The organism is Mobiluncus porci (assembly GCF_009695935.1).
Classification (GTDB): Bacteria; Actinomycetota; Actinomycetes; order Actinomycetales; family Actinomycetaceae; genus Mobiluncus; species Mobiluncus porci.
Genome location: NZ_VUMY01000013.1, coordinates 1 through 57,671 on the forward strand (window position 1 = coordinate 1; position 57,671 = coordinate 57,671).

A 57,671-nucleotide genomic window follows, 5' to 3' on the forward strand; every position below is an offset into this window, starting at 1 on the left:
CAGGCCGAGAACCGGATGCACACCATTAAGGCTGTGATGGTTGCGACCTTGGGAGAGAAGTAAACATGCGTATCGTTATTGCACTAGGTGGAAACGCCCTGTTACGCCGCGGCGAAAAACCCGACGCGAAAACCCAGCGGGATAACGTTGAACTCGCGGTGAAACAGTTAGCGCCTCTGGCCGATGAGCATGAAATCGTGATTACTCACGGTAACGGCCCCCAGGTCGGGGTGTTGGCGTTGCAATCCGCCAATGACGAGAACCTCACCGAGCCCTATCCGTTTGATACTCTCGGGGCCCAGACTCAAGGCATGATTGGATACTGGCTGTTGCAGTCTTTGCAAAACAACCTCCCGGGACGCCACGTCTCCGCGCTTGTGAACCAGACTCTCGTTCTTGCGGGAGATCCGGCCTTCGACAACCCGACAAAGTTTGTCGGCCAGGTTTACAGCAAGGAAGAAGCCGATAGCTTCGCGGCCGAGCGCGGCTGGGTCATGAAGGAAGACGGCCAGTACTGGCGTCGGGTCGTGGGTTCGCCCCGCCCGCAGCGGATTATTGAAACCCGCTTGATTCGCCGGATGCTCGAAGTCGGAGCGGTTGTGGTTTGTGCTGGCGGCGGCGGTATTCCCGTCATCCGCAACTCGAGCGGCAAGCTCCAGGGCGTGGAGGCGGTTATCGACAAGGATCTTACCGCCGCAGTTCTCGCCGAACATCTCGAGGCAGACTTTTTGATGATTCTCACCGACGTGCCGGCAGTGCTCGACAACTACGGGACGGATCAACAAAAAGAAATCAACCGTGCGACCCCCGGATTCATGCGCGCCAAAGGCTTCGCTGCCGGATCTATGGGGCCGAAAGTCGAAGCGGCTTGCCGTTTCGTGGAACTTACCGGCGATGCCGCGGCAATCGGCCAACTGGCTGATGCCATGAAGATTATCGAAGGCGAAGCCGGCACCATCATCACCCCCGGAGGCAACTACGGCGGGCCTGATGACATCAACCCGCGAAAACTTCGCGGCTAACTGAATCTCCGGGCACGCGATTCGGCTCGGTTTGCCCAAGGTTGGGTGAGAAGGGGCGCGGAGGACCACCTCCAAACCCTGCGAATCGCATCAAGAATTGGAAAACTACGGATGCGTAAAGATGCGCATCTAGGAATGAGGAGAAAAAATGGCGAAAATCGTTAGCTCATGGAACGATTTCGATCCGCTGAAGCGGGTAATCGTCGGACGTGCGGATAACTCTGTTATTCCTCCGGAGGAACCGGCCACTTCGGAGAAGGTGCCGATCGACTCCGAAATGCGCGGCATGTGGGGGTTGCGTCCTCTGGAAACCGTCGAGAAGGCAAATGCTCAGTTGGATAATCTGGCAAAGATCTTGGAAGACCGCGGCGTTATCGTCGATCGTCCGACTCCTTTGCAGTGGAACCAAGCGATTGGGACCCCGGATTTCCGCAACGACTCCATGATGACCTGTATGCCGCCTCGCGACATCTTGCTCACCATCGGCAATGAGATTATTTCGGCTGCGAACTCTTTCCGTTGCCGTTACTTCGAGTACCTTGCCTACTGGCCCTTGATGAACGAGTACTTCGAGGAAGACCCGGAGTTCCTCTGGACCCAGGCTCCGCGCCCGCGCTTGACCGACAAGTCCTACAAGCACAACTACTACGATGAGAAGATTTCGCTGGAGGAGCGCTTGGAGCGTACCGCCAACAAGGACTTCGTGACGACAGAAATCGAGCCCATGTGGGACGCCGCTGACGTCATGCGTGTGGGCAAGGACCTGTTCATTCAGCACGGTCTGACCACCAACCGCAAGGCCATGGAGTGGTTCAAGCGTTACTACCCCGACTTGCGGGTACACGCCGTGAACTTCCCCGGCGACCCCTACCCGATCCATATCGACGCGACCTTCGTGCCGCTGCGCCCGGGCCTCATCATCAACAACCCGCACCGTCGTCTCCCCGAAGAACAGCGCAAGATCTTCGAAGCGAACGATTGGCAGATTGTCGATGCGGCTCAGCCGGCTCACGAAACCCCGCCGCCGCTGTGCTACTCCTCCGTCTGGTTGTCCATGAACTGCTTGGTTCTCGACCACAAGACGGTTATCGTGGAAGCTTCCGAAACCAACCAGTTGGAGCAGATGGACAAGCTGGGCATGAACGTCATCCCGGTTCCGTTCCGCGACGCCTACCCGTTCGGCGGCGGCCTGCACTGCTCCACCGCGGACGTTTACCGCGAAGGCACCTGCGAGGATTACTTCCCGAACCAGGTTGACGACCCGACGCTGGTCTAAAGCGTCACCGGTGCAATAGCTGCACCAGCAGATTACTGTTGTTGGGGGCGGTTATCGTAAATGCCTTATGATAACCGCCCCCACTTCAGTAGCCGTCGTATCAGTATCAAAGGTGAACTGTACCCAAAACGGCTAATTTCAATTAACCACTTTGCAAAGAAGGAGATAGTGGTATGAGTGCTGGAAATCAGTATGTGATGAACACAAAAGTGGGTGCCATAGCAATGCTTATTTCGGCTACTGGCATGGGTCTCGTCCCGCTATTTAGCCGTTGGGCAACACGCACAGATATGTTCGATGGTTCCAAAGGACTAAATGCAGGTAATAGTATCGGTGCTTTGATGGCAACCGGACGCATGGGGATGGGAATCATATTTTTCGTTTGCCTGTTATTTTTGCTGAAAAAAGTAAAAGTCTGGCGCGAACTAAAAGTCTCACCGGCCATCATTATGGGCGGCGTGATGATTGGCTTGTCACTTGGTTGCTACGTGACAGCCACACTTCTTACCTCCGTTGCTAACGCTATTCTGCTGATATATATCGGTCCGGTGGTCTGTATTATCCTGGCGAGAATCTTCCGAAAAGAACCGATGACAGTCATTCACTATGTCTGCCTGGTTATCGTGTTCGCGGGAATGCTTTTCGGTAATGGACTTATGGGATTCAAAGAGGGCGGTTTCTTCTTTGATTTCAACTTGTCCACGTCCACGCCTGACTTCCCCCTTGCGGGTATCGGAAACCTGGCTGGTTTGCTGTCCGGATTCTTCTACGGTTCCTCTATGTTCTTCAACGGGTACCGTAAAGACGCCGATACTGTAGCCCGCGGTGTGTGGAACTTTATCGCCGCAACAGTAGCGTCTGGTTCTCTGACCCTCGCCCTGAACTTCGTCGGCACTGTTGGTGGAGTTGAAGGATGGGCTCTGGACCTGCACCTAACGCCGTTCAACTGGGTGGGTGCAGTGCTGCTCTGGATTGTTTGCGGCCCGATTGCGCTGGGATTCCTCCTCGTTGCCGGTCGTAATCTTCCTGCTCCTGACTATGGGATTATCGCCTACTGGGAAGTTCCAGTCGCTCTGTTCGTAGGTCTTGTGGTCTACTCGGAGGCGTTAACCATCAACACGATTCTGGGAATCATCCTTGTTGTCGGTGGCGGAGCATATCCCAGCCTCAGTATGTTCCTGCAAAGTAGGAAGCTTAAGGCCAACGCCACTAAGGCATCAACTCAACAAGAAGAAAAGGCTCTGGTAACAGAGTAGCTATTCGCGGGGGAGACTAACGTGTGTTGGTCTCCCCTTTTTTTACCCTAAAGGGGACTGAAATGGATACCACGAATCAATCATCTGAACAAGAAGAACAAGATCTTGTAGTCAAGAAAGTATTGGTATCATCTTTTTTTGCTAACTTTGCGGAATGGATGGACTACGGTTCTTATGCCTACCTGGCCACAATTATTGCAATCGTCTTTTTTCCTGACGGTGATCCCGCGGTAAAACTCATGAGTACCTACGCGGTTTTCGCACTGTCTTTTGTAGCGCGTCCCATCGGAGCATTTTTCTGGGGTGAAATGGGGGACAGAAAAGGCCGCAAATGGTCGTTGTCAGTTTCCGTTCTCTTGATGACTGGAGCAACCGCCTGTATCGGCTTAGTGCCGAGCTACGAGGCTATCGGAATTACAGCCCCGATTCTTCTGCTAATTTTCCGGCTTATTCAGGGATTCTCGGCTGCAGGGGAGTACGCGGGAGCTGCGATTTTCATCGCCGAATACGCCCCGAAAGAAAAGCGAGGTCTCTACACCTCTATTGTACCGGCCTCTACAGCATGCGGGCTGCTCGTGGGATCTTTCCTCGCCACTATTCTTAGTTTGACCCTAACTGAAGATGCACTTCAATCTTGGGGATGGAGAATTCCATTCCTCTTGGCTTTGCCCATTGGTGTGGTTGTACTACGGATGTGGTCTACTCTTAATGATTCCGAAGCATATCTGGAAATGGTGGAAAAACTAGAAGGAAAGAACGCAGCTCGTCAATCGCCGGTTCGGCTCATTTTTACTAAGTATTTCCGGATCACCTTGATTTCCTTTGGGGTATCATCCCTCAACGCGGTCGGGTTTTACATGGTATTAACTTACTTGCCGGTTTACGCCGAAACAGTGGTGGAACTCGATAAAGCTACCGCAGATATTATTACTAGCATCACATTGCTTGTTTATATCTCGTTTATTTTCTTGTCAGGAAAGATTTCCGATTATTTCGGGCGGAAGAAAATGCTTATTTCCGCCTCTATCGGTTTCATCATCTTCAGTTTGCCATGTTATATATTGCTAGGAACAGGCTCGGTTATACTGATGTTAGTTATCGAGATACTTATGGCATTCATCTTGACTATAAATGATGGAACCCTCGCATCGTTCTTATCCGAAACATTCCCCACCGAAGTACGCTACAGCGGTTTTGCTATCTCTTTCAACCTAGCCAATACTGTCTTTGGCGGAACGGTCGGATTTATATCCACCTGGTTAGTGACGCAAACTGGCAACTCGCTGGCTCCTGCCTACTATCTAATGGGAGTTTCGGCGTTCGCGTTCATCTGCATGATTTTCGCGAAGGAGCATAAAGATAAAGAACTGGCATAAGCTCCAGACAGTTCTTGATTTTCGTTACCGTGGTTTTCTAGGAGGTGACTATGTCGGATAGCCAGGTAAACCCGAGCGGGCAGACTAGCGAGTCGAGGCGCTTGGAAAACCAGAATACGTTGCTGTCTTCTGCGCTGACACAGGCCCAAAGTGAGCTGAAGAATCTGCGCAAAGAGATTCAGCGGTTGCAAGAGCCGCCCCTTACTCACGGGACTGTTGTGAAGCTCGTCGATCCGGCGCGGCGCCTCGTGGACGTTTCCGTCATGGGACGGCGCTTTCGCGTCACCATCGGCGACACGATTACGTGGGGGAGGCTCCAACTCGGGGACACTGTGTTACTGAACGACAAAATGGTTGGTATCGGGAAAGAAACCGCCGCCGACACCGGCGTGAGCGCGGTCGTCTTGGAACACGTGGATACAGACCGCGTCCTCGTCACGGTCAATAACGATAGCGTTCGTTTGCTGCGGCTGAGCGACCGGCTCCACGGCACTCGGATACGCCCCGGCGACACGTTGCTGGTGGATCTGCACTCCGGGCTTGCTCAGGAATATCTGGCGCGACCTGAGATTGAGGGGCTGGAACTTGATGACAATCCGGGCGTGAACTGGGATCAGATTGGCGGACTCGAATCCGTGTTAACGCTCATTCGGGAAACCATTGAACTGCCGATGACCCACCCCGAGCTTTACGAAAGCTATCAGTTGCGACCCCCCAAGGGCATCTTGCTCTACGGCCCGCCGGGTGTTGGGAAAACTATGATTGCCAAAGCCATCGCCACCTCACTAAGCGAGATGCTTGGCAAGAAAGCCCACTTCCTCAATATCAAAGGTCCTGAGCTGCTGGACAAGTACGTGGGCGAAACCGAGCGGCGTGTGCGTGCCGTGTTTTCCCGCGCCCGCGAAAAGTCTGCGAACGGGGTACCGGTCATCGTGTTCTTCGATGAGATGGAGGCTCTGTTTCGGACTCGTGGCACGGGAGTATCGAGCGATGTTGAGACGACCGTCGTCCCGCAACTGCTTGCGGAGATTGATGGGGTCGAAGAGCTGCGTAACGTGGTTATAGTCGGCGCTTCCAACCGCGAAGACCTCATCGATCCGGCGATTGTCCGGCCCGGGCGCCTCGATATGCATATTCGTATCCCGCGACCCAACAAGGCTGCCTGCGCCGAGATTCTCGGGAAGTATCTCCGTGAGGATTTGCCCTATGCGTCCGAGGTGGAGCCCGCCGCCTTGCGCGACGAGGTCATCGACAAGGTCTTCACCCGCGACGCCGCCACGGCAATCCTTCGGGTGACGCGAAAATCCGGCAAGGAGGAAACCTGGTATCTCTCCGATTTGGTCTCGGGGGCGATGTTGGCTTCCATTGTCGAAAAGGCGAAAGCGCGTGCGGTTCAACAAGCGCTTCGCGGCGAGCCCGGGATTCGTCTGGAACACCTGCTAGCCGCAATTCGGGATGAAACTGCCGCCCACCAAGACCTCCCCGGGGTTTCCGACCCCGAAGAATGGGCGAGAATCGTGGGACGTTCTAAACGCCTCGACCCCATTGTGGACATCACCCCGATTCAACAGGACTAAGACCGCTGCGGCAAAACGCGCGAAGGAGGAGACACATGCTGAGCGTGAAACGCATCATGTCGATAGAAACTGAATACGCCTTGAGCGACTTCCCCGCGGGCGGCGCGGCGGCTTCCGGTTCGGCGCGCGAGCCCGCGGCTTCGGGGGCGGGGACGTCGGTTCCCGCGAAGGCTCCTTCGAACGCCCCCACGGAAACGGAAGTCGCCCAGCAGGCCGAAGCCCTCGCCCAGCGCCTGCTTCGCACCTGGGCTCTGGCCGAAGCGAAAACCTCCGGGGTGCCGGTCACCAACCACGTCCCCGATCCGGCAGGCGCGGCAGTCTCTTGGCGGATGCTCCCCGGAGCCGGCACCCGTTTCGACTATTCCGGAGAACACCCCGAACTCGACGCCGAAGGAAAAGCACACCGCGATTTGCCCCCCGAGGCGCGAACCAACGAGGAACTCGGTGCCGTCTTGACCGGCGTTAAAACCCGCTGGGTGACGAAAGTTGATGCCTTCGGACAGCACTACTACCGCGGAAACTCCACGATTGCGCCCAACGGGGCGAGACTCTATGTTGACCACGGACACCCCGAATATTCCGCGCCGGAATGTCTCGGACCCCTCCAGGCCGCCCTCTACGACCGTGCCGGAGACGAAATCATGACGCGGGCGGCCGCGGCGCTGCGGGAAAGCACGTCGGATAGTGAGGCCGGAGCGCGGGCTCTCATCTTGAAGAACAACACCGATGAGCGCGGCTCGGCCTGGGGCGCGCACGAAAACTATCTCGTGGAGCGCCGCGTCGAGTGGCAGCTCCTCGTGGATCTCTTTATGCCGTTCTTGGTGTCTCGCCCGATATTTTGCGGCACGGGTCGTCTCGGGCTCGGGCCCAACAGCGAAACCCCAGGATTCCAGATTTTCCAGCGCGCGGACTTTATTGAAACCGAAGTTTCCCTCATGACAACGCGGGAACGACCCATCGTGAACACCCGCGACGAGCCCCACGCGAGCCGCCGCTACCGACGGTTCCACGTCATCACCGCAGATTCCTCGATGTTCCCCTATTCGGCCGCTTTGCGGACCGGCACGGCCGCGCTATTGCTGAGTTTGGCGGAGTCCTTCCCCGAGCGGGCCCGCGAACTTGCCGACAGGTGGGCGCTCCAAGATCCGGTGTCAGCGATCCAGGCGTTTTCGCGAGATGTCACCTTGCGCCAGTCCTGTCCCTTAAAGCGCGGGGGAGCGGCTACCGGACTGGAGATTCAGCAAGGGTACCTGGAGTTTATTCGCGACGTCGGTTTCGAGGAGGGCTCGGGAGGATATCAACAAGCGGACCGCGAAACCAAGTGGGTCATCGAGAATTGGGAACGGGTCTTGACCTCGCTCGCAAGAGGCTGGCAAGAAGCCACCGCTTTGGTGGAGTGGTGTGCGAAACTCGCTTTGTTAGATCGTAAGCGAACTCAGCTTGGCTGCGACTGGGACGACCCCAGACTGTCCTTGTTGAATCTCAGATTTTCCATGATTGACGAAGGGCTCTCCTTGGCTCGAGCGCTGGAAAAAGGCGGTTTCGAGCCACTGTATTCCCGAGAGGAAATCCGTAAGGCCTCCTTTGAGGCGCCCCCAGAAACCCGCGCCGGAGGGCGGGCCGAACTATTGCGACGTTTCCCCGACCAACTCTGGGCCGCGTCCTGGATGGCGATTTTGGTCGATATCGGGAAGCGGCAGTTGGTTCGCGTCCAGTTCCCCGACCCCCACCATCCCACCCGCTTAGAGGTCCAGAAAGCCATCGAGATTTGCGAGAAAAAACTCGGGCCCGAAAGCGAAGACCAGGGGAAACTCGTTGCGGAAGTCCTAGAAGTCTTGGGAGTAGAATTGCCCGCAGACTTGAAATATTACTCCTGGGATGAGGGCTACTATGCCTCCGAGAGTTTTAAAGAGCAATTTGAGAAAGGGAAATGATGGCGAAACAGATTCAAGAAAGCCACTCCAAGCGCGAGAACGAATCCGTCGAAGAAGTCGAACTCGCGCCACAGAACAAGATTTCCGAAGACAAACTTGATGCGTTAATCGAAGACATCGAGGACATCTTGAACGTCAACGCCTTGAGTTTTGTCCAAAACTTCAAACAGCAAGGCGGACAATGACACGTCTTGGCAGGGTTTGCGGCCTCGAAACTGAATACGGTGTCACCAGCGTCTACATCTCTTCCGATTCCGGCTCTCCGGAGGCTCGTTCAGAGGCGCGCTCAGAGTCGCGCTCAGAGGCGCGCGCGGGGAATCGCTCAGAGGCTCACGCGGAGGAACCGCCGCTTAGCGTCGAGGAGGCGGTGAAAAAGATTTTTGCCAGCACGGAGCGAGCCGTGCGGGTTCCCCACGGATTTCTCTCCAACGGGGCGAGACTCTATATCGACATCGGGGCACACCCCGAATATGCTGGTCCCGAGTGCCTAGACCTCGAAGACGTCGTGGCCCAAGACTTGGCTGGGGACGCGATTATTCAAGATTTAGTCGATATCGCCAACGCCAAGTTGTTGAACCGCGGCATGAGAATTCACGCCCTGAAAACGAATGCCGACTCGTGGGGAAACAGTTTTGGCTGCCACGAAAACTATCAATACGGGGCGAACACCCCGATTTCGATTCCGTCTTTCGTGTCGTTCCTCGCGGCTCGGCAAATCCTTTGCGGAAGTGGCTGCATCGACGAGGACGGCAGATACTGTTTCAGCGCGCGGGCGCGCTACATTACCGAGACGGCCTCTGCTGACCCCACCCACCACAAGGCCTTCATCAACACGAAAGAGGAACCCCACGCGGACGCCTCACTTTGGCGGCGCCTGCACGTGACCTGCGCTGACTCGGCAATGTTGCCGGTGACAGTGGCGTTGCGGACTTTCCTTGCCGACCGGTTTTTGAGCCTCCTGGAAGGCTCGGCCGCGGGGGACTTTATCGTCCTCGACGATCCGGTTGCGGCCGTGAAAACCTGGAACTACGAGCCGAACGCGCGGATGCGAGGGCAGCGCGGGGAGGCCGCGGTTGAGGTAAGTTGTCCGGAGCTAATGCGTCAGAGTCTGGATTTGTTCCCCGCAGATGACGACGAATTCGGCTTGAGAGACGTGGCTGAGCGCGGCCTGGCGGCTTTGTCCGAGGGGAATCTTGCCGCGGTCAGTAGTGAACTCGACTGGTCTTTGAAATACCAGCTAATTTCCCACGTTGCCGCTGGTGAGACTGATTTTGGCGGGGCGAGAGCGCGGCGAGCTGATTTGGTTTTCCACGATCTATCGAAGCAATACGGGCTGCGGGAGAGGCTCTTGACCTCGGGGAATGTGAAGTCAATGGTGGATGGGAGTACAATAAGCCTCGCTAAGACAGTTCCTCCTGCCAATACCCGCGCTGCTTTGCGCGGAAAAGTGGTCGAAGCGTGCGACTTAGCCGGTAGGAGAGCCTCTATCGGGTGGGCCTACGTCCGTTTGGATCAGCCGCCCACCCCCCAGATTGACTTGCTGAATCCGCTCGAGAGTGAATCCGCGGAAGTGACTCAACTGCTTGAAAAAATAGAAAATTTACCGAACGTGCAAAACAAATAAAGATACGGAAAAACCATGTCCCCAGAGCCGGTCGAGGGTAACTCGCCGAGAGAAGAGACCAGTGTAGAGACTCGAATTTTGGAGGCAGCCGCCAAGATGCTGCGGCACTCCTCGCCGAGTTCACTGTCCTATCGGGCGGTGGCGCGACAAACCGACCTCCCACATTCGACGGTGCAATATCATTTCCCCACCCGCGAAGAACTCCTCACCGAGTCCATGAAATACAACGTGGAAGTCTGGGTGGATCGCGCCAGGAAAGTCCGCGATGAGGTGCTCGCCTTGAGCCCCGAAGAGCGGAAACGTCAGTTGCCGCAGTTCCTCGTGCGGGCGATTTTGCCGAATAAACAGGACATTAGAAGCTATCTCATCCAGGGTCTCACCATGGCCGAATACGACAAGATTGCTGAGAAGAATCGGGAGGGGCGGGTCTACTTTGACAAGTATGTCCGCGAAATTCTCGATTCCGCCGATTTTCATTGTCCGACCGATGTGGTGATTGCGCTGGTTGACGGGTTGGCGTATGAGACGGTTTCGGAGGGGCTGGATTTTCCCGAAAACGTTATCGAGAAAGTCTCGCGTTTCTTGACCCACGTGCTCTCTATCGCTTGCCGACCGAGCGTCGAGGCCCAGTCCTAGAGGTCTCGTGGGTTTTTCGGGGCTAGTAGGAAGCCTCAGTTGGATTCGGCCAAGATTGCCAGCCACAGATTCACTGCCACCTCGAGATTCGAGTCTACGAAGTCAAATTTATCGGTGTGGATTGGCGGATAATCCTCGCCGTTTCCGATATAGACCATGGCCCCCTTGGTGAGCTTCAAATAGTGGCCAAAATCTTCCGAAGCGCGGTAGGGTACCTCGAGTTGAACCAGAGGCAGTCCGGCTCGACCCGCGGACCGTTCCACTACGGCGACGCTCTCGGGGGAGTTCCGCGTTTCCGGAAACACGTCATGCAGGGCGGAAGTGAGTTGGAAACCACCCTCGTTAGCGAGTTGTTCCGCGGTCTCCAGAATCAGATCTTTGAGTTTTTCGAGGTCTGCTTCCTCTCGCGCCCGCAAGGTCAGGCTGAGCTCTCCGGCCGAAGCAGAAATTCCGAAATCTTTCGCTCCCGCTTCGAGGTTCACGATGGTAGACAGGGCCAGGTCTTTGAAATGAGGATTCGTGTGGCCCAGATGTTGAACCCCCGCTAGTTCTTCGCTAAAGAGAGCCAATTTGCTCAGGGCAATGGCGGGGTTGCGTCCGTCCTCAGGCTGGCTGGCGTGGGCAGTTACCCCCCGCATCCGAACCGTGAGCCCGAGGGAAGCGCACTGGGAGACTCCTACTCGCGTGGCCACGCAGCCGCGGGGAATCCCGCTCCAGTTATGGAAAGCATAGACTGCCGCTATCGGTTTTCTCTCCAGCAGCCGCGAGGCTGGAAAACCGCCGGCCCCAATCTCTTCGGCGTGTTGAAAAATGAGAATCACTTCACGCTCGGGCGGGCGGGCTTGCAGTTCCAGCGCGAGGCCGGCCAGAGCTGCGCTGTGTCCGTCGTGGCCGCATTTGTGGGACACCCCGCGGTTTTGGGAACAATGGGGGAGGTCGAGAGTTTCCAGAATCGGCAAGGCGTCCATATCAGCGCGGAAGGCAATCGCGGGAGCGTCGGTTTGATGCGACGAGCTGGCTGCGCTTTCGGGGATTGCGGCGCGGCCTCGGGGCGGAACCTCAACCCAAAACCAGGATCCTTCATCGTGAACCTGGAAATCCGTGTGCTGCTTGATGAAGTCTTGCAGGCGCCGGCGCGTTTCAACTTCCTGGCCCGAGAGCTCGGGATGGGCGTGCAAAGCGTGGCGCAGCTCGGTAATAAGTTCAAGATTCTCTGGTCTCATTGTGTGTCCTCTTTTTTGGTATGAGATGAGCATAGTAAAAACCGACATTATTTGGCTCCGATTCAAAATAATTCGGGAACGCGATGGGCTTGCTAGGATTGAATCATGACCAGTGAAGCATTGACCGTCGGCGAGGTCGCCGCATGGATGGATGAGCATTTCCCTCCGGAACTTCAAGAAGAATGGGACCGTGTCGGGCTGATTTGCGGGGATAGGAGCGACCCGGTCACCCGTATACTCCTCGCTGTCGATCCGACCGAACCGGTTGTGAACGAGGCTCTTGACTGGGGAGCGGATCTCGTTATTACTCACCATCCGCTGTTCCTGCGCGGGACATCCTTCGTTTCCGCCGACACCGCCAAAGGGCGGGTGGTTCACCGGCTCATTCGCGCCCACGCCGCGCTGTTTAATGCCCACACCAATGCGGATGCGGCGACTGGCGGGGTAGCGGAGACGCTGGCCGAAGCTGCGGGGTTGGATCCGAAGACGTGGCGGCCCTTGGAGCCGAACTCCGCTCACCCCGAGTTGGGAATCGGGCGCGTGGGAGAGTTGCCCGAGTCGACGACCGTCGAAGCGCTCGCGAACCGGCTGGCGGAGCTACTGCCGGAAAGTCCCGCGGGGCTCTTGGTCGCGGGAGATCCGGAGCGTGAGGCAAAGGTGGTGGCGGTTTCCGGGGGCTCCGGCCAGTCCCTCTTGGAGGCCGCTCGCGCCGCGAAAGCCGACGTCTTTGTTACCGCTGACCTGCGCCATCATCCGGCCCTGGACTTCTTGGAGGAAGACGGCGCGCCGGCGCTAATCGTGCCCTCGCACTGGGCGAGTGAATGGGTGTGGCTCCCGCGTCTGGCCGCAGCCTTGGAACTGTGGGCGGGGGAGCGCGGGGTGGCGCTCGAGACCCGCATCAGCAAGGTCGTGTCTGAGCCGTGGGATGCCTATATTCCCACCCTCACATCAGATAATGTTGAACTGTAGAAATTGATTAGACGGAGGAACCATGAAAGCTGCGCCTGAGGACCAAGTAAAACTTCTTGACCTGCAAGTTCTTGACAAAAAGATTGCCGGATTGAAACACGAGTTGGCGACTTTGCCTGCGGGGGAGCGCGAAAAGGAACTGACCGTCGCGCGTGAGGAACTCCAAACGGAGATTGCGGTGGCGAAGTCGTCTAAAAACGACTTGAGTCGCGCGCTCAAACAGGCCGAAGCGGAAGTTAGCAAGGTTCAAGAACGGGCGAAAACCCAACGTGAGCGCCTTGATGGGGGCGGAATCAGCCCCAAGGAGATGGAGAAGATCCAGGAGGAACTCGGCCAACTCGCCACCCGCCAAGGTGACCTCGAAGACGCGGCTCTGGATGCGATGGATGCGGTGGAGCGGGCCACGGGGCATCTAAACGAGCTCGAGAATAGGCAGGAGACCCTCGAAGAGGAGCTGAAAGATGTTCACGCGGAAGCCCAGAGTGAGTCAGGTAAGATCCAAGAAGATTTGGATTCAGCAAAGGCCTCGCGGAAGGCGCTTGCCGAAGAAATCCCCGCCGATTTGGTGGATGAGTATGAGGCTTGCCGCAGGTCAAGCGGCATCGGAGTGGTGGAAGTCAATGGAGCCCGCTCTGTCGGGGTGCAACTCGAGTTTTCGGTAGCGGAGATTTCGCGGATCGAAACGGCTCCGCCCGACGAGGTTTTGGTCAGCGAAGACCACAACGTGATTATCGTGCGACGTTAGGGTTTACAATAGTGGGACGGAAAAGCCGGACAGGCGATCGCGGGCGCGTCGTTATCGAGCCCCGAGGAAAGTCCGGACTCCACAGGGCAGGGTGATGGCTAACGGCCACCCGGGGTGACCCGCGGGACAGTGCCACAGAAAACAAACCGCCCGTCGGCCTAGCTTTGCGCTGGGACAAGCGGGTAAGGGTGAAAAGGCGAGGTAAGAGCTCACCGCGCGACTGGTGACAGGAGCGGCACGGTAAACCCCACCCGGAGCAAGGCCAAGCAGCAGGCTGGGCGGCCCGTCCAAAGCCTGCGGGTAGGCTGCTAGAGGTTCGCGGTAACGCGCACCCGAGAGAAATGGTCGCCGGTCATCCTTCGGTAACGGGGATGATTACAGAATCCGGCTTATGTCCGGCTTTTCCGCCAAAAATCAATGGTGAGAGAAAGTAGACGAAGATGTTTAAGGAATTCAAAAATTACACCCTTGTTGAAAAGGCTTCGGGATTTTGGCATTGGTTTTCTGCCTGCTGGGAGTCGGGTTTTCACTTCACGGAGTTATCGCCGCGGGACAGGATTTAACGAGCACTCGCTGGGGCATAGTTTTTGTGAATTTAGGTCTGGCAGCAATGGTTATTTTCAACGTGATGCGTTTCCAGAAAAGACCCAAGGACTGAATTTTGGGGATTAAACCCCCGCGGCGAGAGCCGCCGCGCCCACAATTCCGGCCTGGTTTAGAAGCTGGGCAGGAATAATCGGAGTCTTCAAATCCAGAAGCGGCAAGAACTTTGCGTGATCCTTAGAGACCCCACCCCCTACCACGAACAGATCGGGGCTAAAGAGCATCTCCAGGTGGGAGTAGTACTTCTGCAAGCGCTTGGCCCACTTCTTGTAAGAGAGTTTTTCCTTCGATTTCACGCCGGAAGACGCGCGAGATTCCGCATCGTGTCCGTCAAGTTCCACGTGACCCAACTCGCAGTTGGGGACGAGAACGCCGTTGTAGATGAGCGCGGTTCCGATGCCGGTTCCAAGTGTGGTGACAATCACCAAACCGGGAACATCTTTGGCGGCTCCGAAGTGTACCTCCGCATAGCCGGCCGCATCCGCGTCATTGACGCATTTGGCGATGTGGCCGGTGTATTTGCGCATCAAGACGCGTGCGTCAACTCCGGCCCAAGCCTGGTCAAGGTTCGCAATGAAACTCACGACATCGTCTTTTACCGGCCCCGGGATTGTTACACCCACGGGCATTTCGGCGGGGACTTCTTTGGCTTCGATAATTTCTTGGCAGATTTCCGCAACCTCATCGGGAGTGGAAGGCTTGGGGGTTTTTATTCGAAGCCGCTCGCCGACAAAATCACCGGTTTCCAGGTCAACATATGCACCTTTGATTCCCGAACCGCCAATATCAATGCCAAATCCCGTAGCCACTTGCCACCCTTTCAAAAAGCCGGAAAAGATTGCCATACAACTCTATGGGATAGTCGGCGTTTGCCCAAATTGCGCGGCTATGCGTGGTTGGAGGGCCAGGTGAGAATTTCCCCGCCGTGTTCGGTCACGACAATCGTGTGCTCGAACTGGGCGGTTCTCCCGCGGTCTTTCGTCACGACCGTCCAACCGTCCGACCATTGCTCCCAGGCGATGGTTCCCAAGGTCAGCATGGGTTCAATCGTGAAAACCATGTTCTCTTCCATCACCGTGTCGTAACGCGGCGAGTCGTAGTGAGGGATAATCAAACCCGAGTGGAAGGCCTCGCCTACGCCGTGACCGGTGAAATCGCGAACCACCCCGTATTCAAATCGCTCCGCATAAGACTCGATGACCCGCCCGATAACATTTATGGAACGTCCCGGCTTACAGACCTTGATGGCGCGCATCATGGCCTCTTCAGTGCGCTCGCAAAGCAAGCGCGACTCCTCGTCAATCTCGCCGACCGGAAACATCGCGCAGGTGTCGCCGTGAACCCCGTCTTTATAGGCGGTGATGTCGAGGTTAATAATGTCGCCTTCCTCAAGGGGGCGATCGTCAGGAATCCCGTGGCAGATGCACTCGTTTACCGATGTGCAAATCGATTTACGGAATCCCATATATCCGAGACACGACGGGTAAGCACCGTGGTCACAGATATATTCATGGGCCACGCGGTCGATGGCGTCGGTCGTGACCCCCGGGGCGATAATTTTGCCGGCTTCCACAATGGCATCGGCCGCGATCCGACCGGCGGCGCGGATTTTTTCAATCGTCTCCGGGCTTTTTACATCCGAAGCCGTGACGCGTTCGGGGCCGTCATGGAACATATATTCCGGGCGGGGGATTTGCGCCGGAACCGGCAGCGTCGCCGAAATCCGCCCCGGCTTCAGGTTCCCGAGCGGGGCGCGCCTTGCCAGTTCATCAAACTTCGTTTTCTTATGTAACACTCTTAGTCACCTCTTGTTTATGTTACCGCGTGGGACGATGGGGGCGTGCTTCATCGTCCCACGCCCCCATCGTTTCAGTCTTGGTGGTAGTTTTCGGGGGCGGGGAAGGACCGGCTTACGACCGCGTCACGATAAGCCGCGGCGGCGCGAGCCAGCTCGGCGCCAACCGCCCCAAACTGGTGGGCAAATGACGGCTTCCAATCCTGCATCCCCGCCATGTCAGCCCACACGAGAACCTGTCCAGCAGCATCTGGACCAGCCCCGATACCGATAATCGGAATCTCGAGCCTCTTCGTGGCCGCGGCAGTCGTGGAGGCCGGAACCATCTCGAAGACGACCGAAAAAACGCCGGCCTCTTGCAGAGCTTCCGCATCCGCAAGCAGCGCTGCCGCAGCGTCCCCGCGACCCTGCAACCTTTTGCCGCCGAGCTGGTTTTCGGATTGGGGAGTGAAACCGAGGTGACCCATGACGTTTATGCCCGCGTCCACAATGGCTTTGACCTGCGGGAAAATCCGCCTCCCACCCTCGAGTTTAACGGCTGCCGCACCGGCCCGAACCAAGGCGACGGCGGAATCAACTGCCTGGGCAGGGGAGGACTCATACGTTCCAAGCGGCAAGTCGGCGACAATCAGGGCACGCTTAGCCCCGCGAGCCACGGCCGCGGTGGCGCGAACCATGTCATCAAGGTCTACCCCGATAGTGGACTCCATACCGAGCATCGTCGTCCCGTAAGAATCACCCACGAGAATCATGTCGATTCCGGCCTCGTCAATAATCCGCGCGGTCATCGCGTCGTATGCCGTCAACATCGTCAAAGGACGACCGGCCTCGAAATATTGGGCTACGTGTTGAATTCGGAAGGGTTTTCCCGCTTTGGGGCCAATTTCGCTTTCAGTCATAAGTGTCTCCTTAGTGAATACCCCTCTAATCCTATGCCTTGGATGAGGTGCGAGTCTAAGATGGGAAAGGTCAATTGATGGAGTTACCTCAGATTAGAGGGTCAAGAATTAAGGGGAAAATTCATGGGATGCACCACGATTATTGTGGGGAAAAACGCGAGCGCTAACGGAGCGACGATTATGGCGCGGACGGACGATTCGGGTCACGGCTCGTTTTCGGCCAAGAAATTCGAGGTCATCCCGCCAAATGACTCGCCTTCGACCTATCGTTCGGTGCTTTCCCATGTCGAGGTGCCCCTGCCAGCGGGCGGCCTTCGCTACACGCGCTTCCCCGATGTGGACGGCAAGAAAGGGCTCTGGGCGGGTGCGGGGATAAACTCCGCGCTGGTTTCCATGACCGCGACCGAGACTTTGACAACCAACGAGCGGGTCTTGGCCGCTGACCCCTTGGTGGAGCTCCAGGAGGCCGTCAGCAAGCCTGGAGACCCCGATTACAAACCCGAAATCCCCGGTGGGATTGGCGAGGAAGACATGGTGGTCCTGGTCCTGCCCTATATTCACTGCGCCCGCGAAGGGGTCACACGCCTTGGTGAACTCCTCGAAACATACGGCACCTACGAGATGAACGGAATCGGTTTCGCCGACCGCGACGAGGTGTGGTGGCTCGAAACAGTCGGGGGACATCACTGGTTGGCGCGGCGCTTGCCCGATGACTGCTATGCCGTCATCGCGAACCAGTTTTCGCTGGATTACTTCGACTTCGAGGATGCTTTCGGGGAGGCCCGCGAGTATATGTGTTCGGCTGACCTGCGCGAGTTTGTGGCGGAAAATCACCTTGACCTTGGCCTTTATGAACTGTCTCGCGAGCGAGATCCCGAACCGATACCGGTCGAACTCGAAGGAAATCCGGTTCTGGGCTTCTCGGTTAGTAACTCCTTCAATCCTTCCCAGACTCCCGAGTCTGCAGTCATCAATCCGCGCCTGGCTTTCGGTTCCCGAACCGACTCGGATCACACCTACAACACCCCACGCGTCTGGGCCTTGCAAAGATTCTTCAACCCCGGCGCTGACTGGGACGGGCCGGAGGCCTATCTTCGCCCCGACTCCGATGACCTGCCGTGGTGCCGGGAGCCGGAGCGCAAAATCACGATGGAAGACGTGAAATACGCCGAGTCCTACCACTACCAGGGCTTGCCTTTTGACCCCTATGCGCGCCCCGAACAGGCCATGACCGGCGGGGCGGACAAGCGCGGAATCTACCGCCCGATCGGTATCAACCGCACGAACTTTGATGCCTTCCTGGAGCTGCGCCCGGGCGTACCTGAAGCGGCGTGTGGACTCAACTGGATTGCGTTTGGGGCGATGCCTTTCAACACGGCCGTGCCGTTTTATGCCAATGTGCGCGCGGTTCCGGAATACCTTGGGGGGACGACGCCACGGGTCACGACCGAGTCGCATTATTGGGAAAACCGAATCATCGCCGCGCTGGTGGATGCGCATTTTCACCAAGCGATTGCCCACGTTGAGCGCTACCAGCAGGCCACTGTGGCGAAGGCCCTGGCGGTGGTGGCCAAGACCGATCGGGCGGTGTGGGAGCTTCTTACCGCGGGTTCCGCGGGTTCTGCGAACTCACCGGATTCAGGGGATTCAACAAAGGCCAGCGCGACAAGCGAGGCAGAAAACGTCGTGGCTCTTGTGGAAAACCCAAAGGTACAAGCGCTCCTCGAGGCCGCAAACGAGGAAATCGCCGCGATGCTGAAGCGGGAGACCGATGACCTCCTCGACAAGGTACTTTTCGAGGCTTCCCTGAACATGCACTGCGCGTTTTCCCGCGATGATGCCTAGGTTGGCTTTTCCGCGGCATAGAAAACCGGTGATTACCGAGCGAGGTCGCATTTCGGCAAAGCCCTTTTTTCGACTAAGGTTTAAAGGTATTTGCCTTTGGGAAAGAACCAGGAAAAAGAGGGAAGAATGAGCGAAAACGTGTTGAGTCCGCTGGACGCGGAAGGCTTGGAAACGGAGGTCGCCGCGGCTTTGGCGGCGATTGCGGCAGCGGCGGATACCGAAGAACTGAAAGCCGCCCGGACGAGGTATAACGGCGATAAGGCGCCGCTAACTCTGGCAAAACACGAGATCAAGAACCTTGACCCCGCCGACAAGGCGACCGCCGGGAAGAATCTCGGGGCTGCCCAAGGTCGGGTTCGCGCGGCTTTGGACGAAAAAACTGCGGAGCTTCAAGCCGCGGCAGGAGAGGCGCGGTTGGTCGCCGAACGAGTCGATGTGACCGCGATTCCCGCCCGTCAACCCCTCGGGGCGCGCCACCCCTTGATGGTTATTGAAGAAGAGATCGAGAACTTTTTCGTCTCGATGGGCTGGGACATTGCTCAAGGCCCCCAGGTGGAACACGAATGGTTCAACTTCGATGCCTTGAACTTTGACACCGACCATCCAGCGCGCCAGATGCAAGACACGCTTTACATTGACTCCGCCTCGGTTGGGGGCTCGGCAGAGAATCCGGCGAACCTGGTTCTGCGGACTCACACTTCGCCGGTGCAAGCCCGCGTTTTGACCACACGCGAACTGCCGATTTATGTGGCAGTCCCGGGGAAAGTTTTCCGCGCTGATGAACTCGATGCGACCCACTCGCCGGTCTTCAACCAGGTCGAAGGGCTCGCGGTCGATAAGGGGCTTACAATGGCCCACTTGAAAGGCACTTTGGATCATCTCGCGCGGGCCATGTTCGGGGAAGAGGCAAAAACCCGTTTCCGGCCTTCGTTCTTCCCCTTTACGGAGCCGAGCGCGGAAGTTGACCTGTGGTTCCCGCAAAAGAAAGGTGGCCCGGGCTGGATCGAATGGGGCGGCTGCGGCATGGTGAACCCCAACGTTTTGCGCGCTTGCGGGGTGGATCCGAACGTTTATCAAGGATTTGCTTTCGGAATGGGCATTGAGCGGACGCTCATGCTCCGTCACGGGATTGAAGATATGCACGACATTGTGGAAGGCGACGTGAGGTTCTCGAACCAGTTCGGCGTCTTTGGGAAGGGGTGCTAAGAATGGCTTTTGTATCGATTGAATGGCTGGGGCGCTGGTGTGAGGTTCCTTCAGGATTGAGCGCGACGCAGTTGGCGAAAGACCTCGTTCGCGTGGGTCTCGAGGAAGAAACGATTCACAGTTCCGGTGTGACCGGGCCCTTGGTTTGCGGCGAGGTCGTCCGGATGACTCCGGAAACTGCCTCGAACGGCAAGACCGTGAACTACTGCCGCGTGAATGTCGGCGAGTTCAATGATGTCCCAGGGGAGGGGAAAGAGCCCTCCGACGTTGCCTCCCGCTCGATTATCTGTGGCGCACATAACTTTAAGGTCGGCGACCACGTGGTGGTTTCGCTTCCCGGCGCGGTTTTGCCCGGAGACTTCAAGATTGCTACCCGTAAGACCTACGGGCATATTTCCGACGGCATGATTTGCTCTGCCCGAGAACTCGGACTGGGAGAAGACCACTCCGGAATCATTGTTTTGGAGGATTATCTGGGAGAGCGCGGGATTGAGGTACCGCCGGTTGGGAGCGACCTGCTTCCGGTTTTGGGACTCAACAAGGAGCTGCTGGAAATCAATATCACTCCCGATCGCGGTTACTGCTTCTCTATGCGCGGGGTGGGGCGCGAATACTCCCACTCCACCGGCACGAAGTTCACCGACTGGGGGCTTGCTGCGAACCTCGCGGAGGGCAAAGCACCCGCCGCGAACGATGACGGCTTCAAGGTCGAAATCGAAGATGACGCCCCGATTCGCGGGCGGGTCGGTTGCGACCGTTTTGTGGCCCGCGTGGTGCGCGGCTTCGACCCGGGTGCGAAGACCCCCGACTGGATGGTGGCCCGCCTCGAGAGCGCCGGAATGCGTTCGATTTCCCTGCCGGTGGACGTGACGAACTATGTCATGCTTGACCTCGGCCAGCCGATGCACGCCTATGACCTTGACAAAGTGGAGGGTCCGATTGTGGTGCGCCGCGCGGCGCCTGGGGAAAAACACACGACCCTTGATGACGTGGAGCGCACCTTGGACGCCGAGGATTTACTCATTACGGACTGTCAGGGCGGGCGCGGGGCGCGCGTTCTTGGTATCGCCGGCGTGATGGGCGGAGCCGACACGGAAATGACCGCCGGGTCCTCTAATGTGTTGCTGGAGGCCGCGCACTTTGATGCAGTCTCTGTGGCGCGTTCGGCGCGTCGCCACAAATTGCCGACCGAAGCCTCCAAGCGTTTCGAACGTGGCACTGACCCTGAACTCCCGCCTGTGGCCGCCCAGTACGCCGCGGAGCTCCTGGTGGAATACGGTGGCGGCACGATTGATGCCGGTGTAACCGACGTGAACCACACCGCGCCGATGCCGGTGGTAACGATGGGTTACGGCGAGCCAAGTGGGCTTGTCGGAGTCGATTACAGCGTGGAACGTTGCGAAGACCTGCTTCGAGCCATCGGGTGCGATGTCGCGCGCGATGATGCCACCGAGACGTTCACTGTGAATCCGCCATCTTGGCGCCCTGACCTGGTCGGTCCGGCGCACTTGATTGAAGAAATCGCTAGGCTCGACGGTTTCGACAAGATTCCTTCCCTCGTTCCGGTCGGGCCGGGGGCGGAAGGCCTGCCGGAAAACCTGCGTTCGCGTCGCGAAGTTAGCGAGACTTTAGCGCAGGCTGGCCTTACCGAAGTCATGACCTATCCTTTCCTGGGGGAGGAGCACGATCGCCAGGGATTCCCGCTTGATGACCCGAGGCGCGAGACCGTGAAGCTGGCGAACCCGCTGGCCGATGACGCGCCGGCGCTGCGAACCTCCGTTTTGGACACGCTCTTGGACACTGCTTCGCGAAATGTCTCGCGCGGAAATGAGCGCGTGGCGATTTTCGAGGTGGACCAGGTGGCGCTGGCTCACGGGGTCGAGCCCGCGCCGATTCCCGGTGTGGAGGATCGTCCGAGTGAAGAGGAAATGAAGGCGCTTCGTGCCGGTGTCCCAAGACAGCCCTGGCATGTCGCTGCAGTTTTGGCCGGCAATGCTTTCGAGGCTGCTCCGGGAGAACCCGCCCGAGCTTGGGACTATGCCGATGCGATTGGCTTAGCGCTGCGGGTCGCCGCGTCCCAAGGGCTCGCGGTGCGTCCCGAGGCGGTCGACACCCCCTCCGCCGCCAACGCGGCCAAGCCCGGAGCCTCCGTGGCGCCCTTCCATCCCGGTCGCGTCGCCCAGATTCGGGTCGGTGCAGAATCCGGCGGGAAAGTTCTCGGGCACGCCGGAGAACTCAACCCGAAGGTTTGTGAGGCTTTCGGTCTGCCCTTGCGGACCTGCGCCTTTGAGATTGATTTGGATGCGATTGAAAAGGCCCGCCCGAAGGAGGCTTTCCAGTTGCGGCCTGTTTCGACTTTCCCGGTCGCGAAGGAGGATCTCGCGTTCGTGGTGGACGCAGACGTTTCGGCTTTGAAGGTGCAAAACGCCATTGCGAAAGCGGCGGGAGCCACCCTGGAAGACGTGCGCTTGTTCGATACCTTTGCAGGCGAGCAGTTGGGCGAGGGCAAGAAATCGCTGGCCTTTGCGCTGCGCCTGCGGGCCGCGGATCACACCTTGGAAGCCAAGGAGATCAAGGAAATCCGCGGGCGTATCATCGCCAAGGTCGAGAAAACCTGTCGAGCCACTTTGCGGGCCTAGTCGCCCGGCGGATCAGTGCGATTTTGGCCATGAGTGGAAATAGTGGCAGCAATGTCCAAAATCGCACTGGTTACGTAACCATCCGCCGTTACCAAGACCAGAAGGCCCAGCGATATGATCCAGCTTGAACCGTGTAAAACCCCATCAGGAAAAGGTTAGTTGGTTCCCATTGAGGTGGTTTCCGGCAGTGTTGCGGCGCCGTCAATGACAATCTGGGCGCCAGTAATATAGCTGGACTCGTCACTTCCCAGGAACGCAAATAATTCCCCGACCTCTATCGGTTTCGCGAGGCGTCCCAAGGGCACGTTACGGGCGATGTCGTCAATCGCTGCCTCCGGATTTTCCGGATTGGATTCGGTCGCCATCTTCTCCACCATCGGCGTGCGCGCATACCCGAGTTGGGAGCAGTTCACCCGAATATTGCGGTTCGCGTATTCCACTGCAAGGCACTTGGTGAGCCCCACCAAAGCTGCTTTGGTTGTGGCATAGGCGGCCTCGCCCGGATCCGCCACCAAGTCCCCAGTCACGGAAGAAGCGATGACGATGGCCCCGCCGCCTTGGGAAAGCATCTGGGGGATAGCGCTCTGGCAGGTGTTCCACACGCCCTTGATGTTGACATCAATATGGAAATCTCGCATTTCGTCAGTCATCTCTTCAAAAGGCGCTAACTGGCAGACCCCGGCATTAGCGCAAACCACATCGAGCCTCCCGAAAGTGGCTACGGTCTTGGCAACCGCCTCGCGCATCGCAGACTTGTCGGTGACATCGGCAGCTATTCCTATGACCTCGGTCTGGAAGGCTTTCTCGAGTTCGGATGCGGTCTCGGCCACTTTCGGAGATAAATCCACGAGACAGAGTTTTGCTCCGTGGCGCGCATAAGCCTCGGCGATACCTTTCCCAAGTCCCATAGCGGCGCCGGTGATAAGGGCAACTTTTCCGTCTAACTTAGCCATTTAACTCTCCTTTGAGCGAGGTTTGTTTCGGTAAAACTATTCTATCTGGGGCGGGCCTTCTAGGTGGGTCTTCTGTGAAGACAGGGGTATGGTTCGGTTGGATTCTCTGTAACTCGTGCGATTTTGGGCGTTGCTGCCACTATTGCCACTTATATCAGAAATCCCACAAGTTACGGACGAGACTTGCGACTCCGAGCTCTCGGACGGGTGCTTCCGCACGGTTTTGGAGGATTCCGGTGACGACGCTGTTTCAACAGAGAAGACAGGTATTCTCTGGTTTCATCCCACTCATACCAAATCTGAGGATAACTCAAACGAACAGTGAAATAGCCCTCATGCAGGGTCCTGATATCGCGCCAACGATCCTGGTAATAGCTGGTTTCTTTGTCGTGGAAGGCCAAGCTGTCGCACTCGACAATTCCGGATTGACCAAAGCGGATATCAACGCGTCCTATGCCTGAAATACGATGCTGGATTTTTACTGGCACACCTCGTTTTTGAAAGAACAACCGCACGCGGGTTTCACTTCCGGATTCTGCCCCAGGGGTGAAGAATTTCAAGGTTTGACGCTTGGAGGCTGGAGCATGTTTGATGAGATACCAGCAGTCATTCTCGCAAAGCGCGCCTTCGTGGAAAGCTGATTCCAGCAGGATCAGTCCGGTTTCCCCGTCGTGATACTTCAATACCTGGTGGAGGCAATCCCCGATAGGTGGCAAAAACGGGTGCGGTTTTTCGCTGCTGCGATGAAAGCAAACTGACTCTTTTGTAACTTGCAATGGGACATTCGAGGGAAGCGAAACATGGAGTTTATTCTTCTCCTGGGGAGGAATCCACAGACCATATTCCTTACAAGCGGATACGCACCCGATGGTTCCACCCAGTTTCACGGCCTTCACAGCTTCAGGGATTGCTGAGGGGGTGGCATACCATCCGCGCCTGATGGACACGAGCCTTTCGTTTTGGGAAAAAAGACGAATCTGATAGTCGGTAAATCCTTGCGACCTGAGTTGTTTTGTTGAGCATATGCCTGTTTCTGTGTTAAAAGTCATGTAAGAAAGCATATAGTATATTCAGACGCATGTAAAGGTGTTTAATGTACTATGTGAAACCTGCAATTTTGAGTTGTATCCGCAGTCTTCGCTGAAACTCGAGTTATTTTGGGCATTGCTGCCACTATTGCCACTGATGGCTTGAATCGCACGAGTTGCAGACTCCACTCGGATAATCCCCTGTCCCGGTGCTTCCAAATAACATAATCGTGTTTGGTAGCGCTTCATAACCTGTGGATAACTTGTTGATAAGTGTCAGTAAATGGCGTTGTGGTGCGGTTGATGGATGTGGATAGTTTCAAGTCTAAGTCCTGGTTTGGTGTTGCTTGGCGCGGTTAGTGGGCGTTCTGGCTCGTCTATAAAGCGGAAGTGAAATTTTCGTTAAGAGATGGGCGATAGAATAGAAACTGAAAGACCCCCTGCAAAGACAATAAGGTCTGGTGGGGGAGAAAAGTTATAGGGGAGAAACATGGCTAAACGTGTGGGAATTTTGACCGCCGGCGGAGACGCGCCGGGTTTGAACGCAGCAATCCGCGGCTTCGGGAGAGCCGCGATTGGTGAATTCGGGATGGAACTGATTGGATTCCGTGACGGAATGCGGGGCCTGGCGGAAAACCGTTTCGTGACCCTAGACTCGAGTTCTCTCTCCGGAATTCTCACTGTTGGGGGCACCGTTCTCGGAACCTCGCGCGACAAGGTGCATCGCATGATGGTGGACGGGGTCGAAAAAGACATGACTGAAAAAATGGCCAAAGTCTATGAGAAAAACAAGCTCGACGCACTCGTCACCCTCGGAGGTGGCGGCACCGCGAAAAACGCGCTGCGCCTCCAAAAAGCCGGTTTGAACGTGGTTCATCTTCCCAAAACTATCGACAATGATATTTGGGGAACTGATGATTCCTTCGGGTTCGCCACTGCCCTCGAAATCGCCACCGAAGCGGTGGATCGTCTCCATTCCACGGCACACTCCCACCACCGCATCATCCTGGTCGAAATCATGGGACACCGCGCCGGATGGCTGGCGCTCGGGGCAGGTATCGCCGGCGGGGCGGACATTATCTTGATTCCCGAAATCCCCTACACCATTGAAAAGGTTGTCGAAAAAATCGAACAGCGCAAGAAGCAAGGTAAGCATTTTTCTGTTATCGCCGTCGCGGAGGGAGCGATGGATATCGAGTATGCTCAGCGAGTGAAAATCGCTGACCAGCTCATTAAGGACGCGGATTCCCCAGAGACCAAGGCGCTCGCGAAACACAACAAAGACCGCTTGACCGACTCCCACCGCGAGTCCACCTTTGAACTGGCCCGTAAACTCGAAGCCGCAACCGGCCTCGAATCTCGCGTCACCATTCTTGGCTATGTTCAGCGCGGCGGAACTCCGGTCGGGGCCGATCGCCTACTCGCGACCCGTCTCGGCACGGCTGGAGCAGCGGCGGTCGCTGACGGAGCCGGTGGCATCATGATTGCCACCAAAGGCGGGGAAACCACCACCGTGTCTTTGGAAAAGACCGCGGGACGTATCAAGTATGTTCCGAAAGACCACGACTGGGTGAAGGCTGCTCGCGAGGTGGAAACCGGACTTGGTGACTAGCCCCACTGGGTTTGCCCAGGTGCGCCGAAAGCTCTCCTAAAGTGCGCTGGCTCGGCAAGACCGCTAGGCTTGGCTCATGGAAATGAATCTGAATATTCGCTCCCGCAGCAGTCTTAGCGGGGATTTCATGAACTCAGACGAAGAGGCCGCTTGGCTGGCCGAAAAACTTCTTTCCCTCGCCCCCGCGGAGGGGGAGCCGGTAAAAGTAACGGTGAATGTCTTGGGCTCAGAAGTTGGCGGCGGTCTCGGAAGAGCCCGCGAAATGGCTGTGGCCAGTGTTGATGCCTCCGGAAAGGTGACAGATTGGCGGGTTGAAGAAGTCGGTTGGGACGTCCTGCATGACCAGGGTCCGGAGGGATCCCACCACGGGCGAATCGTGACTTTCATGCGTGAGAATCAAATCAACGCGGTCGTTGCCGGTCACGCCGGTCCGCCAATGGTTAACACCTTGGTCAAACTCGGGGTTTTTCCGGTGCTGGGGCTGACCGGAGACGCGCGAGAGGCTGCGGCAGCGGCAGCGACGCGGTACCGCGAAGTCATCAAGGGGCAGGCAGCATAAGCGGATTCGAGTTAACAAAAAAGCGACCTCTGAAAGAGCCTAAGGATTCAGTAAGGAAGGAAGATGACCAGGAAGCGGAGGCTGAAAGCGGGGATAGCACTTCTCGCGGGTCTGAGCGCGCTGGCTGTCGGCTGGCTCGTGTTTTTGACTTTTATCGCTCCTCAAAGCGGCTGGCGACTTCCTGACCAGTGGCAGGGTCAAAACCTTAACCATCCCTCCACTGTCGGCCAAGAAATCCTCGACGGTGCGGTTAGCTACCTCGACACCAACCCTAGATATGACGGCAGTAAAATCTTTGCCGGCGGAGTTCCCACCGACGGCACCGGAGTCTGCACCGATGTCGTCTGGTACGGAGCAAAGGCCGCGGGAATGGACCTCAGAACCCTTGTTGACGAGGATCGTCACGCCGATCCAGCAGCCTACGCCGCTACCGCTCCCGCGGGGGAACAACCAAATGCGGACATTGATTACCGACGGGTAAGGAACCTGATTGTGTATTTCAACCGGCACGCCCAGGCACTCACGACTGACAAGTCTGACATCGAGGCCTGGCAGCCGGGGGATATCGCGGTTTTTCGCGAACATGTCGGGGTGATTTCGGACCGGCGGGGCGCCGATGGGGTGCCTTTCGTGATCCACCACGAGGGCGGATTGATGAACCGTTTTGAAAAAGATGTCCTGAATGAACGGGAGATTCTCGGGCATTACCGGCTCGGCTGAGGGGCGCGGTTGAATTCCGCGATTAATGGGGAATAACGAGATAGGGCGGGATCTAGTGCGCACATTCGGGACGCAGCAAGCCCGCAGGGTAATCCAAGGCGGTATTGTAGGGGACAAAGCAATTGCATTCGCTTTGCAAAATTTGAAGGAAAATTATGCGGAAACTGTTTATTCTCCACGGAGTCCCCGGCTCGGGCAAGACTCATCTCGTGCAAACGCTCGGGATGGAGCGCCACGCTTTGGGCCTCGACATGGTGCGGGAAATTTTTTCAGGGGAGCATTCCACGACGGACGGCTTCACCTCCATGATGCTGCGCGGACACAAGCGGGTCGCGGCAGTGGCTTACGAGGCTTTGGAGGCGCGCCTCGACCTGGGGGATCTGCTGTTTTGGGACGCAACGACTTTGAGTGAGAAAGACATTCCGCGGTTGGTCGGGATGTCGCGCGATTATGGCTACACGCCTTACGTGGTAAACCTCCAGGCAGGGCTTGATTGGGAGACAATCCGCTTGCGCAATCTCGAGCGGGGCAATGACCGGCTGGAAGAATCCGCGCTCCGAAAAATGTTTGACCGCGGGGGAGAGCCGCTGTCGCGGGTGGTTCCGGCAGGAGTGGAAGTAATCGAAGGCTTCGATGAGGCAACAAGGCGGATTCCGGAGATCTTGGCCGTGGAGGATGCGCCGGTTGACCTTGATAAATACGAGAAAATCGTGGTTTTTGGGGATATCCAGTCCTGCTCCGATGCTTTAGGCCAAGCCGTCGCGGAACACGGCGGGGAGAATGGTCTCGATAACGCCGCCAATGCTTGGATTTTTGTCGGCGACCTGTTCGACCGCGGGCCAGACGCGGCCGGTGTCTTCGAGATGCTCAAAAAACCGCGGGAAAACGTGTTCCTCGTGGAAGGGAATCACGACACGAACCTGCGCCGCGTCGTGAACCGAACCGCCAGCGGGAAAAGTTACCGCGACACTCGGACGAGCCTCGAGTCGATTCTCGCCGCCGGACACGGGACGGCCGAGGTCAAGGAGCTTCTCGGGCGGATGCGGATGGGTTTCGCCTTCACGTATCGAGGCGAAAACTATGTTGTCACCCACGGCGGGGTGGATTTTTCGCGGGTTGCTCCCGCTCCCGCGGGCGGTTTTCCGATGCGACTGTCCGACCACTCCACCTGGGAGCTCGTCTTTGGAACCTCAGGGCGGCCCGAAACCTATTCGGGAAACTGCGACTACGGGATGGACACGAGCGCATTTGCGAGCTCCGAGCTGATCCAGTTCCATGGCCACCGCAATAACGTCAACACCGCCTCTCCGCGCCCCGCCACGGTGAACGGGCGGGTCTATAACCTCGAGGCGCGAGTCGAACACGGAGGAGTATTGCGGGTCGTGGTCCTCAGCGGCGCGGGCGTGGAATGTTTTGAATATCGCGACAACCAGGTCGTAGCTTGGCAAGCTCTGCGGGCCGAGTCCGTGGTCTTCTCGGAGGAGGTCTCCGATGGTTCCGGTTCAGCAAGTGCCACCCCGATTTCAGGCGAGACTCCAAGGCCTGAGAACAAGACGACAGCGGGGGAGACCCCTGCTGACAGCGCCAACATCGCCGAACTCATCCGCAGCGGCGATCCGAAAGACCCCAAAGTGATTCTCGCAAAACTGCGGGTGAGCCCCTACATCCGCGAATCAGTCGTTCGCGGGGACATTCACGCCTTCAACTTCACCCGCGAAGCCTTCGCCAAAGGAATGTGGGATGAATCCACCGTGGCTGCCCGCGGGCTTTTCGTTCGCGGCCAAGACGTTGTAGCTAGGGGATATGAGAAGTTTTTCGAGATTAATGACTTTTCCGGACACGGATTTACCCGCGCCGAAGTCGAAGGTGAGCTGTTCGAATACCCTTGCCGACTCGCCACAAAAGAAAACGGTTTTCTGGGGCTTGTGGCCGCGGTGGACGGGGAGCTCACGGTGTTTTCCAAGTCTGGAATAACGGACTATTCCGAGGCGGCCGCAGCGATGCTGCGTGAGGCTCTCGGTTCGGTGGAACGCGAGGTGGCTTTGACCGAGCGGTTGGAGGCGTCGAACGTGACGCTTGCCTGCGAGATGATTATGTTGAATGACCCGCACGTGATTTACCATGATAAAGCCGAGGTCGTCGTTCTTGATGCCATCAAGAACGACTGGCAATTCGCGGTTGATGACGCGGTGGCCGACGCGGTGGCGGGGGAATTCGGGCTGCGCCGAGCGAGCGTGCGGATGCTGGAAACCCCGGAGGAGTTCGACATTCGCGCCCTCGCCGCCGAGGCAGGGGAGGGGTTCGTGCTTCGCGACCAGGCGGGGCGCATGGTGAAAATCAAAACCCAGTTCTACCGCAACATTAAGCGCGTGCGCTCGGAGTTTAACCGTGTCGTCGCCGGCCGTTCGCGTCATCTTCCCGAGGCTTACGCCGAGGTCGAAGACGTTTTACGCGAAGCCGACGTGTGGGGGAACTGGGAGGAATATCTCGTCATCACTCCTGGCGGGAGAGAAACCCTTGACCTGCCACGCCTCATCCATGATTTCCACCTGGAGTCTTATTTCCAAGAGTAGCTCCGGTTAATCTGAGCATAGAGAAGCTCCAGCGCCAGCATGGTATAAATATGCAAGGAAATGAATAATAATGTATAGTGGGGTTTTGAAGGCTAAAGGAGTGGATTATGAACGATTTCAATAAGGTGAAAGTCGCGGTCGCGGGGGCTTCCGGTTCGGCGGGAGGAGAGATTTTGCGGCTTCTGCTCGGCCACCCCAGCATCGAAATCGGCGCGCTGACGGCCTCGAGCTCTGTGGGCGAGCCCTTGCGAAACCACCACCCACACCTCTTCGACCTCGCAAATCGCATTCTCGAGCCAACAGACTCCGAACATCTACGCGACCACGATGTCATCTTTTTGGGACTCCCACACGGGGCTTCCGCCGAGGTTACGAACGCACTCAGAGCCTCCGGATCCAAAGCAATCCTTATTGATGCCGGCGCGGATCATCGACTCACCGACCCCCAGGCTTGGCGCGATTACTATCATTCCGAGCCGGCTGAGCCCTGGACTTATTCGATGCCCGAACTCTTGCATCAAGGAGAAACTCGGGCCAAAGCTCAAAGAGAAGCTCTTGCTGGCGCGCGTGAAATCGCGGTGCCAGGCTGTAACGTTACGGCCGTGACTTTGGCGCTCCAACCCGCCGTGGCCGCGGGTCTCATTGACCCCAAAGACATAGTTGCCAACCTCGCGGTCGGCTATTCCGGGGCGGGCAAGGGACTCAAGCCGCACTTGATGATGCTTGCCGGTCTCGGGAATGCCCAAGGATATTCGATGGCCGGAACCCACCGCCACATCCCCGAAATTATCCAAAACCTCCAGGTTGCCGGCGCGGGCGAGGTGAAGCTCTCCTTTACTCCGGTTCTGGTTCCGATGAATCGCGGGATTCTCGCGACCGTGACCGCGCCGCTCACGGGCGGAAAAACCGCGGCCGACCTGCGCGCGGCCTACCAGGCAACCTGCGAGCCCGAGCCCTTGTTGGAATTTCTTCCCGAAGGTATCTGGCCGACCCTAACGATGGTGACAGGGTCGGCTAAAGCCGCTATCCAGGTCGCCGTGGATGAGCGCGCGGGTAAAGTTGTCGCCCAATGTGCCATTGATAACCTCGGGAAAGGCACGGCTTGTGCTGCAATTCAGGGGATGAATCTCGCACTTGGCTTGCCGGAGTTGACCGGAGTTCCGACGGTTTCCACCGCACCCTGACCCAGGCGTAGCCTGCCACAGATACAACCTGACCCAGATTTTGAGTGCGGCATCACCTCCAGACCCCGCTTCCGCTAAAGGGAATTTTGATTTGAAAACTCGGTTCGGGACAATGGAGAAAAGAACTCAATAAATGCATAGCCTAGGGGGTCTCGTGAGTAAAGCCATCGTCATTTTCAATCCCGCCAAAGTCCGTGAAGTCGATCCGTTTAAAGAAAGCCTGGGGAAGGTGGCCCAAGAAAACGGCTTCGAGCTCGAATATATCGAAACTGCCGAGGAGGATCCCGGCTTCGAGATGGCCGCCCAGGCCCGCGAAGCGAAGCCGGACTTGGTTATCGTCGCTGGTGGGGATGGTACAGTTCGGGTCGTGACCACGGAACTTCGGGAGACTGGAATTCCGGTGGCAATCCTTCCGGCAGGAACCACGAATCTCTTGGCTCGAAATCTCGGTATTTCCATGAATATGGACGAAGCTATCCAGACGGCCTTTGCGGGACGAACCCTAAAATTCGATCTCGTGAAAGTAACCCTGGGTCAGGGAAAAGACCCGAAATATTTCACCGGCATGGCCGGAGTGGGCATCGATGCCGAGGTGATGCACGGGGTGGAGGACAAACTCAAGAAACTGGTTGGGCCGGGCGCCTATGTCATGTCGTTTTTGCAACAAGTGGGGAGTAGCCCGTGCCGCGTCAAGGTCACCATTGATGACACTCGCGTTTTGAAACGAAAAACCACCTTGTTGATGGTGGGAAACACGGCTGAGCTAACCGGAGGAGTCAAACTCTTCCCCGAAGCAGACCCCACCGATGGCTCTCTGGAGTTGCTCCTGGGGGCGCCCACCGGATTCGCCAGTTGGCTCAAAGTCATTGGCGGAGTCTTGACTGGAAAGCGCAAAAACCAGGAAATGGAATATTTCACGGGAAAGAAATTCACTGTCGAAATCGCCCAGCCGACCGTGTGGGAGATGGACGGAGACGCCGAGGAACCGGCCCAGAGCTGGACTTTCGAGGTGCTGCCCGGGGCTTTGAGTGTGTGCGCGGGGGAACTTTCAGAAAGTAAGTAGGGAAGTAAGAGGGCGCTGACCAGGTATTTTCTCCTCACTTGCAAAAATATGCAGTGGCGCGTATATTTATAACTGTTGTGGTTATGAATAGCTTACGAGTAGGCAAGGAGCGAGATGAGCGTCACTTTCCCGCAAGGTTTTGAGGCCGGCGGAGCGCACGTGGGTTTGCGCGGCAAACTGCACCCAGATATGGCGATTGTCAAAAACCTCGGCCCGGAATACGGGGTCGCCGGAGTCTTCACCTCCAATCGGGTTTTTGCCGCTCCGGTGGGTCTCGACCGCGAGGTGGTGGCTCGTGGAAAAGCCGCGGCGGTGGTCGTGAATTCAGCAAATGCCAACGCCTGTACGGGGCAACAAGGGCGAAAAGATGCCGCGGCCATGGCGACCCACCTTGGTGAAACCCTCGGGGTGCCGAGCGAGGAATGCTTGGTGTGCTCTACCGGCATCATTGGTCGTGCCTTGGATATGCCGAAGATGCTCGCTGGCATTGAGCAAGTCGCCGCGGGACTGAGCGAGGAAGGGGGAGACGCGGCTGCTGAAGCCATCTTGACGACCGACACCAAGCCGAAAACGGCCCGGGCACAAAGCGCTACCGGATGGAAAATCGGGGGCATGGCCAAGGGGGCGGGAATGCTCGCCCCGGCGCTCGCCACGATGATTGTGGTCCTCACCACTGATGCCTCCTTCGAAGCTGCGAGCCTCCAGGCGACTTTGAAAGAAGTTGTGGATGAAACCTTCAACCGTCTCGACTCCGACGGCTGTATGTCCACTAACGACACGGTTTTACTGCTGGCCAATGGGGCGAGCGGGGTGAAAGCCGACCTGGATGAGTTCAAGACAAAGTTGCAAGAGGTTTGCCAGAATCTCGCGCTACAACTGTTGGGTGATGCTGAAGGGGCCCACCACGATGTGGAGATTCGCATCAAGGGGGCAGCAACAGTCGAAGGAGCGCTCTTTGCGGCCCGCACGATTGCGCGGTCAAATCTCGTGAAAACCGCCATTTACGGCAACGACCCGAACTGGGGGCGTATCTTGAGCCAGCTCGGAACTGTGCCGGAAGACGTGTTGCCTTTTGACCCGAGCGAGGTTGACGTGTCGATTAACGGTGTGACGGTCTGCCGAGCGGGAGGAATCGGGGAGAATCCCTACCTGGCCGATTTGAGTCCGCGCGAGTGCCGGATTCTAGTCGAGCTTCACGCGGGAGAGGAAGAAGCCTTTGTGTGGACCTCGGATCTCACCCACGAATATGTGCATATTAATGGGGACTACACGACATGATTTGCTGCGCCAGGAACGAGGCGTGCTGGCTACGCGATAATAACGACTGTTGAAAAGGAAAAAAGATGGCGATTACACCGCTGGAAAAAACCGAGGTGCTCCTCGAAGCAATGCCGTGGCTGCAGAGCTATCGCGGCTCCACGGTCGTGATTAAATACGGCGGTAACGCGATGATTAACGACGCGTTGCGCCGCGCCTTCGCCAAGGACATCATGTTCCTGCACCAAGTCGGCTTACGACCGGTCGTGGTTCACGGCGGCGGCCCGCAGATTACCGAGATGCTTGACCGGCTTGGCCTAGAAGCCCCCTTTATTGACGGCTACCGCGTCACCACTCCGGCAGTCATGGACGTGGTTCGCATGGTTTTGACCGGCAAAGTGCAACGCGAACTGGTCGGACTATTGAATGTCCACGAGTCTCTGGCCGTGGGAATCTCCGGAGAAGACGCCGCCCTGTTTCAGGCACGGAAGCGCAGAGCCCCCGAAGGGAAAGATCTCGGTCTCGTGGGCGATATTGTCAAAGTCCATCCCGAACCGGTCTTGGATATGCTCGACCACGGGAGAATCCCCGTGATTTCCTCGGTGGCTCCGGATGACCACGACCCCAACACGGTTCTCAACGTGAACGCGGACGCGGCTGCTTCAGCCCTGGCGGTGGCACTAAAGGCGCGGAAACTGGTGGTTTTGACCGACGTGGAAGGGCTGTACCGCGATATTAACGACAAGGACTCGTTGATTCGCTACCTCACCACTAGCGAGGTGGAGGCCATGCTTCCCACGTTGTCTTCGGGCATGATTCCGAAAATGCGCGCCTGCGTGGATGCGGTTCGTGGGGGAGCGCAACGCGCCACGATTATTGACGGGCGCATCCCTCACTCGATGCTATTGGAAATTGTCACGAATGAGGGAACCGGTACCGAGGTTATTCCTGATGACACTGCGGAAAAGGCCATCGAATTTCGGGCGCCACATTAGTCAAGCGAGCAATCCAACCGGAGACAACAGGGCTTGAACATGAGTCAAAAGACAGATCCCCACGACTCATTTGGGAAGGAAAACAATGAAAGCAGATGACTGGATTCAACGTTATGAAAACTCCATAATGAACACTTTTGGTCGCCCCCAAACGGTTCTCGCCCGCGGGGCGGGGTGCTTTGTGTGGGATGAGGACGGACACCAGTATCTCGATCTTCTGGGCGGCATTGCCGTAAACGCGCTCGGACACGGACACCCCAATATGGTGAAAGCTCTGACCGCCCAAATCCAAACCCTCGGTCATATCAGTAATTTCTTCGCCTCCTCGGTTCAAATCGAAGCCGCGGAAAAGATTCTACAAATTGTTGAACCCGGCGGCGCCCCCGAGGGCTCGCGCGTGTTTTTCGCCAACTCCGGAACGGAAGCGAACGAGGCGGCTTTCAAAATCGTGCGGGCGCGCGGGGCTAGACTTGCCGCCGAAAACCCCGGTGAGCCGCCGCGCACTCGGATTCTTGCCCTGGAAAATGCATTCCACGGGAGGACCATGGGTTCGCTTTCCTTGACTTATAAAGATGCCTATCGGGCTCCTTTTGAACCGCTACCGGCTCGGGTCGAGTTCATTCCCTACGCGATGGCCGCCTTGGAGCGGGCCTTTGAAGGGGAACGGGGGCGTGACATTGCGGCCCTGTTTATTGAACCGATTCAAGGAGAGGCGGGGGTTCGTCCCCTTTCCGAACATTTTTTGCGGCTGGCTCGCGAGATGACCGCGAAGGCGGGCGCGCTGCTGGTTGTGGATGAAGTTCAGACCGGTATGGGGCGCACCGGTACCTGGATGGCGCACCACGCTGCGGGAATTATTCCCGACGTGGTCACTTTGGCGAAAGGCCTCGGCGCCGGATTCCCGGTGGGGGCTTGTGTGGCGCTGAACCAAGAGGCCGCGACAGTCCTCGGGCCGGGGATGCACGGCTCGACTTTCGCTGGAAACCCGCTGGCCGCGGCGAGTGTCCTGACGACCATAAACACGATTGAAGAAGAGGGTCTGTTGGCTAATGCGCGGGAAGTGGGAGAAATCTGGAGCCGCGAGATTATTGCTCTGAACCATCCGCTCATCTCCGAAGTGCGGGGTCCGGGTCTGCTGTTGGGAATCGGCCTGACAACTCCTCTCGCGAAGCCGCTGGCAGCGGAACTGTTCCGGCAGGGGTTCATTGTCAACGCCCCGGACACGTTCACGATTCGGCTTGCGCCGCCGCTGATTATTTCGGCGCCGCAAACCCGCATGTTCACCAAGGCGCTACCCGAGATTCTGGATCAAGTCGCCCACGACGTCGAGATGCAAGTTTCCCAAGGAAAGCCGGTTGGGGAACGTCGCGAAGGGAGTCACCATGTCTGACACCATCACTCGAGGTATGTCTTCTAAAGTATCGCGACATGCGGCGATAGCCAGGTTACTGAAGGAAAAACCCGTCCGTTCCCAGGGGAGCCTCCAGATTCTTCTCGAGTCTGCTGGATTCAACGTGACCCAGGCAACTTTGTCACGAGACCTGGAGGAACTTGGAGCCATGAAAGTGCGCGACCCCGATGGAGGCCAGCGCTATGCCTTGGGGGCTTCTTTGGATTCTGAAGAGATTCCACTGACCCTTCCCGGGAGTCTGGAACGCTGGATTTCCCAACTTCTCATTGAAGCGCGAGCGGCTTTGAACCAGGTCGTCTTGCGGACGCCTTCCGCGGTGGCCTCGGCTTTGGCTGCCGCCATAGATAAAGAAGATCTTGACGGGGTTCTCGGCTGTATAGCTGGAGATGACACCGTTTTAATCATCTGTGCCGACGAAACCAGAGCGAACCAGCTTTGCGCGGAAATCCAACAGATGACTCATCAATAATGGAATACAAAACACTAGGGAGAATCATGGCAAAGAAACGCATCGTGCTGGCCTACTCAGGTGGACTGGACACTTCGGTCGCGATTGGCTGGATGAAAGAAAAACTCGACAGCGAGGTTATTGCGGTCTCGGTCGATGTGGGTCAGGGGGGAGAAGACCTGGAAGTCATCCGTCAACGAGCGCTCGATTGCGGAGCCGTAGAGGCCTATGTTGCGGATGCGAAAGACGAGTTTGCCAACGAATACTGTATGCCCGCTTTGCAAGCTAACGGGATGTATGAAGGTAAATATCCGCTGGTCTCCGCCTTGAGTCGCCCTCTGATTTCCAAACACCTCGTGATGGCCGCCAAACAGTTTGGGGCTTCCACCATGGCTCACGGCTGTACCGGAAAAGGCAACGACCAGGTGCGTTTCGAGGTGTCATTCACCTCACTGGCTCCGGATTTGGATTGCGTCTCACCGATTCGTGATTTGGCCTTGCAGCGTGATGTTTCCATTGCCTATGCCGAGGAACACCATTTGCCGATTGAGACCACGAAACACAACCCCTTCTCGATTGACCAAAACGTGTGGGGACGCGCTATCGAGACCGGATATCTGGAAGACCTGTGGAACGCGCCCACAAAGGACGTCTACAACTACACCGATGATCCCGCGTTTGCGGGTATCCCCGATGAAGTCATTATTACCTTCGAAAAAGGCTTACCCGTAGCCGTGGACGGGGTGAAGATGACGCCGCTCGAGGTCATCCAGGAAATGAATCGGCGCGCCGGCGCGCAAGGCGTGGGGCGTATCGATATGGTGGAAGACCGGCTGGTGGGGATTAAAGCTCGCGAGGTCTATGAGGCTCCGGGAGCGGTGGCTTTGATTACGGCTCACCAAGCGTTGGAGGACCTGACCTTGGAGCGGCTCCAGTTGCGCTATAAGCGTCAGCATGTTGATCCTGTATGGTCAGACCTCGTTTACGAAGCCCAGTGGAATTCTCCTTTGAAGAAGTCACTAGATGCTTTCATCGCTCACACCCAGGACTATGTCTCCGGAGAGATTCGCATGACCCTGCATGGGGGGCGCGCGGTGGTGAACGGACGCCGCTCGGAGGCCTCTCTTTACGATTTCAAGCTGGCTACCTACGATTCTGGAGACACCTTCAACCAGGCTGCCTCCAGGGGTTTCATCGAGATTTACGGTTTGCAATCGAAGCTCGCCGCGGCACGCGATGTGAAGTTCGGGAAGGGCATCCAGCTCGAGGCCTCGAATTTGTGAGCTAGTTATGTGGGATGACGCGCCTAACTCTTACGATTTTTGAATTTATTGCCTTATACGGCAATAAATTCAAAAATCGTATGTTGTAGGCGGAGTAAACGGAAAGGACAAGATTTTGGGCATCGCATTATGGGGAGGTCGCTTCCAAGGAGGGCCGTCGGAGGCGCTGGCGGCTTTGTCGGTATCGACCCAGTTCGACTGGCGTTTGGCAGACTACGACCTGCAAGGCTCACTCGCGCATGCGCACGCCCTGCAAGACGCGGGCCTCCTGAATGACGAAGAATATGCCGACATGGTGGCGGCCCTGCGACTCCTGCGTGAGGATGTGGCCTCCGGTGCTTTCACCTATTCCCCCGAGGATGAAGACGTGCATACCGCCTTGGAACGCGGACTGTTGGAGCCGCAATATGCCGGAGCGGAACTCGCCGGTAAACTTCGCGCCGGACGGTCTCGCAATGACCAGATTGCCACCCTGATTCGTATGTACCTGCGGGATGCCTCCGCCCATATGCGAGGGCTCCTGGTGGCCTTATGCGAGGCCATCCTGGGGCAGGCCGAGGCTGCGGGAAACCATATTATGCCTGGTCGTACCCACATGCAGCACGCTCAGCCGGTGCTGGTTGCGCATCACCTCATGGCGCATTTCTGGCCGCAGTTACGAAACCTCTCGCGGTTGGCGGATTGGGGAAAACGCAATGACCAGTCTCCCTACGGTGGGGGAGCACTGGCGGGAAATACCCTCGGGCTCGACCCGGAGCTGGTGGCTCGTGAGCTGGGATTTTCCGAAGTGTGTCCGAACTCGATTGACGGCACCTCTTCTCGGGATGTTGTCTTGGAATTCCTCTATATCCTGACCCAGGTAGCGGTGGATCTTTCGCGGCTGGCCGAGGAAGTTGTGATTTGGAATACGGCCGAGTTCGGCTACGTGACCTTGGATGATTCCTATTCAACGGGGTCGAGCATCATGCCTCAAAAGAAAAATCCGGATGTGGCGGAACTGGCTCGGGGGAAAGCGGGGCGCCTCGTGGGAGACCTAGCAGGGCTGTTGACCACGATGAAGGGCCTCCCGCTGGCATACGACCGCGACCTGCAAGAAGACAAGGAGCCGGTCTTTGACGCCATTGATACCCTCGAAGTCCTCTTGCCGGCGGTGACTGGGATGGTCCAGACGATGCAGGTGCATTACGAGCGCCTCGAGTCGCTCGCCACCGCGGGCTTTTCCCTTGCCACAGACGTAGCGGAGTGGCTGGTGAAGCGGGGAATGCCGTTCCGGAGAGCCCACGAGGTTTCTGGAGCCTGCGTAGCGCTGGCTGAATCGCGCGGGGTCGGGCTGGAAGACCTGAGCGATGCCGATTTTGCCTCGGTAAACCCGCTGTTGACTCCGGAGGTGCGGACGGTTCTTTCTGGGCCAGGATCGGTGGCGGCGCGTCAAGGGAAAGGCGGAACTGCTCCGGAGCGAGTCGCGGAACAGCTGGCCGCTGCCGGGGAGGCTTTGGCGCAATACCGCTAAATTGCGGTGCGACGTGACTCATCGGGAATCAGTTGCCAAAAAATGCAGACAAAGAAGCGCCTCGATGTGAAGTATTTTTCATTTCGTGCTACCATTGAGTTGTCAGACAAGTTAAGGATTGATGCAGGTCAGTCACAATATGGTCTGGCGAGAAAATCGAAAAGGAGGTGAAGAAAATGGAAATCAAGAAACTGTGGAAGAAGATGACTTCTCATCCGTTGGCTATCAACGCTGATGTTGTGCTGGCTGAGGCTTATGCCACGAATATGAGGGAGGAAATGTTCCGTGATCGCTAAGGGGGACGATTCGAAACATAAGCGGACGAGGATGTCCGCTTTTTTTGTGCCCAAAATGGGCTCTTCAAAGTTGGGGCGCTTCGCAAACAAAGCCCTTGAAGCCGTGGTTGCAATATCCGTTCGGGTGTTTGAACAAATAAGCTTGATGGTAGTTTTCCGCTAACCAAAAATCACTGTCTGCGGCATCCATAATCGAGGTTGTGATTGGTCCTCGGCCGGCATCGGAAAGTGTTGCTCCGAATGTTTCCCGAGATTTTTCCGCTAAGGTACGTTGCTCGTCCGTTGTCACCGCGATTAGAGAACGATACTGGGGTCCCCGATCATTGCCCTGGCGGTCGCCTTGGGTGGGGTCGTGGTTTTCCCAAAATACCTTCAGAAGCTCTCCCGCTGAAGTTACGCTCGGGTCATACACCACCCGCACGGTTTCCGCGTGGCCGGTCTGACCAGTACAGACCTCTTCATAGGTTGGCGCGGGCCAATCGCCTCCGAAATAGCCTACGGCGGTGTTCAGTACGCCAGGTTGTTGCCAGAAGATTCTCTCCACACCCCAGAAACAGCCCATAGCAAAGTAAATGACTTCGTAAGGTTCACGCCACGGACCTTCTATCGGGGTTTTCAAAACAGGGTGAATCCCCGGCAATCCTGGCTCGCAGATATCTTCGAATCCAAAACTCATGCTCTCAGTGTGGCATTTTGGTGGGGAATTGTCCTGGGATAGGCTGGTTTGGTGTTTACCCCAATAGTGGTCGCAGCGGCGATTGTGGATAACCTGACCGAACCCAAGAAAATCTTGGGCGCACAACGGTCGTACCCCGAAAAATGGCGCGGATTCTTCGAGTTCCCCGGCGGGAAAACCGAGGCTGGGGAAACTCCGGAAGAAGCCCTGCGCCGCGAAATATTAGAAGAACTCCACGCAGAAATCCGCATTGGTAGACAGCTTGCTGGCACCTGGCCCGCCCACGGCGGCTATGAAATGCTCGTATTCCTCGCTGAATTTGCCCCCGGGGCTAAACCCCAAGTGGGAGAAGCTCACTTGGGTCTCGAGTGGATAGAGATTAGTAATCCCCAACAGCTACGCTGGCTTCCCGCGGACGGACCCATCTTGGAAGCCATTGTGACGCACTTGAAAACACCGCAGTAAGACGCACTTGTAAAGCAACACCTCTGGTACCTATTCACGAGTAATGCCTTCTTGGTGATAAGTTAGACCCCAGGTAAAATCCTCCCCCAGAAGAGGAGCGGTTCCAATAACGAAACTAAAGAAGAAGGCGAGAAACCCTTGTCCACTCAAAATACTCAGCCGCCGACAAAAACCGGTGGCAACGTTGCCCATCCGTACCGAGAACTTACTATCAGGGCCGTCATTGTTGGCGGGTTGATTACCCTCATCTTCACGGCTGCCAATGCCTACCTGGGTCTGAAAGTCGGGCTCACTTTCGCGACCTCCATTCCGGCAGCCGTGATTTCGATGGCGATTCTGCGGTATTTCAAAGACCACACGGTGGTGGAAAACAATATTGTGCAAACCATCGCCTCGGCGGCGGGCACGCTTTCCGCGATTATCTTCGTGATTCCCGGCCTCGTCATGGTCGGCTATTGGTCCGGTTTCCCCTACTGGGAGACCACCGCAGTTTGTATCGTGGGCGGAATCCTCGGTGTGACCTATTCCATTCCGCTGCGCCGCGCGCTGGTGACCGGTTCTGACCTTCCCTATCCGGAAGGTGTGGCGGCCGCGGAAGTGCTGAAAGTTGGCGACGAAAGTGGTTCGGCAGAAGAAAATCACCGCGGCTTGATGGTCATCATCTGGGGTGGTATCGCCTCTGCAGCCTACTCGCTGCTGGCGGCGATGAAAGCCGTAGCTGGGTCACTGTCAATGCCGTTCAAGGTCGGCGCGGGCGGAACCATGGTCGCCGGCTCGTTTTCGCTGGCTTTGATGGGGGTCGGACACCTGGTCGGTCCCGCAGTGGGCGTGGCAATGATGGTCGGTTTCCTCCTGTCTTACGGGATTCTCCTGCCGGTTTTGACCCAGGGGCGTCTTGGTGAAGGTGAACTTGGCGACGTGGTGAGCGCTGTCTTTGCTCAAGACGTCCGGATGATCGGCGCCGGGGCCATGGCCGTGGCCGCCGTGTGGACGCTTTTGAAAATTATTGGCCCCATCATCAAGGGCATTAAGGAATCGCTGGCCTCTTCCTCAAAGCGCAACGCGGGGGAGAAGCTTCCCATTACGGAACAAGATATTCCCTTCAAATATGTCGTTATCATCACTCTGGCTTCGATGATTCCGATTGGGCTTTTGCTGTGGAACTTCCTTCGGAACTCCCCGATCTCCCAGCATCTTCCGGCGCTTATCTTCTTGAGCATCATCTTCACCCTGCTGATTGGGCTCATCGTGGCCTCAATCTGTGGGTACATGGCCGGTCTTATCGGCGCCTCCAACTCCCCGATTTCCGGAGTCGGCATCATCGTCGTGGTTGCTGCCGCGCTTTTGATCCTCTTGGTGACCGGAAGCGAGCATCAAACCCACCCGACCGAACTCACAGCCTACACGCTGTTTACGGCGGCCATTGTTTTCGGTATCGCCACGATTTCGAATGATAATCTCCAGGATTTGAAGACCGGCCAGCTTGTGGGCGCTACCCCGTGGAAACAGCAGGTCGCGCTGATTATCGGTGTCATCTTCGGCTCTATCGTCATTCCGCCAGTGCTCCAGCTCCTGATGGGAAGCTTCGGCTTCTTGGATGTCAACGGTGAACTCGTCGGGGGCCACGCCGGTAGCACGCTTGAAAACGCCCTCCAGGCTCCGCAAGCCACCCTGCTTTCCGCCATCTCCAACGGTATTTTCGGCGGCTCCATGAACTGGAGCCTGTTCGGGATCGGGGCAATCATCGGGGTCGTAGTCGTCATCATTGACGAAATCCTCGGACGCACCACGCGCTTCCACCTGGCTCCACTCGCAGTCGGCATGGGCATGTATTTGAACATTTCCACCACCCTCATCATCACCATCGGGGCTTTCGTGGGACGCGCCTACAATATGTGGGCCGCGAAACAAACCAATCCGGAGCAGTCCAAACGCTACGGCGTTTTGCTCGCGACCGGATTGATCGTAGGAGACTCCCTGTTCGGGATTCTGAACGCTGCCATTATTGGTGCCACCGGTAATGCTGACGCTCTCGGTGTGGTCCCTGACGTTTTCGAACCGTTCGGGAAGATCCTCGGCTTTATTATCTTCGTGGGGCTCCTCGTGGCCTGCTACCGCAAGGTGAAGCAGGTTTCTCGCGAATCTGCGAAGAGCGGCGCCGAGCCAGAAGCGGCAGGAGACGCGGCCACGAAATAGCTCTTAACTTCCGCTAGCGCGGGACACCCGACTGTGGGAAACTAAGGAGACGTAAAAGTTTCGAAGGAGAAAAACATGGCTCGTGTCCCGTATCTTGATAAAGCATTTCCGGAAGTGAACCAGGTCTGGAACGAGGTGAGCGCCAAGCTCAAGGAAGTCTATGCGGAAGTCGGGCTGGAGATGAGCCTAATTGAGCTGGTTTGTGTCCGCTCCAGCCAGATGAACCGCTGCGGGACTTGCCTCTCGATTCACGTCCCTCGAGCTCTCGAGGCGGGTGTGACCCAGCGGCAGATTGATATTTTGCCGTCTTGGCGAGAGTCGGGAGACGAGTTCAGCGCCCAGGAGAAAGCCGCGCTGGATCTCACCGAACAGCTTGTACGGCTGCCCGAAGGCGTGAGGAACTCTGGAGCAGGAGAGCGCGCGCTCACGTTCTTCAATGAGCAACAAGTGGCGGCCCTCGAATGGTGCATCATCATGATTTCGGCGAATAATCGGGTTTCGATTGCGTCGCATCATCCGGTTCGTAAGTACTGAGATAGTTTTGCGGAGCTTCGTCTGAACCGCTCTCGCGGTGTTTCAAGGCATTAATGGAGTTAGCGAACCTTGCGGTAAACTTCTGGGGTGGAAACGTATTCCACACTAAGGAGAAATAAATTGTTACCACTGATTTATGCCGCGACCGAGAAAGAACCGTCGGCTTACGAAAAAATTAACAAAATTGTGGCCGATGCTATCGGCAATGCCTACGGAGTGAGTATCGCCTATACCCTCATCGTGGTGTTGCTCGGATTCGGCATTTACGCCACAATCCGGACTGGCGCGGTTCAGTTCACTATGTTCGGAAAAATGTGGAAAACCGTCCTGGGGTCTCGTAAAGGCGCCGAAGGTGGGATTTCTTCCTTCCAAGCCTTTGCAGTGGGGCTCGCCGACCGGATCGGCACCGGCAACATTGCTGGTGTCGCCATCGCTATCACCGTGGGCGGAGCGGGTTCGATTTTCTGGATGTGGGTAGTGGCTCTCATCGGGATGGCCAGCGCCTTTATAGAGGCGACACTGGCGCAGTTGTTCAAAGTACGCAACCCTGACGGCACCTTCCGCGGCGGTCCAGCGTTTTACATCGAACGTGGCTTGGGCTCGAGAACCTGGGGCTCGATTTTCGCGGTGCTCCTAATCTTCACCTACGCCTTCACTTTCCAACTTATCCAATCCAACACTTTGGCCGGTCTTGCCAAGGCTAACTTCGGAATGCCGACCTACGCGACGGGGCTGCTTCTCGTAGCGATAACTGCGCCGTTCTTCATTATGGGCATTCGCTCGGTGGCGCGGATTGCTGAATACTTGGCTCCGTTGATGGCTCTGATTTACATGGTGCTGGCCTTGATCGTGATTGTGGAAAACATCGGTCAACTCGGCGCGGTTCTCACCATGATTTTCCAAGGAGCCTTCGGGGTTAACTCGATGGCAGGGGGAGCTCTCGGTGGGTTCTACGCTGCGTTGATGAACGGGACAAAACGCGGTCTGTATTCCAACGAGGCCGGCATGGGTTCCGCCCCGAACGCAGCCGCCACCGCGACCGTGTCTCACCCGGTCAAGCAGGGCTTTATCCAGTCTCTCGGCGTGTTTGTCGACACCATCATGGTTTGTACTGCCACTGCTTTCATCGTTTTGCTGGGAGGCGTTTACGACCCGAATGCGGCCGAACAGCCCTCCGACGGCGCCGCTTTGACTGTAGACTCGCTAGCCTCTCTCGGCGGCTGGACCAAACCGGTGGTTCTCATCGTTATCTTCATGTTCGTTTATTCGACCTTGCTGGGGAATTTCAGCTACGCCGAAGGCAACATCAAATATCTCCTCGGCATTGAAAACAAGGCCGGCATCGTCAAAGCCATCTGTATCATTGCGGTCTTCCTGGGTTCGGTGCTTTCCCTCAAAGTGGTGTGGAATCTGGGAGACTGGACGGCCGCACTAATGGCCATCATGAACCTCGTGGCATGTTTCCTGCTGTTCAAGTGGGCTTTGGGAGCGCTCAAAGATTACAAGCACCAGCTAGAGACCAAGCCCGAGGCCGAGATCCAGTTCTGTTCCACAGATAACGAGTTTATGCCCGGCGTTCTCCCCACCGATATTTGGACGCGGGAAGGTATTGAGAGTGGGCGCAATATCTCGAGCGACCCCAACTCCTGGGAGCACGAGGATTAAGCTTTTCTCCGATTTCCCGATACCCTCGAAGTAGTGTTCATAAGTTGTAGATAAGGAGTAGCAGTGAGCGACTTAATAGATGAACTGGAGTGGCGTGGACTCATCAAGCAGCATACCGATTTGGAGACGCTTAGAAAGGCTCTGAACGAAACCCAAGTCACCTTCTATTGTGGCTTCGACCCGACTGCGGCGTCTTTACATCACGGGCATCTGGTTCAGCTCATCATGATGCGCCACCTGCAACTTGCTGGACACCACCCCATAGCGCTGGTGGGCGGGGCAACCGGACTCATCGGAGACCCGCGGATGACCCAGGAACGTCAGCTCCACGATAAGGCGACAGTGGCCGAGTGGGTCGAAAGACTCAAGGCTCAGATTGAGAAGTTTTTGGATTTCGAGGGGGACAACCCCGCGCGAATGGTCAACAATCTCGACTGGACCGAACCCCTGTCTGCTATCGATTTGCTGCGTGACCTTGGGAAAAACTTCCGTATGGGAACCATGCTCGCGAAGGATGCGGTAGCAAGGCGTCTCCAGAGCGAAGAAGGCATTTCCTTTACTGAATTCTCCTACCAAATCCTCCAGGCCAACGATTTCCTCCAGCTTTACCGCAAATACGGGGCCACCCTGGAAACCGGTGGGAACGACCAGTGGGGGAACCTCGTCGGCGGCATGGATCTGATTCATAAAATCGAGGGCGCTGATGTTCACGTCATGACGACACCGCTCATCACCAAGTCGGATGGAACCAAGTTCGGAAAATCCGAGGGTGGCGCCATCTGGCTTGATCCCGAGATGCTGAGTCCCTACGCGTTCTACCAATTCTGGTTGAATGTCGAAGACGCGGATGTGGTTCACTTCTTGAAGGTGTTCACGTTCCTGCCGCGCGAAGAAATCGAGGAACTGGAACGCCAAACTGCGGAGAATCCCGGCGCGCGCGCGGCGCAACGTGCGCTCGCCGAGGCGGTTACCACCCTCGTCCACGGGGAATCCGAAACCGAGCGGGTGAAAGAGGCCTCGGCGGCCCTGTTCGGACGTGGGGATCTTCGCGCAGTAGATGGCAAGACTTTGGTCGCGGCCACTTCTGACCTGCCTCGAGCCGCGGTGACGGTGGATCGAACCACCATCCTCGACCTGCTGGTTGATTCGGGATTGGAAAAAGGCATCGGGGCCGCCAAGCGCACGATTGCCTCCGGTGGCGCCTATATCAACAACGAGAAGGTCTCCGAGGAGAATCGCACTATCACCTCGGAAGATGTTCTTCCCGGTGATGTCGTTTTGTTCCGCCGCGGCAAGCGCCAGCTCGGCGTGGGGACGCTAAGCTAAGTATGACGAGCAAAGGAGCTACGAATGTCAACTGTTGAATCGACCCTGGAAACTGAAACCTCCCAGACAACCGAGGCTCCCGCCTCAGCTAGCGCCATTCACCGGCGTTGCGAGGAATCTTTCCATCATTTTGTGAAGGATATCTATGAGACGGTGAATCTCCCCGCGGATCGGCCTTTGCGCCACGTGAAGTCTCCGCTGACGAGTCTGGAGGCCACCGGAGTCCCGCAAGCTACCTTGGAGGATCTGGAGGACGCGGTCGCGCGGGCCAAGGCGGCGCAAAAACGCTGGGCGAAAACTCCCGCTTCTGTGCGTTCCCAGTGGCTGTTGCGGTTGCACGATTTGTTGTGGAAAAACGCCGCCGAGATGATGGACATTATCCAGTGGGAGTCGGGCAAATCCCGCTACCACGCCTTTGATGAAATCCAGGACGTGGCTCTCAACAGCCGCTACTACGCCCGCACCTTGTCCCATGTTCTGCGAGACGAACGGCGCCGTGGTGCCTTCCCGGTTTTGACCCAGACGACCGTCATGTACGCCCCGAAGGGGCTCGTCGGAGTGATTGCGCCGTGGAACTATCCCCTCGCGATGGGGATTTCGGATGCGATTGCGGCAATTGCGGCCGGAAACGCAGTCGTGACGAAACCGGATTCCAACACGCCCTTGACGGTTATCGCGGCGAAAGCGCTGATGGTTCGAGCCGGTCTTGATCCCGACTTGTTTACTATCGTCCCGGGTCGCGGCTCGGTTATCGGGACTCCGCTTATCGCCAGTGTGAACTACATGATGTTCACCGGCTCCACCAAGACCGGTCGTTCCATTGCCGCCCAGGCCGGGGAGAACTTGATCGGGGTCAGCGCCGAACTCGGCGGGAAGAACCCGATGATTGTCTTGGCGGATGCGAATGTGGATGCGGCGGTGAAGGGGCTCATCCGCGGAGCCTTTTCCAATGGCGGACAGCTCTGTGTTTCTATCGAGCGGCTCTATGTCCACGACTCGATTTATGAAGAATTCAAACAGAAACTCGTGGCGACCGTGGAGGCTATGCGGATTGAGGCCTCGCTCGATTGGGACGTGGATATGGGCGTGATGGTTTCCGACGACCAGCTCCACACCGTGGAAACCCAGGTTAATGACGCTCTCGACAAGGGCGCCTTCCCGCTGGTGGGGGCACGTCGACTTCCGGAGGTGGCTCCGACCGCCTATGCGCCGACGATTCTTGAGGGCGTGAAGGAAGGCATGGAGGTGTTCAACCACGAAACCTTCGGGCCGGTTGTGTCCCTCTATCGGTTCCACACCGATGAACAAGCGATCGCTCTGGCCAATGACACGAACTATGGCCTGAACTCCTCGATTTGGGGGAATCCTTCACACGCTTTCGCGGTGGCTCGCCAGATTGAGACCGGAACTGTGAACATCAACGAGGGCTTTACTGCCGCTTGGGGGTCGATGGATGCGCCCATGGGTGGCTGGAAGGAATCCGGCATCGGAAGACGCCACGGGATTGAGGGCATCCGGAAATATATGGAGGCCAAGACTATCGCGGTGCAAAACCGCGCGGTGCCGATTGCCCCGATTCTCGGTCTTTCTAAGCAGCAATACGCGGGCGTTCTCACTTTCGCTTTGAAGGCGCTACGCTGGCTGCGTTTTAAGTAAACGCTAGAGTAAGCCGCTTTTGGCCGCCTTGTAGGCCAGTTGGACTCGGCGGGTTCCCATCTGGGAAAGAGCTTCCTTGATGTAGGTGGTGGCGCTGGCCTCGGTCACCCCAATTAGCCGCGCTATTTCGCGGTTGGTAAGCCCTTTTGCTAGACCAACCACCACCTTCTGGTGGCGCGGAGACAGCTCGTGGTACTTGGCCATGAATTCCTCATCGACTTCCGGCGTGCCTTTGACATAGAAATCAGTGATGCGCTTGAGTGGTTCAGTGCCGAGAACCTGCTCGCCGCGCAAGGCTTTCTCGCAAGCCTCCCGGATTTCCCCAACCGTTGATTCCTTCGTCAAGAAGCCCCGAGCTCCCGAACTGAGCGCTTGTTGAAGACTCTCGGGGCGTTCAAAAGCGGTTAACATCAACACGACACAGTTGGGATGAACCGCATTCAGCCGCTGCAGAGTTTCAATTCCATCAAGACCTGGCATCGTCACGTCCAGGAGCATGACATCGAAATCTGTGTTGTCGGCAATCTCTAGGGCCTCTTCCCCGCTTGTAGCCTTTGCTACCACCTCAAGCCTTGGATTGGCATTCAGGGCTTTGACTGTGTTTTCGCGATAAATCTCATCGTCATCAACAAAAAGAACCCGAATCGTTCCCGAATTATTTTGAGTCATTGTCTTCCTCCTTCTTTGAAACAAGAGGTAACTCTATGCGGAGAAACCACATGTCTCCTTGGCTTTCCGCTTGAAGTTTTCCACCGTGGGCGAGCACCCGGCGGTCAATAATGGCCAGTCCCATGCCGCCGCTGTTTATTGGGTCACCGGCTCCCTCGGCAATCAAGTTGGCGGTTTCAAAAGACACCGTGCCATCGTCCAGACTCAAATCCATGAAGGCAGCAGAGTTGGCCGGAGCATATTTAACCAAGTTCGTCACTGCCTCCCGGGCGCAATACTCAATCACCCGCGCGATGGTTTGACTAATCTCGGCGCTAATATCGTCAGAAATGCTGGTCCTCAGAGTGATGCCGCTTCCTCTTGCGATATCCTCACAAGCCTGAAGTGTTCCGGGCAGGTCAACCTTGATGCGCTTCTTGGCGTGTCTTCCCTCAAGGATCTGCATGGTGTCACGCAGTTCCCCCAAGGCAAAACGCGACTCGTCGATTATGGTTTTCAACGAGTGTATTTCCCTAGCTTGCCTGGTTTCATCAAGACCGTCCTCTACTACTTGGGCAATGGAGATAATGCGTGAAAGAGAAGCGGCAGTAGTGTCATGAAGCTGAGCGGAAAGATTCTGGCGCAGTTTGAGACTCTGCTCCGCGCTTTGCTCCCGCTCGGAGACGATTTTCTCCACCAGTTGCATATTTCGATCTTGATACATCCGCAATGTGTAGCCAGCTGCCGCTGCCGCCACGTTGAGTAGGAGCAGCAGCATCATAGCGCCAGGAAGGAATCTGCCTCCCGGGACAGAAAATGCTACGGAGTTGAGAACAAGAAAAAGCCAACCTGTCTTGAATCTGCGGTGCAGGAACTGCTCAAAAACCACAATCAGGATAAAGAACCCCACGAGTCCCAGAGTCCCCCAAGGGGCAAGCAGCAAGAAAGCGATGGTGAGTTCAACGACCCAAGAACCCCAACGGGGAAAGAACAAGTAGCATACTACCGCAACTAATGATGTGATTTCGTAGATTGCATCTAGGGCGCTTTGCTGGAGGAAGATAGTGTCAGTCGTTACTGCCACTACCGGCACAATCGTTAAAATTTTAAAACGTAAATCGCCAAAGTTTTCAAACGGCGATTGAAATTTTTTGATACCACTGGTCGTTCTGGCTGGTTTAGACACGTTTTAAATGCTACCTGCCTTCGCAAAGCCAGGGGAAAAGTTTGCAGACTGGCGAATTGACAACGGTGATGTCGAGAGAATCGGAAGGCGTAGCAATTACCGAGGTACTTAATAGCGTTAATGACACCATCACTGCTGAGAGTACGTGCATTTCAGTTTCTTCCACTGGTTACTCTTTATATTTGTGTGCTATCACTGTACAAGTGTCTTGTGACCCTCCCAAAATTGGGACTCCCAATTTTGGGACCTTGGAACCTGTTTGAGGTGGCTGTAAGTTGAACTAAAAAACCGTTCCCTTGAAAGGAACACTCCCATGAAAGCTATCAAATTCGCATCCGCTCTTGCCGTAGCAGCCACAATGTCCCTGGGCGGAATCACCGTGGCAAATGCAGACAATAACCCTGTTGGCGACCTGAATTCTGGAGGAGTCAACCAAGACATCATGGCGGTAGGTTGTTCCTTCACGGTGATTACCAACAATAGCTGGACATTTGCGGAGGGTGAATAATTGCTCGGCTGGAAAACAACTTAGAGCAGTTAAACCTTATTATCGTAACGATATTGATCCGCGTTTGTATTACATAAATGGAGCTTGGGTTGGATCTGCTGGCTCAATGAACTCCGCTACTAGACCTGGGCGTACACTGGACGGTGGAAGCGGAATTCTGCAATACTCGTGAGAAGAACCGAACGTTAGGTAAGCCATGAGAATTTACAGACACGCAGCCATGATGGTGGTGCTATGTTTTTCTGCCCTGCTTTTAGGCGGATGCGCGGACGCAAGCAACGAGGTAAATGGGGCGTATGCTACTGAAATTGCTGAAATATTGAAAAGCAACCAGTCGCCTTTCGTAGAAAAGGTTCTTAAAGACGGTATCATCAGCGATGGCGAAATCGATGAGGCAAAACAGATATTTATCACTTGCTTAAATGAAAACGGCGTGTCCGCTCAATTTGTGCTCAATGATTTCGGAGTAGAGACCTTGTCCACCACCGGAGAGATTACCCGCGCAGCGGAAGAAAGATGCGGGGCAGACGCACCAAAAATCATTAGTCTCTATCAGAGAATGCATGACAACCCCAGGAACGAAGATTTAGACGATGTGCATGCGGCTTGCTTCGTGCGACATGGTTTGGCGCCTAAGGATTTTACTGGCAAGGATCTCAAAGCTCTATACGCATCTCTTCCAACTTTCTCGGCGGGAGGCTCCTGTGACAGTAGCTCCCCGGACTATCATGAATGTTTGGAAGCAGAGAATAGGATAATGAATGAGGAAATTCACAACACTGAAATCCCGATTATAAAACTACCTGGAGGTAGGGAGTTAAACGGAAATGACCAGGAAGTGAATCGTTGTTTAGCCGACCCGCAGTGGTGAGACGAGAGCCATTCGCGGCGAGGAAACGTGGATATTTACAATAAGCAAGGAAAGCGGGACAGATTGAGCAAAACCGAAATGAAAACCCGGCAGCCTTGGCGACTAACTCTGGTGGTCGGGCTCATGTCTCTCGCCCTCGGTTTGTGTCTGGGATTCCTTATCAGCCCGCTCAAGACCCCGGGCGTAAGCGGTGAGGGCACCAACTCTAAAGAACTCGATACTCCCATTTTCGCTTTTCGATCCCCTCAGCGCTTGCCAGCAACTGCGACGCTTTCCGCTGGTGGGGATTTGACAACAAATGTGGGCGGAACCATCACGAAATATGACTGTGCCGTTGGCTCGATTATTGCTTCAGGAACCAGTTTTCTTTCCCTTGATGAGGCTCCCTTACTGGTTCTGCACACAGAGGTGCCGCTGTGGCGCGACCTCGGTCCCGGCGCCCAGGGCGCTGATGTCAGGGCTTTGCAAACCGAACTAAACCGGCTGGGACACGGCGGAACCGTCACCGGAACTTGGAATGCTGGGACAACTGCGGCAGTAAAAAAACTCTGGCTTGTGTTGGGAGTAAAACAGCTCGACACTTTGCCGAGGATACAAGTTATTTGGCTTCCCGGATTGGAAGCCGGGGTCAGGGCTTGCCCCGCAAAACTCGGCTCCACTCTTGGACCTGGCGGATCCGTAGCGACAATAACGGATATCCTTTCCGCTTTGAAAGTAGAGATTCCTCGCGGGGCCCCGCGAGTCGTGGTGGCAGGAGAGGCTCGTGAGGATATTCCTGAGGATGGCAATCTGACTGATAGCGCATTTCTGGCGGCTTATTCCGCCACTGCCAGTTATCGGGCTTGGTCGAGTAATCCCGAAGGACAGTCGTTAACCGTGGAAAGTGAGCTCAAAGAGCCAATAGAAGCAATCACGGTTCCGCCCTCCGCTCTTTACAACATTGTCGGGGACAGCGCCTGCCTAGAGTCGGGTGGTAAGGGATTCGCGGTCAGGATTCTGTCTTCGGAACTGGGGCAGACCACTGTGAGTGCGACAGATGCGGAGTCAGGAATAAAAGCGGGGGAAGATGCTTCTAAAAGTGGAAAGTCACTGCCGAAATCGGTCAATCCTAACCCGGGAAAGGACGCGCCATCATGCGCATCGAAGCCCGCAAGCTAACCCACCGTTTCCCGGGGACTGCTAACCTTTTCGAGAATTTGAGCTTCAACTTGGAATCCGGGGAGATGGTGGCGCTGACAGGACCGTCGGGGTGCGGAAAATCCACGTTGCTGGGGATCCTAGCAGGTTGGGAAAAACCTATTTCCGGGGAAGTCGTGACGGAGGGAAGCGGCAAAATTTCTTGGGTTTTCCAAAACCCGTTGGGTTCCCCAAAACGCACGGTTCTTGACCACGTGGCGCTGCCGTTCTTGGCGCGAGGACTTACTCGGGCGGAGGCTAATCTCCGGGCGGGGGAACTGTTGGAACGTTTCGACCTTGAAAACCAGGCATCGCAGCCCTATGCAACCCTGTCTGGTGGTCAGGCGACAAGACTCATGTTAGCGCGCGCCTTTGCGACGCAACCGGGACTACTGCTGGTTGATGAGCCGACTGCCCAACTCGACACCCACACTGCCGCCTCTGTGAACCAGGTTCTAGGAGCACTAGCTTCGAAAAACATCATTGTCGTCGTGGCTACGCATGACGGGGACACGGCCGCTGCTTGTGGGCGGCAAATCAACTTGAAAGAGTATGCCCCATGATTCGCGGACGAGAGATTTGGCGGGAGGCCTGGAGAGATTATAAAACCGGAGCCGGGGCAGTTTTGCTTGTGGCAGTGGTGTTTCTCGTCACAGTAGGTTTGGCAGCAACTTCCGTGAGTTCTTTTGGGTCGTGGGTTTCTCGCGAGGGGATTCATTTTCGCGAAGCAGGAGCTTCCACCTATGTCTTGCGCGCGGATGGACAGGTTGACCCTTCCCGATGCGACTCTCTGTCAGGAGTGGGGACGATTCAAGCAGCCGGTGCCATGCGGGTTGTCTCAGATACGTTTTTCGCAGCCATGCCTTCCCGAGCGGTTAGTACTCTTGAGGCCACTCCCGGACTGTGGAATGTCCTCGCAGCTAGCGCTCCAGGCGCGCGTTCAAACAACACCGCAGGGATGTGGATAACAGACACGCTGGCTGAAACCCTCGGGGTCGCGCCGGGGGAGATTCTTGACCTCAAGGATGGAAGAAAAGTGGCTCTGGCTGGTGTATTTAGCTGTCCAGATGATGGTCGGAACAGAGATTTGGGATATGCGGTTGTCGCTCCTGTGCCAGCTCGAGGTGATTTTGGGCAGTGTCTAATCGAAGTCTGGCCAAGCGAACCTACTGATGCCAGCTTGGTTTTAGAGGGATTGAAGCCGGGGCTGGGGTCTTCAACTGGGATGGAGATTCCAGCGCCGATGCAGCTCAACTCGAGCTTGGGGAAAACATTTACCGCCGGGAACGCCTGGAGTGGGGTGGTTCGGGTTGGGATATTAGGAGCAGCCCTGACAGGTTTCACAGTAGGGTTTGCGTGGATTTTTGCGCGACGTTTGGTGTTGTCCTCGAATCTTCACAGCGGGGTGGATCGTCTTTCGCTGCAACTCATAGTCTTAGCGGAAGCAAGCTTCGTAGTTTTATTCGCTGTCGTGATTTGGGCGCCAATTGGTTGGTTCGCTGGGTTTTTTGGAGGTGCTCCGGACGGCTGGGTGAGTTTCTTTGCTGGCCTTCGGGTGTTGTTGTCAGGAACAGCAGGACTAATCGTAGGGGTGGTCGTCGGTTTCGGGATGGTGCGGGAATCCCGGTTGTTTAGGTACTTCAAGAACCGCTGATTCCTGGCGCTTCGGCTGCCACCACAGAGCGTGAGACGCTGGATCCCGTAAAGCTCATCTGTGGCGAGTGCGGCGTGAACTCCAGTGGCCCTCCCAATTTTGGGACTGTTGCGACTGAAGCAGCCTTACGTATCATCACAGAGAGAACTCAAACAACAAACAAAGGAGTAATCATGAGTGTCCTAGTTAAATCTAAAGTCTTCCTCGTTACCGCTGTTTTGATAGCAGGTGGTGGGACGGTTGCCTTCGCAGATAACACCGGTGATTCTCCCGAGATTGGTTCAGCTTTCACCGATGCTACTGGTGCCATTCCAAAAGAAGCAAGTGCTCTGGAAGACTACAGCAAAAATTCCAAAATGACTGCATCTGAGGCGGCTTCTTTTCTTGACAAGTTACAGCTTGCGGTTGATGGTGGGGCGTTAAATCTGGAAGAGGCTCGCTCCGAGGCGTCTAAAGAAGGACTTGAACTACGAGGTACTTCATTGCGGGCCAATCCGGATTTTCCCTACAGCCGTGTGCTATCTAATACACCGTATGTTAGCCAGGGACAGAACGGGATTTATTGCGGCCCGGCAAGTGGAACTATGATTGCGCGTCAGTGGGGCAAAAACATTTCAATGGCAACCATGGCAAGCTATATGCAGACCGATCATTATCGTATGACCGATTGGAACCAAGGACAATTCGTGAGTGGATTGAACAGAGCTCTGAAGTACAGTTTTTATGCACAGCATAATTCGCCGAGTGTTGCGGGGATGAATGCGGCATTTCAAGCGACTGTGGGTCACTATGGTCGTCCGATTGCGGCTGATATGGTTGAATTCCGGGGTAGCCACTTGACCTATAACAATCACGCTGAGCCTGCTAACGCAGCTCGGGGTCACTGGATCGTTGGATATGGGTACTCAAGCAACGGAACGGTTGGTATCTGGTACGATCCAGGTGCTGCTTACTTGAATAACCACGGATCAATCGGGGTTCGGACATCCTTCACGGCTTCCAATTCGTTTATGCAGCAGTTTGCGACAGCAAACGGGATAGTGTATTAGGACTAGTCGGAGGGGTTTTCATCGTGTGGAGAATTCGGAACGCTGCGTTGATCGCGGCATTCTGCTTGATTTTGGTCGGTTGCGCGTCTCTTTCCTCCGAGGGGGAGAAGGATGCGACAGGTGCCGCGAAGCCAAAAATTACAGAAAACAGTTCTAAAGCTGAACCTGTGAATCTTATGGACACTGGGCTAGATTTTTTTGCTGAACGCAGTAACTATGTTCCCGATCCGCAACGCATCATGGATTTATATGACCTAATGGATGAGGGGGGAAAATTTCCTTGCGTTCGTGACGCTCAAGCAACTATTCCCATGACATTTGACGAACCCAATGGGGAGCTGTCGTGGTGTCAAGTTTTGAATGATGAATTCAAAATCCTTGAAAAGATTCCATACCCAGAAAACGTTCCAAAAAAAGGGTTTCAGTTGGGTCCCGTGGTAAGAGACGGCGACAAACTGTTGTTTATCATGACCGGAGCGCAAGATGCATCCACCGAGAGTAATTGGTATTTGGTCTACTATGATGGCGCTACCAGTCGGGTCATCTCTCAGAGTAACGCCTACGGTAACTTTGCAATCAAGAATGCTTCCGAACCTTGGTATCTCGGTTTGTGTGGAGGAAAGGCTTACTGGGCGACATATGATATGGCAGGGTCAGAAAAGAAAGAAAATGCAAATATTGGAATTCTCTTCTCCCAAGATACTGCACGATCTGCGGTTCCCAAGCTCTTGTATGAAGATATTACCTCGTTTAACGTGAGTGAGAGTTGTGATATTGTTTTATACTCTCAAAGTGAATCACAGAACGGCGAAGAAGAATCGGCGAAGTATAAACTTATACGAAATGGAGAAACTTCTCGAAGCATAAATATAAAGGGAGACGGGTCTAAGCCCTATCTGTTTAAAAATATGCTTGCTTATACGCAAACCTCTTCTGATGGTTCATTCGATTTGGTTATAATCAATTTGAAGTCAAATCATGCAGATAGGCTTACGGGTATTACTGGATATAACTATTACCTGTATGGGCTTTCTGATGAAATGGTTTATCTTGAAGCGACGCAAAATGAAAAACCTATCGTTTCCTATATTTATGACATTAAACAACGCAGGTTTTATTCCGTTCCGCAATCTTATGTGGGATTGTCTAAAGTTCCTAGCTCGAATTGCAACGGAAAAGCACGTTGTTTCCTTCTCTCTCGCAGCACATCAACGGATATACCTGGAGAAATGAAAAAGCAGCACAAGGTGTTTCTTTCCACGCAGAGCTACGTCTATTGGTCACCTCTGTAGACTAATCAGACCTAGCACTATTGCCGAGGAATGAAATAAAGCACCTTCCAGGCTCCGTCGCCGGAGGGCGTGCGCCAATGCACGTCGGAGCGGGTTTTGTCGAGTTTCCATTTGTTCGGGTCGATAACTGGAGCTTTGGTGAGCTCGGCATCGGGCGGAACCGCGGCGGCAAAATCCAGTTCGGTTACGACCAATAAATCCGCAAGATCCGCGTCCAAGACATCCTGATAAACGCGACCACCGCCGGTGACCCAGACCTCCTCGGTGCCGCGACACATTGCCAGAGCCTCATCCAGACTCCGCGCGATTTCCGCGCCGTGGGCCTCAAAGTTGGGGGAGCGGGTGAGCACAATATTGCGCCGTCCCGGCAAGGCGCCGCCGAGAGCCTCAAAAGAGGCACGGCCAGAAATCACCGGCCAGCCCATCGTGGTTTCCTTGAAATGCTTGAAATCCGCCGGCACATGCCACAGCATCCCGCCGTTGGCGCCGAGGAGACCGCTGCGATCTTGAGCCCAAACCAACCCAAGCTGACCGATATCGTGGCCGGCGCGTGAGGCGCGGGGGGCCGCGGGGGCGGTTTTAACCACCCCGAGATTGGCGGCGTGATTTAGCATTTTGACTCCTCCTAATTTTCGCTATTGCGTTGGTGACTACGCCAGCGGGGTCAGAACCTTCTGGCTACATTCACTTCGTTCACTACGTCACAGAGGTCTGAGCCATCGGCTGTGTCTGATCCGGCGGCTGCGCTACACCGCCACGGGTGCGGAAATCTTAGGGTGATGCTCATAATCCTCGAGGCGAATCATGTCGAAAGTGTAGCCTTCAATCGAATCCGCCTGGTCAAGAGCCAGTGTCGGGAAAGGATAGGGGTCGCGCGTGAGCTGCTCATTCACCTGATCCACATGGTTGCTATAGATGTGGCAATCCCCTCCGGTCCAGACGAGTTCACCGGGTTCCAGGCCGGTCTGTTGAGCGAGCATATGGGTCAACAGAGCGTAGGAGGCAATATTGAAAGGCACACCCAGGAACATATCGCAAGACCGCTGGTAGATCTGTAAAGACAACTTGCCGTCTCCCACCCAACACTGGAAGAACATGTGGCAAGGGGCTAAAGCCATTTGAGGCAAATCCGAAACATTCCAGGCCGAGACCACCAAGCGGCGCGAAGACGGGTCTTGCTTGATGTTTTCAATCAGGTTCGCAATCTGATCCACCGCGCCGTCCTTGGTCGGCCAAGCCCGCCATTGATGAC

Annotated in this window: 50 protein-coding genes and 1 other RNA gene (1 of these 51 running past the window's edge); 40 read left to right on the forward strand and 11 right to left on the reverse strand. The window is 56.2% G+C overall.

Annotation, left to right across the window (positions count from 1 at the left end; all coding sequences use genetic code 11):
- Positions 1 to 65: 65 nt before the first annotated feature.
- The 9 genes from arcC (at position 66) to FYJ63_RS07595 (ending at position 10,701) form a co-directional block, all read left to right on the forward strand.
- Complete coding sequence (gene arcC, locus FYJ63_RS07555) at positions 66 to 1,022, forward strand: carbamate kinase (protein WP_154545374.1); 957 nt, start codon at positions 66 to 68, stop codon at positions 1,020 to 1,022.
- A 148-nt stretch (positions 1,023 to 1,170) separates the two neighbouring features.
- Positions 1,171 to 2,298, forward strand: a complete 1,128-nt coding sequence (locus tag FYJ63_RS07560; protein WP_154545376.1) for a serine/threonine protein kinase — start codon at positions 1,171 to 1,173, stop codon at positions 2,296 to 2,298.
- Between the two features lie 197 nt (positions 2,299 to 2,495).
- Positions 2,496 to 3,554 carry a DMT family transporter gene (locus tag FYJ63_RS07565; RefSeq protein WP_229770063.1) on the forward strand — a complete coding sequence of 353 codons (1,059 nt, stop codon included), beginning with the start codon at positions 2,496 to 2,498 and terminating at the stop codon, positions 3,552 to 3,554.
- Positions 3,555 to 3,616: 62 nt separating this feature from the next.
- Positions 3,617 to 4,930 carry an MFS transporter gene (locus tag FYJ63_RS07570; RefSeq protein WP_154545380.1) on the forward strand — a complete coding sequence of 438 codons (1,314 nt, stop codon included), beginning with the start codon at positions 3,617 to 3,619 and terminating at the stop codon, positions 4,928 to 4,930.
- A gap of 50 nt (positions 4,931 to 4,980) precedes the next feature.
- A complete protein-coding gene (arc, locus tag FYJ63_RS07575) occupies positions 4,981 to 6,507 on the forward strand; it encodes a proteasome ATPase (protein ID WP_154545382.1) in 1,527 nt (508 codons plus the stop codon).
- A 35-nt stretch (positions 6,508 to 6,542) separates the two neighbouring features.
- A complete protein-coding gene (locus tag FYJ63_RS07580; RefSeq protein ID WP_154545384.1) occupies positions 6,543 to 8,441 on the forward strand; it encodes a proteasome accessory factor PafA2 family protein in 1,899 nt (632 codons plus the stop codon).
- Positions 8,438 to 8,626, forward strand: a complete 189-nt coding sequence (locus tag FYJ63_RS07585) for a ubiquitin-like protein Pup (RefSeq protein ID WP_229770064.1) — start codon at positions 8,438 to 8,440, stop codon at positions 8,624 to 8,626. Before FYJ63_RS07580 ends, FYJ63_RS07585 begins: the two co-directional genes overlap by 4 nt.
- Positions 8,623 to 10,065: a proteasome accessory factor PafA2 family protein gene (locus tag FYJ63_RS07590; protein WP_154545386.1), complete on the forward strand. Its 1,443-nt coding sequence runs from the start codon at positions 8,623 to 8,625 to the stop codon at positions 10,063 to 10,065. Before FYJ63_RS07585 ends, FYJ63_RS07590 begins: the two co-directional genes overlap by 4 nt.
- Before the next feature lie 15 nt (positions 10,066 to 10,080).
- On the forward strand, positions 10,081 to 10,701 hold the full coding sequence (locus tag FYJ63_RS07595) for a TetR/AcrR family transcriptional regulator (protein WP_154545388.1): 621 nt from the start codon (positions 10,081 to 10,083) through the stop codon (positions 10,699 to 10,701).
- Positions 10,702 to 10,736: 35 nt separating this feature from the next.
- Here the strand turns inward: FYJ63_RS07595 and FYJ63_RS07600 are convergent, their stop codons facing one another.
- On the reverse strand, positions 10,737 to 11,924 hold the full coding sequence (locus FYJ63_RS07600) for a M20 metallopeptidase family protein (RefSeq protein ID WP_154545390.1): 1,188 nt from the start codon (positions 11,922 to 11,924) through the stop codon (positions 10,737 to 10,739).
- Between the two features lie 105 nt (positions 11,925 to 12,029).
- Here FYJ63_RS07600 and FYJ63_RS07605 point away from each other — a divergent pair, with 105 nt between their 5' ends.
- The 3 genes from FYJ63_RS07605 (at position 12,030) to rnpB (ending at position 14,045) form a co-directional block, all read left to right on the forward strand.
- Positions 12,030 to 12,893, forward strand: a complete 864-nt coding sequence (locus FYJ63_RS07605; RefSeq protein WP_154545400.1) for a Nif3-like dinuclear metal center hexameric protein — start codon at positions 12,030 to 12,032, stop codon at positions 12,891 to 12,893.
- Between the two features lie 22 nt (positions 12,894 to 12,915).
- Complete coding sequence (locus FYJ63_RS07610) at positions 12,916 to 13,638, forward strand: zinc ribbon domain-containing protein (protein ID WP_154545402.1); 723 nt, start codon at positions 12,916 to 12,918, stop codon at positions 13,636 to 13,638.
- 21 nt (positions 13,639 to 13,659) lie between these two features.
- Positions 13,660 to 14,045: RNase P RNA component class A (rnpB, locus tag FYJ63_RS07615), an RNA gene on the forward strand.
- Positions 14,046 to 14,306: 261 nt separating this feature from the next.
- Here rnpB and ppgK read toward each other — a convergent pair.
- The 3 genes from ppgK to panB all read right to left on the reverse strand — a co-directional run bounded on the left by ppgK (position 14,307) and on the right by panB (position 16,935).
- A complete protein-coding gene (gene ppgK, locus FYJ63_RS07620; protein WP_338106879.1) occupies positions 14,307 to 15,050 on the reverse strand; it encodes a polyphosphate--glucose phosphotransferase in 744 nt (247 codons plus the stop codon).
- A 77-nt stretch (positions 15,051 to 15,127) separates the two neighbouring features.
- Complete coding sequence (gene map, locus FYJ63_RS07625; protein WP_338106880.1) at positions 15,128 to 16,036, reverse strand: type I methionyl aminopeptidase; 909 nt, start codon at positions 16,034 to 16,036, stop codon at positions 15,128 to 15,130.
- Between the two features lie 74 nt (positions 16,037 to 16,110).
- The gene (panB, locus tag FYJ63_RS07630; protein WP_154545406.1) at positions 16,111 to 16,935 is read right to left on the reverse strand and encodes a 3-methyl-2-oxobutanoate hydroxymethyltransferase; all 825 of its coding nucleotides are present in this window, start codon (positions 16,933 to 16,935) and stop codon (positions 16,111 to 16,113) included.
- A 123-nt stretch (positions 16,936 to 17,058) separates the two neighbouring features.
- Between panB and FYJ63_RS07635 the strand changes: the two genes are divergently transcribed.
- From FYJ63_RS07635 to pheT, 3 genes are all read left to right on the forward strand, one after another.
- Complete coding sequence (locus FYJ63_RS07635) at positions 17,059 to 18,780, forward strand: C69 family dipeptidase (RefSeq protein ID WP_154545408.1); 1,722 nt, start codon at positions 17,059 to 17,061, stop codon at positions 18,778 to 18,780.
- A 126-nt stretch (positions 18,781 to 18,906) separates the two neighbouring features.
- A complete protein-coding gene (pheS, locus tag FYJ63_RS07640; protein ID WP_154545410.1) occupies positions 18,907 to 19,986 on the forward strand; it encodes a phenylalanine--tRNA ligase subunit alpha in 1,080 nt (359 codons plus the stop codon).
- Positions 19,987 to 19,988: 2 nt separating this feature from the next.
- Positions 19,989 to 22,625, forward strand: a complete 2,637-nt coding sequence (gene pheT / locus FYJ63_RS07645; RefSeq protein ID WP_154545412.1) for a phenylalanine--tRNA ligase subunit beta — start codon at positions 19,989 to 19,991, stop codon at positions 22,623 to 22,625.
- A 155-nt stretch (positions 22,626 to 22,780) separates the two neighbouring features.
- Here the strand turns inward: pheT and ucpA are convergent, their stop codons facing one another.
- Together ucpA and FYJ63_RS07655 are read right to left on the reverse strand one after the other, a co-directional pair.
- Positions 22,781 to 23,578, reverse strand: a complete 798-nt coding sequence (gene ucpA, locus FYJ63_RS07650) for an SDR family oxidoreductase UcpA (RefSeq protein WP_154545414.1) — start codon at positions 23,576 to 23,578, stop codon at positions 22,781 to 22,783.
- A gap of 170 nt (positions 23,579 to 23,748) precedes the next feature.
- Positions 23,749 to 24,627, reverse strand: a complete 879-nt coding sequence (locus FYJ63_RS07655; RefSeq protein WP_229770065.1) for a hypothetical protein — start codon at positions 24,625 to 24,627, stop codon at positions 23,749 to 23,751.
- 469 nt (positions 24,628 to 25,096) lie between these two features.
- Between FYJ63_RS07655 and FYJ63_RS07660 the strand changes: the two genes are divergently transcribed.
- The 12 genes from FYJ63_RS07660 (at position 25,097) to argH (ending at position 39,221) form a co-directional block, all read left to right on the forward strand.
- Complete coding sequence (locus FYJ63_RS07660; RefSeq protein WP_154545418.1) at positions 25,097 to 26,218, forward strand: 6-phosphofructokinase; 1,122 nt, start codon at positions 25,097 to 25,099, stop codon at positions 26,216 to 26,218.
- A gap of 76 nt (positions 26,219 to 26,294) precedes the next feature.
- On the forward strand, positions 26,295 to 26,777 hold the full coding sequence (locus FYJ63_RS07665) for a NifB/NifX family molybdenum-iron cluster-binding protein (protein WP_229770066.1): 483 nt from the start codon (positions 26,295 to 26,297) through the stop codon (positions 26,775 to 26,777).
- A gap of 63 nt (positions 26,778 to 26,840) precedes the next feature.
- Positions 26,841 to 27,497 (forward strand): DUF1287 domain-containing protein, encoded by a 657-nt coding sequence (locus FYJ63_RS07670; RefSeq protein ID WP_154545420.1) that lies wholly within the window; start codon positions 26,841 to 26,843, stop codon positions 27,495 to 27,497.
- A gap of 155 nt (positions 27,498 to 27,652) precedes the next feature.
- Positions 27,653 to 30,070 carry an RNA ligase gene (locus FYJ63_RS07675; RefSeq protein WP_154545422.1) on the forward strand — a complete coding sequence of 806 codons (2,418 nt, stop codon included), beginning with the start codon at positions 27,653 to 27,655 and terminating at the stop codon, positions 30,068 to 30,070.
- Between the two features lie 107 nt (positions 30,071 to 30,177).
- The gene (gene argC / locus FYJ63_RS07680) at positions 30,178 to 31,254 is read left to right on the forward strand and encodes an N-acetyl-gamma-glutamyl-phosphate reductase (RefSeq protein WP_154545424.1); all 1,077 of its coding nucleotides are present in this window, start codon (positions 30,178 to 30,180) and stop codon (positions 31,252 to 31,254) included.
- 154 nt (positions 31,255 to 31,408) lie between these two features.
- On the forward strand, positions 31,409 to 32,317 hold the full coding sequence (locus FYJ63_RS07685) for a diacylglycerol/lipid kinase family protein (protein ID WP_338106881.1): 909 nt from the start codon (positions 31,409 to 31,411) through the stop codon (positions 32,315 to 32,317).
- 114 nt (positions 32,318 to 32,431) lie between these two features.
- Positions 32,432 to 33,595 (forward strand): bifunctional glutamate N-acetyltransferase/amino-acid acetyltransferase ArgJ, encoded by a 1,164-nt coding sequence (gene argJ / locus FYJ63_RS07690; protein ID WP_154545428.1) that lies wholly within the window; start codon positions 32,432 to 32,434, stop codon positions 33,593 to 33,595.
- A gap of 65 nt (positions 33,596 to 33,660) precedes the next feature.
- Positions 33,661 to 34,569, forward strand: a complete 909-nt coding sequence (argB, locus tag FYJ63_RS07695) for an acetylglutamate kinase (RefSeq protein WP_154545430.1) — start codon at positions 33,661 to 33,663, stop codon at positions 34,567 to 34,569.
- 85 nt (positions 34,570 to 34,654) lie between these two features.
- Positions 34,655 to 35,959, forward strand: coding sequence for an acetylornithine transaminase (locus FYJ63_RS07700; protein ID WP_154545432.1), 1,305 nt, complete (start codon positions 34,655 to 34,657; stop codon positions 35,957 to 35,959).
- On the forward strand, positions 35,952 to 36,449 hold the full coding sequence (locus FYJ63_RS07705; RefSeq protein ID WP_154545434.1) for an arginine repressor: 498 nt from the start codon (positions 35,952 to 35,954) through the stop codon (positions 36,447 to 36,449). The genes FYJ63_RS07700 and FYJ63_RS07705 overlap by 8 nt, the downstream gene beginning before the upstream one ends.
- 26 nt (positions 36,450 to 36,475) lie before the next feature.
- A complete protein-coding gene (locus FYJ63_RS07710; RefSeq protein WP_154545436.1) occupies positions 36,476 to 37,711 on the forward strand; it encodes an argininosuccinate synthase in 1,236 nt (411 codons plus the stop codon).
- Positions 37,712 to 37,826: 115 nt separating this feature from the next.
- A complete protein-coding gene (gene argH, locus FYJ63_RS07715; protein WP_154545438.1) occupies positions 37,827 to 39,221 on the forward strand; it encodes an argininosuccinate lyase in 1,395 nt (464 codons plus the stop codon).
- A gap of 360 nt (positions 39,222 to 39,581) precedes the next feature.
- On the opposite strand, the gene msrA is transcribed toward argH, so the two are convergent.
- Positions 39,582 to 40,193, reverse strand: coding sequence for a peptide-methionine (S)-S-oxide reductase MsrA (gene msrA, locus FYJ63_RS07720; protein WP_154545440.1), 612 nt, complete (start codon positions 40,191 to 40,193; stop codon positions 39,582 to 39,584).
- Positions 40,194 to 40,244: 51 nt separating this feature from the next.
- On the opposite strand from msrA, the gene FYJ63_RS07725 reads away from it, so the two are divergent.
- The 6 genes from FYJ63_RS07725 to FYJ63_RS07750 all read left to right on the forward strand — a co-directional run bounded on the left by FYJ63_RS07725 (position 40,245) and on the right by FYJ63_RS07750 (position 48,035).
- Positions 40,245 to 40,658 carry a (deoxy)nucleoside triphosphate pyrophosphohydrolase gene (locus tag FYJ63_RS07725; protein WP_287848213.1) on the forward strand — a complete coding sequence of 138 codons (414 nt, stop codon included), beginning with the start codon at positions 40,245 to 40,247 and terminating at the stop codon, positions 40,656 to 40,658.
- 138 nt (positions 40,659 to 40,796) lie between these two features.
- Positions 40,797 to 42,854: an OPT family oligopeptide transporter gene (locus FYJ63_RS07730; protein WP_154545444.1), complete on the forward strand. Its 2,058-nt coding sequence runs from the start codon at positions 40,797 to 40,799 to the stop codon at positions 42,852 to 42,854.
- 75 nt (positions 42,855 to 42,929) lie between these two features.
- On the forward strand, positions 42,930 to 43,388 hold the full coding sequence (locus FYJ63_RS07735) for a carboxymuconolactone decarboxylase family protein (RefSeq protein ID WP_154545446.1): 459 nt from the start codon (positions 42,930 to 42,932) through the stop codon (positions 43,386 to 43,388).
- A 120-nt stretch (positions 43,389 to 43,508) separates the two neighbouring features.
- A complete protein-coding gene (locus FYJ63_RS07740) occupies positions 43,509 to 45,053 on the forward strand; it encodes an alanine/glycine:cation symporter family protein (RefSeq protein ID WP_154545448.1) in 1,545 nt (514 codons plus the stop codon).
- 63 nt (positions 45,054 to 45,116) lie between these two features.
- Positions 45,117 to 46,379: a tyrosine--tRNA ligase gene (gene tyrS / locus FYJ63_RS07745; protein ID WP_277028165.1), complete on the forward strand. Its 1,263-nt coding sequence runs from the start codon at positions 45,117 to 45,119 to the stop codon at positions 46,377 to 46,379.
- 24 nt (positions 46,380 to 46,403) lie between these two features.
- Positions 46,404 to 48,035 carry a succinic semialdehyde dehydrogenase gene (locus tag FYJ63_RS07750; protein ID WP_154545450.1) on the forward strand — a complete coding sequence of 544 codons (1,632 nt, stop codon included), beginning with the start codon at positions 46,404 to 46,406 and terminating at the stop codon, positions 48,033 to 48,035.
- Between the two features lie 3 nt (positions 48,036 to 48,038).
- Here FYJ63_RS07750 and FYJ63_RS07755 read toward each other — a convergent pair whose 3' ends face one another.
- Together FYJ63_RS07755 and FYJ63_RS07760 are read right to left on the reverse strand one after the other, a co-directional pair.
- Positions 48,039 to 48,704, reverse strand: coding sequence for a response regulator transcription factor (locus FYJ63_RS07755; protein WP_154545452.1), 666 nt, complete (start codon positions 48,702 to 48,704; stop codon positions 48,039 to 48,041).
- On the reverse strand, positions 48,691 to 49,869 hold the full coding sequence (locus tag FYJ63_RS07760) for a sensor histidine kinase (RefSeq protein WP_154545454.1): 1,179 nt from the start codon (positions 49,867 to 49,869) through the stop codon (positions 48,691 to 48,693). The genes FYJ63_RS07755 and FYJ63_RS07760 overlap by 14 nt, the downstream gene beginning before the upstream one ends.
- Positions 49,870 to 50,182: 313 nt before the next feature.
- Between FYJ63_RS07760 and FYJ63_RS07765 the strand changes: the two genes are divergently transcribed.
- The 7 genes from FYJ63_RS07765 to FYJ63_RS07795 all read left to right on the forward strand — a co-directional run bounded on the left by FYJ63_RS07765 (position 50,183) and on the right by FYJ63_RS07795 (position 56,419).
- Positions 50,183 to 50,377: a hypothetical protein gene (locus tag FYJ63_RS07765; RefSeq protein WP_154545456.1), complete on the forward strand. Its 195-nt coding sequence runs from the start codon at positions 50,183 to 50,185 to the stop codon at positions 50,375 to 50,377.
- Between the two features lie 196 nt (positions 50,378 to 50,573).
- Positions 50,574 to 51,248 carry a hypothetical protein gene (locus FYJ63_RS07770; protein ID WP_154545458.1) on the forward strand — a complete coding sequence of 225 codons (675 nt, stop codon included), beginning with the start codon at positions 50,574 to 50,576 and terminating at the stop codon, positions 51,246 to 51,248.
- Between the two features lie 63 nt (positions 51,249 to 51,311).
- Positions 51,312 to 52,406, forward strand: a complete 1,095-nt coding sequence (locus FYJ63_RS07775) for a peptidoglycan-binding domain-containing protein (protein WP_154545460.1) — start codon at positions 51,312 to 51,314, stop codon at positions 52,404 to 52,406.
- Positions 52,382 to 52,987: an ATP-binding cassette domain-containing protein gene (locus FYJ63_RS07780; protein ID WP_154545462.1), complete on the forward strand. Its 606-nt coding sequence runs from the start codon at positions 52,382 to 52,384 to the stop codon at positions 52,985 to 52,987. Before FYJ63_RS07775 ends, FYJ63_RS07780 begins: the two co-directional genes overlap by 25 nt.
- On the forward strand, positions 52,984 to 54,078 hold the full coding sequence (locus tag FYJ63_RS07785; RefSeq protein WP_154545464.1) for a hypothetical protein: 1,095 nt from the start codon (positions 52,984 to 52,986) through the stop codon (positions 54,076 to 54,078). Before FYJ63_RS07780 ends, FYJ63_RS07785 begins: the two co-directional genes overlap by 4 nt.
- Positions 54,079 to 54,251: 173 nt before the next feature.
- On the forward strand, positions 54,252 to 55,127 hold the full coding sequence (locus FYJ63_RS07790) for a C39 family peptidase (protein ID WP_154545466.1): 876 nt from the start codon (positions 54,252 to 54,254) through the stop codon (positions 55,125 to 55,127).
- Between the two features lie 23 nt (positions 55,128 to 55,150).
- A complete protein-coding gene (locus tag FYJ63_RS07795; protein WP_154545468.1) occupies positions 55,151 to 56,419 on the forward strand; it encodes a hypothetical protein in 1,269 nt (422 codons plus the stop codon).
- A gap of 17 nt (positions 56,420 to 56,436) precedes the next feature.
- On the opposite strand, the gene FYJ63_RS07800 is transcribed toward FYJ63_RS07795, so the two are convergent.
- Together FYJ63_RS07800 and FYJ63_RS07805 are read right to left on the reverse strand one after the other, a co-directional pair.
- Positions 56,437 to 57,033 (reverse strand): dihydrofolate reductase, encoded by a 597-nt coding sequence (locus tag FYJ63_RS07800; RefSeq protein ID WP_154545470.1) that lies wholly within the window; start codon positions 57,031 to 57,033, stop codon positions 56,437 to 56,439.
- 132 nt (positions 57,034 to 57,165) lie between these two features.
- Positions 57,166 to 57,671, reverse strand: the 3' portion of a protein-coding gene (locus tag FYJ63_RS07805) for a thymidylate synthase (RefSeq protein WP_154545472.1). The gene runs 295 nt beyond the window's last position; 506 of the gene's 801 nt are visible here — the last part of the coding sequence; its start codon lies off the right edge, out of view; the stop codon is at positions 57,166 to 57,168.

Excerpts from the sequence above, each read along its gene's own strand:
- arcC (WP_154545374.1), top strand. The coding sequence starts at position 66 with ATGCGTATCGTTATTGCACTAGGTGGAAACGCCCTGTTACGCCGCGGC.
- FYJ63_RS07560 (WP_154545376.1), top strand. The coding sequence starts at position 1,171 with ATGGCGAAAATCGTTAGCTCATGGAACGATTTCGATCCGCTGAAGCGG.
- FYJ63_RS07565 (WP_229770063.1), top strand. The coding sequence starts at position 2,496 with ATGAACACAAAAGTGGGTGCCATAGCAATGCTTATTTCGGCTACTGGC.
- FYJ63_RS07570 (WP_154545380.1), top strand. The coding sequence starts at position 3,617 with ATGGATACCACGAATCAATCATCTGAACAAGAAGAACAAGATCTTGTA.
- arc (WP_154545382.1), top strand. The coding sequence starts at position 4,981 with ATGTCGGATAGCCAGGTAAACCCGAGCGGGCAGACTAGCGAGTCGAGG.
- FYJ63_RS07580 (WP_154545384.1), top strand. The coding sequence starts at position 6,543 with ATGCTGAGCGTGAAACGCATCATGTCGATAGAAACTGAATACGCCTTG.
- FYJ63_RS07585 (WP_229770064.1), top strand. The coding sequence starts at position 8,438 with ATGATGGCGAAACAGATTCAAGAAAGCCACTCCAAGCGCGAGAACGAA.
- FYJ63_RS07590 (WP_154545386.1), top strand. The coding sequence starts at position 8,623 with ATGACACGTCTTGGCAGGGTTTGCGGCCTCGAAACTGAATACGGTGTC.
- FYJ63_RS07595 (WP_154545388.1), top strand. The coding sequence starts at position 10,081 with ATGTCCCCAGAGCCGGTCGAGGGTAACTCGCCGAGAGAAGAGACCAGT.
- FYJ63_RS07600 (WP_154545390.1), bottom strand. The coding sequence starts at position 11,924 with ATGAGACCAGAGAATCTTGAACTTATTACCGAGCTGCGCCACGCTTTG.
- FYJ63_RS07605 (WP_154545400.1), top strand. The coding sequence starts at position 12,030 with ATGACCAGTGAAGCATTGACCGTCGGCGAGGTCGCCGCATGGATGGAT.
- FYJ63_RS07610 (WP_154545402.1), top strand. The coding sequence starts at position 12,916 with ATGAAAGCTGCGCCTGAGGACCAAGTAAAACTTCTTGACCTGCAAGTT.
- panB (WP_154545406.1), bottom strand. The coding sequence starts at position 16,935 with ATGACTGAAAGCGAAATTGGCCCCAAAGCGGGAAAACCCTTCCGAATT.
- FYJ63_RS07635 (WP_154545408.1), top strand. The coding sequence starts at position 17,059 with ATGGGATGCACCACGATTATTGTGGGGAAAAACGCGAGCGCTAACGGA.
- pheS (WP_154545410.1), top strand. The coding sequence starts at position 18,907 with ATGAGCGAAAACGTGTTGAGTCCGCTGGACGCGGAAGGCTTGGAAACG.
- pheT (WP_154545412.1), top strand. The coding sequence starts at position 19,989 with ATGGCTTTTGTATCGATTGAATGGCTGGGGCGCTGGTGTGAGGTTCCT.
- ucpA (WP_154545414.1), bottom strand. The coding sequence starts at position 23,578 with ATGGCTAAGTTAGACGGAAAAGTTGCCCTTATCACCGGCGCCGCTATG.
- FYJ63_RS07655 (WP_229770065.1), bottom strand. The coding sequence starts at position 24,627 with ATGACTTTTAACACAGAAACAGGCATATGCTCAACAAAACAACTCAGG.
- FYJ63_RS07660 (WP_154545418.1), top strand. The coding sequence starts at position 25,097 with ATGGCTAAACGTGTGGGAATTTTGACCGCCGGCGGAGACGCGCCGGGT.
- FYJ63_RS07665 (WP_229770066.1), top strand. The coding sequence starts at position 26,295 with ATGGAAATGAATCTGAATATTCGCTCCCGCAGCAGTCTTAGCGGGGAT.
- FYJ63_RS07670 (WP_154545420.1), top strand. The coding sequence starts at position 26,841 with ATGACCAGGAAGCGGAGGCTGAAAGCGGGGATAGCACTTCTCGCGGGT.
- FYJ63_RS07675 (WP_154545422.1), top strand. The coding sequence starts at position 27,653 with ATGCGGAAACTGTTTATTCTCCACGGAGTCCCCGGCTCGGGCAAGACT.
- argC (WP_154545424.1), top strand. The coding sequence starts at position 30,178 with ATGAACGATTTCAATAAGGTGAAAGTCGCGGTCGCGGGGGCTTCCGGT.
- argJ (WP_154545428.1), top strand. The coding sequence starts at position 32,432 with ATGAGCGTCACTTTCCCGCAAGGTTTTGAGGCCGGCGGAGCGCACGTG.
- argB (WP_154545430.1), top strand. The coding sequence starts at position 33,661 with ATGGCGATTACACCGCTGGAAAAAACCGAGGTGCTCCTCGAAGCAATG.
- FYJ63_RS07700 (WP_154545432.1), top strand. The coding sequence starts at position 34,655 with ATGAAAGCAGATGACTGGATTCAACGTTATGAAAACTCCATAATGAAC.
- FYJ63_RS07705 (WP_154545434.1), top strand. The coding sequence starts at position 35,952 with ATGTCTGACACCATCACTCGAGGTATGTCTTCTAAAGTATCGCGACAT.
- FYJ63_RS07710 (WP_154545436.1), top strand. The coding sequence starts at position 36,476 with ATGGCAAAGAAACGCATCGTGCTGGCCTACTCAGGTGGACTGGACACT.
- msrA (WP_154545440.1), bottom strand. The coding sequence starts at position 40,193 with ATGAGTTTTGGATTCGAAGATATCTGCGAGCCAGGATTGCCGGGGATT.
- FYJ63_RS07735 (WP_154545446.1), top strand. The coding sequence starts at position 42,930 with ATGGCTCGTGTCCCGTATCTTGATAAAGCATTTCCGGAAGTGAACCAG.
- FYJ63_RS07750 (WP_154545450.1), top strand. The coding sequence starts at position 46,404 with ATGTCAACTGTTGAATCGACCCTGGAAACTGAAACCTCCCAGACAACC.
- FYJ63_RS07755 (WP_154545452.1), bottom strand. The coding sequence starts at position 48,704 with ATGACTCAAAATAATTCGGGAACGATTCGGGTTCTTTTTGTTGATGAC.
- FYJ63_RS07765 (WP_154545456.1), top strand. The coding sequence starts at position 50,183 with ATGAAAGCTATCAAATTCGCATCCGCTCTTGCCGTAGCAGCCACAATG.
- FYJ63_RS07770 (WP_154545458.1), top strand. The coding sequence starts at position 50,574 with ATGAGAATTTACAGACACGCAGCCATGATGGTGGTGCTATGTTTTTCT.
- FYJ63_RS07780 (WP_154545462.1), top strand. The coding sequence starts at position 52,382 with ATGCGCATCGAAGCCCGCAAGCTAACCCACCGTTTCCCGGGGACTGCT.
- FYJ63_RS07785 (WP_154545464.1), top strand. The coding sequence starts at position 52,984 with ATGATTCGCGGACGAGAGATTTGGCGGGAGGCCTGGAGAGATTATAAA.
- FYJ63_RS07790 (WP_154545466.1), top strand. The coding sequence starts at position 54,252 with ATGAGTGTCCTAGTTAAATCTAAAGTCTTCCTCGTTACCGCTGTTTTG.
- FYJ63_RS07800 (WP_154545470.1), bottom strand. The coding sequence starts at position 57,033 with ATGCTAAATCACGCCGCCAATCTCGGGGTGGTTAAAACCGCCCCCGCG.